The following is a 46,332-nucleotide window of genomic DNA, read 5'->3' on the forward strand; positions in this document are numbered from 1 at the left end:
GGACGGGTTGCGTCCGTTGTTCCTGGCCCTGGCGCGCAAGGTGAACTTCACGACTTCGTTGCGGAAGTCCTTGGGATTGGCGATGCCGGCCGGCTTCTCGATCTGCGACAATTCGTTGTCGAGAACCTGCCGGTTGAGGATCTGGCCGGTATCGGGATCCTTGTAGTCCTGGTCCTCGACCCAGGCGTCGGCATAGGCGATGTAGCGGTCGAACAGGTTCTGGCCGTATTCGCCGTAGGATTCGAGATAGGCCTTCTGGATCTCGTGCCCGATGAACTCGGCATAGCGCGTCGCCAGCTCCGACTTGATGAAGTCGAGATAGGCCGCTTCCGTCTCCTTCGGGAACTGCTCGCGCTTGATCGCCCCCTCGAGGATGTACATGAGATGCACCGGGTCGGCGGCGAGTTCCTCAGTGTCGTAGTTGAAGGTCTGCGACAGGATCTTGAAGGCGAAGCGCGTGCTGACGCCGGTCATGCCCTCGTCGACCCCGGCGGCGTCGCGATACTCCTGGATCGCCTTGGCCTTGGGCTCGACCTCCTTCAGGTTCTCGCCGTCATAGACGCGCATCTTGGTGTAGAGCGGCGAATTCTCGAACTCGCTGAGCCGGGTCGAGACCGAGAAGCGGCTGAGCAGGTCGAGCACCTCCGGCGCGCAGGGGCTGCCGGCGAGCTCGCTCTCGCGCAGCAGCTTCTCGTAGATCTGCCGCTCCTCGGTGACGCGCAGGCAATAGGGCACCTTGACCACCAGGATGCGGTCGAGAAAGGCCTCGTTGTTCTTGTTGTTCTTGAATTGAAGCCATTCCGACTCATTGGAATGGGCCAGCACGATGCCCTGATAGGGGAAGGCGCCGAAATTCTCGGTGCCGTTGTAGCTGCCCTCCTGCGTCGCGGTCAGCAGCGGGTGCAGCACCTTGATCGGCGCCTTGAACATCTCGACGAATTCGAGCAGGCCCTGCGTCGTCCGGTTCAGCCCGCCGCTATAGGAATAGGCGTCCGGGTCCGACTGGCTGAAGTTCTCGAGCTGGCGGATGTCGACCTTGCCGACGAGGGTCGAGACGTCCTGGTTGTTCTCGTCGCCCGGCTCGGTCTTGGCGATGCCGATCTGGCGCAGGCGCGAGGGCGTCAGCTTGACGACGCGGAACTTGGCGATGTCGCCCGAGATCTCGTCGAGCCGCTTCGATGCCCAGGGTGAGATCAGGCCGGTCAGGCGCCGCCGGGCGATGCCGTATTTGTCTTCGAAGAGATCGCCCATGCGATCGGGCCGGAACAGGCCCAATGGCGATTCGAACACCGGGCTGATCTGGTCGCCGATCTTGAGCGTGTAGAAGGGACGCTCCTCCATCAGCTTTTTCAGCCGCTCGGCGAGCGAGGATTTGCCGCCCCCGACGGGGCCTAGCAGATAGAGGATCTGCTTGCGCTCCTCCAGGCCCTGCGAGGCGTAGCGGAAATAGCCGGCGATCCGCTCGATCGTATCCTCCATGCCGAAAAAATCGGCGAAGGAGGGGTAAATCTTGATCGTCCGGTTGGAGAAGATCCGACCCAGGCGCTCGTCCTGGCTGGTGTCGAACAGCTTCGGCTTGCCGATCGCTTCGAGCATGCGCTCGGCGGCGGAGGCGTACATCGATTTGTCTTCGCGACAAGCGAGCAGATATTCCTGCAGGCTCATCTCTTCCTGAGAATAGCTGCGATAATCCTCGGAAAATAAGCGGAAGACCTCGCCGTCTCGTTCCATCGTGGTAGCCCTCCAGCGCAAGCCGGCTTTGCCGACAATGCCCCTGAACAATCAACCGCAGATAGACTTGCAAGTTCCTGGCCGATAAGGGGCGCCTTGACGGCCGCCGGGCATCTGGGCCCTGCCCCTAACGCTGACGCGACCCATCCTCAACTCACCTCTTCGCGTCCACGCCAGAGATGGGCGCCAGCTTGCGCGCCTATGATGTCATGTGGGGTGGCTGAGCGGGATCGCCAAGAGGGATCGCGCAGATGGGAAGTCGGAGTATCCCTGCGGCATGAACGCAGCTTCCGATCGACCATGCGTGGCGCTAGATTGCGGCGATGAGCGCAGCGCCGCAGACCGATACTCAGGACGCCGCTCCGGGCCACCGCCCGGGCCTCTGGCTGCTCGCCGGCGGCTTCGGGCTCCTGTTGGCGGCCGGCCTGCTGCTCTGGTGGCGTGAAGGCGATCGGCTGTTCACCGACGGGCTGATCGCCGCGCTCCTTGCCTGCTTCTGAGCGGCGTTCCACTCGCCTTCGAGGGTCTTCCCGTGAACCGCCGCCTGCTCCTGCCCCTGCTGGTCTTCCTGCTTGGCGCCGCCGCGCTCGCCGCTGCCGCCTTCGTCACCTTCGCTCCGGCCTCGCGCCAGAGCGGGCAGAGCCTGGCGTCCAGCGTCGGCGGGCCGTTCACCCTCACCACCGCCGAAGGCAAGACCCTGACCGACAAGGACCTGCGCGGCGCGCCCTTCCTGGTCTTCTTCGGCTTCACCCATTGCCCCGATATCTGCCCGACCAAGCTGTTCGAGATCTCGGAGGTTCTGCGCGCGGCTGGGACCAAGGGCGAGAAGCTCAAGGCGCTCTTCGTCACCGTCGATCCCGAGCGCGACACCGCCGAGACGATGAAGAGCTATCTCGGCTCATTCGACCCGCGCATCATCGGGCTGACCGGCGAGCGCGCCGCGATCGACGCCGCGGTCAAGGCCTATCGCGCCTATGCCCGCAAGGTGCCGCTCAAGGACGGCGACTACACCATGGACCACACCGCTCTGGTCTATCTGATGGATAAGGACGGCGGCTTCGTCGGCGCCTTCAATATCGAGCGCCCGCCGGCAGAGGCGGCGCAGGAGTGGCTGCGGCATCTGTGAGTTCGCCAGGCCTGGCTGCTCGGCCGCTCGACGTGGGGCCACGATAGCGGGACGAGCGCGCCAGCCCATGCGCCGTCTTGTGCCAGCCGAAGCGGTCGTCGACATAGTCGTAGAGCGCCAGCCAGCCGGCGAGCGAGGTGACGAGATAGTAGAACGGGAGAAGCCAGAGGCGGCGCCATAGATCGGGAGCGCCGCGCCGCTTGGCGCCGAGTGCTGGGACCAGGAACATCGTCAGGAGGCCGCAGCCGGCAAGGCCGAGCGATAGCGCCGAAAAGCACATTTCCAAAGGCGTGCTCGGCGACAGCAGCGAACCGCGCAGTATTGCGGCCCCTGTCATCACGACGAGGAACGGCAGGAGCAGCGTTCCCAGCAGGGTACCCAGCGTCAGCACCAGGAACGTCAGGGTCGCGCCGACCCCGGCTTCGCGAACCAACCGGTCCGGCCGCTGCATATGGCTGATCAGCGTCTGCAGATAGCCCTTCAGCCAGCGCCGGCGCTGTTTCAGCCAGGCCCGGAGATCGCGCGGCGCCTCTTCCAGCGTATGGCTGGGCAGGTCGGCCATGTAGCCGCCCGAGCGCACGAGCCGGAAGCCGATATCCGCGTCTTCCGTCACATTCCAGGGGTCCCAGCCTCCGACGCGCCGCAGTGCCTGCGTGCGGAAATGGTTCGATGTGCCGCCGAGCATGATCGGCAGTCCGGCGGCGAGCAGGCCGGGATTCAGCACGTCGAAGAGCCCGGCATATTCCAGGGCGAAGCAGCCGCTGAGCCAACTGTCTTCGGGATTGTCGATAACCAGATGGGCCTGCAGGCAGACGAGGTCGTCATCGGAGCGCAGGAAGCGCGCGGCGGCCAGGCGCAGCTGCCGCGGGTCGGGAATGTCCTCGGCGTCGAAGATGGCGAACAACTCGCCGCGCGCTTCGGCCAGGGCGATGTTGAGGGCGCGCGGCTTGGTCTGCGGCAGGCCGCGCGGCACGATTGTGACCTGCATGAAAGGCGGCAGCGTGCGGGTTGCGAGTGCGCGCCGCAGGTTCCAGTCGATCTCCTCGACCAGGATGTGAATGTCCAGCTTGGCGGCGGGGTAGTCGAGCGCCGCGAGCGCCTGGATGAGCTGGTCGAGAACCGCCTCCTCGCCGAAGATGGGCACGGCGACGGTATAGACCGGCAGGCGGCTGTCATCGATCTGCCAGCGATGGTCGCGCCACAGATCGGCCGCCGGCTTCTCGGCCAGGGCCGCGAAGCGCAGGATCACGGCGCCGAAGAACAAGGGGCCGAGCATGAGGCCGAGGCCGGTCAAGGTCGCGAGAGGCGCCAGCGTGCCGAACCAGGACAGAAGCCCGACCATCAGGCAAGCAAGGCCTTTCTGCAGCCAGCTGCTTCCGGTGCGCGCGCTGAACCGTCTTAGCCCGGCCTCGTCCAGCCAGGCCGCCGCGCGCGTGATGGGTCCGGCGTTCGTCCGCCGCAGCTCGGCTGCCAGCGCCGCGGGGGGCAGCACGACGATATCCTCGCGAGCCCGGGCCCCGGCCGACAAGAAGCGTCGCAAGGCCGGGCCCGGCGGGGGCGCGGCCGCGAAGCGCAGGGGGCTTTCCGGGCGGACACGCGTGGCGGCCAGGCCCTCGCGTAGGATAGCCGCGACGTCGCCGCCCCGCTGCAAGGGCGGCGCGTGCGGCTGGAAGCGCAGGTCGAGCTCGGCAGCCAGTGCCCGGTAGAACTCCTCTTCCTCGACAAGGCCGGAGGCGATGACCTGACGGCTCGGTGACACGCCGATCCGCTCCGCGAGCCGGGCGGCCTCCCGCAATTCTGCGGGCGGCACGCCATGATCGGCGAGGAAGGCGATCTCGGCAGGCAGGCCGAGCATACGCACCGCGCTGGCGTCGGCGCGCGGCCAAGCGAAGGCTTCCATCCCCATCCCCCGGGGTCGCAGTTGAGCGCTCCCGCAGCCGGCAGCAACTTATGGTTGCTTAACAATACGTCGGAGTCGAGTCGGGCGGGAAAGACCGGCGTATTGTCCGCTTCGACAAGGCGGCGCCGTCAGCGCAGGGGCGGGACGAAATAGCCACCTCAGATCATTTGCATACAAATGAGGCGAGCCTGCCGTTTCCCGCAGCAGTGATCGAACTGCCGCCGATCCGCGAGTCTGGAGCGGCCTGGCCTGTGCGCGATGCCAAACCGCGATAGAACCCGTGGTCTATCCAACTCTTTCATTTCTCGGCGAATCTGCGCGGCGCGGCAGCGCTCGAGTGCCATTTCACTTCGCGGTTGCGAACGAGATCGGGCGCGATAGTCTCGCTCCCGGCTGCCGTCGGCAGTTTGCAAATGGTCGATCTCAAATCGCTTGACAAGCTTGAAATCCGTTGAGATCGTTGTTTGCATACAAATGAAATTTGGATGTGAATGTCCGGCTGCTGCAACGATAACGATCGGCGGCCAGCCACAATGGGAGAGTGACATGACCGCTTGGCTTGGCCTGACTCCGTTCAATCGTCTCGCGGCCATCGCCGCTGCGGCCGTGTTCTCCCTGCAGGCGCCGGCACGCGCCGAGGAGATCTCGGTCACCCAATGGGGTGCGAGCCTCTACGGCGCGCCTTATGCGGTGGCGATGGAGAAGGGCCTGTTCAAGCAGGCCGGCATCGACATCACCGGCATCATCGGATCCGGTGGCGGCGGCACCACGGTGCGCAACATCCTCGCAAGCACGACTCCCTATGGCGAGGTCGCCGTCTCCGCCGCGCTCGCCGCCAAGGCGCAGGGGCTCGACCTGATCATCGTCAACACCGGCACGCGCAGCGTTGCCGAGGCCTCGATGGTCGTGATGCCGAACTCCGAGCTCAAGGGCGTCGAGGACCTCGCGGGCAAGAAGGTCGCGATCACCTCGCCCAAATCCGTCTCCGAGATGCTGCTGCTGATGGTGCTGCGCGAGAAGGGCGTCGACCAGAGCAAGGTCCAGCGCGTCGCCGCCGGCGGCTATGTCCCGGCGCTGACCATGCTCGAGCAGAACGCCGTCGTCGGCTCGGTGCTGATCGAGCCGCTCTCGATCATCCGCAAGGACAAGTACCGCACGCTCTACAAGGCCGGCGACGTCCTGAAGCCGATGACCACCTCGGTCGGCATCACCACGCGCAAGTATGCGCAGGAGAATCCCGAGAAGCTCAAGGCGATCATCGCCGGCCGCCGTGCCGGCGTGCAGGCGATCTACAAGGACCCGGCCGAAACCGCCAAGATCATCGAGAAGCTCTACAAGCTCGACGCGCCGATCGCCAAGGAAGCCGTCGACAACATGATCCCGCCGAAGATGTGGAGCGAGGGCGAGTTCAACGTCGAGGAGCTCAACCGCATGGTCGAGGGCCTGAAGCTGATCGGCGAGGTCAAGAGCGACGTCGATTGGGCAACCGTGCTCGACAAGTCCTATCTGCCCGCCGACCTCCAGGCGAAGCAATGAGCGCGGCATCGGGGGCCAAGGTCGTGCCGCTCGCGCCCCATGCCGCCGCCGCCCCGGCCCATGCCAGGCTGCGCGGCGTCACCCGGGTCTTCGATCTCCCGAAATCGACCCTGCATGCGCTCGGCCCGGTCGATCTCGATCTGGCCAAGGGCGAGTTCTTCTCGGTGGTCGGCCCGTCCGGCTGCGGCAAGTCGACCCTGCTCGACATCCTCGCCGGCCTCAGCGCCCCGCAAGCCGGCACGGCCGAGTTCGAGGGCAAGCCGATCCAGGGCGTGCCTGATGGCGTCGGCGTCGTCTTCCAGGAGGACGCCTCCTTTCCCTGGCTCAATGTCCGCGACAATGTCGCCTTCGGCCTGCGCCGGGCCGGAGTCGATCCGGCCGAGATCAACCGCCGCGTCGACTACGCCGTCGGCTTCATGGGGCTGAAGGACTTTGCCGCCTCCTATCCGGCGCAGCTCTCCGGAGGCATGCGCCAGCGTGTCTGCATCGCCCGTACCTTGGTGCTGCAACCGCGGCTGATCCTGCTCGACGAGCCCTTCGGCGCGCTCGATCAGCAGACCCGCCTGCTGATGGGCGACGAATTGCTGCGGCTCTGGCGCGAGACCTCCGCCACCGTGCTGCTCATCACCCACGCGCTTGACGAGGCCGCGATGCTCTCCGACCGCGTCGGGGTGATGTCGACCAGGCCCGGCACCTTCATCGATTTCGTCGAGACCGGCTGGGAGCGGGACCGCGACAGCCGCGTCGTCTCGACCCCGCATTTCGGCGACATCACCGCCCGCCTCTGGGAAAAGCTCCGGATCGAGGCCTTGAAGATCATGTCGGCCGGAAAGGCCTGAGCCATGTCCGAGAAATGGCTGCGCGTTGCGGTCGTCACCGCGATGATCCTGCTGGTCGAGGCGCTCTGCCGGGTCGGCATCATCCCGCGCATGGTGATGATCGCCCCATCCGACATGGTGGTCGAGCTCGGCAGGATCCTCGCCTCCGGGCAGTTCTCGGCCGATATCCGCATCACCTTCACCAATATCGCGATCTCGACCGTGCTCTCGGTTCTGCTCGGCTTCGCCGCCGGCGTGGTGATCTATTCGCTGCCGGGCCTGCGCAATGCGATCGAGCCGCTGCTGGCGAGCTATTACGCCGTCCCGACCTTCGTCTTCTATCCGATCTTCATCACCCTGTTCGGCGTCGGCTCCGCCTCGATCATCGCGATCGCGGTGCTGCTCGCGGTCGTCTCGATGGTCACGGCGACGCTGAACGGGCTCGACCGCATCCCGCGCGTGCTGCGCAAGACCGGCCAGATCTACCGGATGTCGCGGGTCAAGACCGCTCTCCTGATCGAATTGCCGGCTGCGACGCCCTATCTCTTCACCGGGGTGAAGCTCTCGGTCGCCTATTCCTTCATCGGCGTGATCGCCTCGGAGTTCATCCTGTCGGGCGCCGGTGTGGGCTATGCCATCGCCTATGCCTACAACCTGTTCGAGAACGGGCACATGTACGCGCTGATGCTGCTCGTCCTCATCGTCGTCACCGTGGTCAACACCTTCCTCAATGTGATCGACCGGCGCCTCCAGGCGCGCAGGCAGAGGTGATGCCGATGCCAAGCCTTGCGACTGCTCCCATGCCACGCTCCGCCGGGACGCTCCTCGTCCTCCTCGCTCTTCTCGTCCTCTGGCAGGGCCTGCATCTCCTGGTCGGCGCCTCCTCGCTGGCCTCCCCGGCGGCGACGGTCGCGAAGCTCGCGTCCTTGCTCGTCACCGGCGAGTTCTGGCTCAACATCTCCGAGACCATGCGGGCCTTCGTCGCCGCCTTCGCGATCTCGCTCTTCGGCGGCATCGCGCTCGGCATCGTGCTCGGGGTGCGCAAGCTTGCCGGCAATGTCGCCGAGCCGATCCTGACGACGCTCTACTCGATCCCCAAGGTCGTGCTCTACCCGCTGGTGCTGCTCTGCTTCGGCCTCGGCATCTCCGCCAAGATCGCCTTCGGCGTGATGCATGGGCTGATTCCGATCACGCTCTTCTCGATGAATGCGATCCGCCAGATGAAGCCGGTCTATCGCCGGACCTCGCAGGTGATGCGGCTTTCGCCCGTGCAGAACGCCTTCACCGTGATCATGCCGGCGATCCTGCCCGAGATCATCTCTGGCGTTCGGCTCGGCTTCTCGCTGACGCTGCTCGGCGTGCTGATCGGCGAGATGTTCGCCTCGCAGCGCGGCCTCGGCTTCCTGCTGACCAGCGCGATCAATCTCGGCCAGATCGACACGATCATGGCGATCGCTCTGCTGCTGACCGTCTTCGCGGTGACCTGCAATGCGCTGATGATGCGCTTCGACCGGCGGCTGACGCACCGCTAGGGCCCGTTTGGGCGCTTGCGTGGACTGCGTGGGTCATGCAGGTTGCGCCGGACTGACTCGGCTGCGGTCGCCCGCGCCTCCCGCATTGGAAAAACCATGAACCGCTATCATTTGGGCGCGGCTGCCGTCCTCGTCACCTTGCTCGGCGGCTGCGTCTCGCGCGAGGAGCCGATCTCCGTCTCCGAGCCTGCTCCGGTGATGCGCACGCGGGTGGTGCGGACCGCGCCGCCGCCGGATAGCGGCGATCTCCAGCTTGGCCTGCCGCCGGCGCGCGAAGGCGGCCCTGCCTATGTCCGCTCCGGCCTCGGCAGCGGGGCCGGGCAGGGCGAGCTTTATGGTCGCGGTACGCTTCCGCAAGGCTTCTGAAGCCTCGCGTCGCCAGGTTTCGCGGGCGGTAACGGCACTCTTCCCATCATGGTCGGGCCTGTCCCGGCCATCCCACGCCTTCCCCTCACTGATCGCGTGGGGCGCTGAAGACGCAGGTGCTCGCCACAGGGGCGAGCATGACGAAATGGGCCGATGCGTTCTACCCGGTGCCGCTCAGGTATCGACCGTCGCGTTCAGCGCATTGGTCTGGATGAATTCGCGGCGCGGTTCGACCACGTCGCCCATCAGCTTGACGAAGAGGTCGTCGGCCTCGTCGTTCTGGTCGTTCTTGACGCGCAGCAGCGAACGCACGTCGCGGTCGAGCGTCGTCTCCCAGAGCTGGTCGGGGTTCATCTCGCCGAGGCCCTTGTAGCGCTGCAGCGAAACGCCCTTCTTGCCGATGGCGTTGATCGCGTCGAACAGGTCGCTCGGGCCGTTGACGACATGGTCGTCGCCTTTGCGGCTGAGCACGCCCGGCTTGGCGTAGGCCTCCTGCAAGGAGACGGCAGCGGCGTCGAGCTTGCGCGCTTCGGCGCTGGCGAGAAGTCCGGCATCGAGCGAGACGACCTGCTTCACGCCGCGCACCAGCCGCGAGAAGGTGAAGCCGCCATCGGCGGCCCTGCCCTCCCAGCCGCGCTCGATCTCGTCCGAGATCGCATCGAGCCGGCGCGCGACATAGGCCGCCGCCTCGGCGAGCTCGGCCTCGCTGCGCTCGCCCTGCGGGCGCAGAGCGCCAGCGATCGCGGTCTGCTCGACGACGCGCCGGTCATAGCGTGAATGCAGCTGAGACAGCGTGTGGCGGACGTTGCGCGCTTCCTCGATCAGGGCGCGCAGGTCGGTGCCGCCGCGCTCAGCTCCGTCGCCGGTGCGGAAGACGGCGCCGTCGAGCGCGGAATCGACCAGGTAGTCCTCCAGCGCGCGCTCGTCCTTGAGATAGGTCTGCGACTTGCCCCGCGCCGCCTTGTAGAGCGGCGGCTGGGCGATGAAAAGGTGGCCGCGGTCGATCAGTTCCGGCATCTGCCGATAGAAGAAGGTCAGCAGCAGGGTACGGATATGGGCGCCGTCGACATCGGCGTCGGTCATGATGATGATCTTGTGGTAGCGCAGCTTCTCGATGTTGAAGGCGCTCGAGTCCTTCTCGTCGCGCCCGATACCGGTGCCGAGCGCCGTGATCAGCGTGCCGACTTGGTCGGAGGACAGCATCTTGTCGAAGCGCGCGCGCTCGACGTTCAAGATCTTGCCGCGGAGCGGCAGGACGGCCTGGTACTCGCGGGCCCGGCCCTGCTTGGCCGACCCACCGGCCGAATCACCCTCGACGATGAAGATCTCGGACTTCGCCGGATCCCTCTCCTGGCAATCAGCCAGCTTGCCTGGAAGCGAGGCGATGTCGAGCGCGCCCTTGCGGCGGGTGAGGTCGCGCGCCTTGCGGGCGGCCTCACGGGCGGCGGCGGCCTCGGCCACCTTGCCGACGATGGTCTTGGCCTCGTTCGGATGCTCTTCGAGCCAGGTCGAGAGCGCCTGGTTGACGACGTTCTCGACGACCGGGCGGACCTCCGAGGAAACCAGCTTGTCCTTGGTCTGCGAGGAGAACTTTGGATCCGGCACCTTGACCGAGACGATCGCGGTCAGGCCCTCGCGGCAATCGTCGCCGGTCAGCGAGACCTTTTCCTTCTTCGAAATGCCGGACGTCTCGGCATAGCCGGTGACCTGCCGCGTCAGCGCGGCGCGGAAGCCGGCAAGATGGGTGCCGCCATCGCGCTGCGGGATGTTGTTGGTGAAGCAGAGCACGTTCTCGTGGTAGCTGTCGTTCCACCACAGCGCGACGTCGACGGTGATGCCGTCCTTCTCGTTCGAGAGCATCACCGGCTTGGAGATGATCGGCGTCTTGGCGCGATCGAGATAGCGCACGAAGGCTTCGACGCCGCCTTCGTACATCAATTCCTCGCGCACGACCTCGGCATGGCGGGCATCGGTCAGGACGATACGCACGCCCGAGTTCAGGAATGCGAGCTCACGCAGCCGGTGCTCGAGCGTCTTGTAGTCGAACTCGATCATCGTGAAGGTTTCTTGGGAGGGCGTGAACGTCACCTCCGTGCCGCGCTTGTCCCCGGCCGGGCCGACGACGGCGAGCGGGGCAACCGCATCGCCATGGCGGAACTCCATGAAATGCTCGTTGCCGCCGCGCCAGATCCGGAGCTTCAGCGAGATCGAGAGCGCGTTGACGACCGAGACGCCGACGCCGTGCAGACCGCCCGAGACCTTGTAGGAGTTCTGGTCAAACTTACCGCCGGCATGGAGCTGGGTCATGATGACCTCTGCCGCCGAGATGCCTTCCTCGCTGTGGATATCGGTCGGGATGCCGCGGCCATTGTCGGTGACGGTGACCGAGCCGTCGGCGTTCAGCGTCACCGTGACGAGGTCGGCATGGCCGGCGAGTGCCTCGTCGATGGCGTTGTCGACGACTTCGTAGACCATATGGTGCAGGCCCGAGCCGTCATCGGTGTCGCCGATATACATGCCGGGGCGTTTGCGCACCGCATCCAGGCCCTTGAGAACCTTGATGGAATCGGCGCCATAGGCGGCATCCTCGAGGTCGCGGGCAGAATCGCTCATGATGGGGTCCTTCGGCGGGGGAGCAGTCGCCCGCGATGATCTTGATTCGTCAGGAGAATATAGTGCTTCAGGATGGCTTTTTCACGTGCGTGCGCGTACGTACGCGAGAGTCGCTGATTTAGCCAGTGAAGGTCGCGATCGCATCCAGGAAAACCTCGCCGTATTGGGTGAGCTTGCGTTCGCCGACCCCTTCGATCGCGCGCATCTGGTCGAGGCCGAGCGGACGCTCCCGCGCCATGGCGATCAGCGTCCGGTCGGTGAAGATGATGTAGGCGGCGACACCTTCCTCGCGCGCGATGCTCAGCCTGAGCTGGCGCAGATGCTCGAACAGGGCGGCGGTGTCGCCATCGAGCCCGTCGGCGCGCGCTGCCTCGCGCTGGCCGCGGCGCGAGCGCCGTTCCGCGAGCGGGTCGACACGCAGCGCGATCGGCTCGCGCCCGAACAGGATATCCTCGCCCTTCCCGGTCAGGCAGAAGCCGCCATGCTCGGTGCTGGCCTCGGCGAGCGCGCCGGCGGCGAAGAGCTTGCGGGCCATCGCCATCCAGGCCCCCTTGGGCTTGTCGTTGCCGACGCCGAAGGTCTTAAGGCCGTCATGGTTCTGGCGCCGGATCGCCTCCGTCTGGGTCCCGGTCAGGATGTCGGCGAGATGGCCGGCGCCGTAGCGCTGGCCGGAGCGGATCACCGCCGAGAGCAGTTTTCGCGCATCGAGCGTCGCGTCGGTGAGCTCGGGCGCGGTCGGCCCGCACAGATCGCAGCGGAACTGCGCCTCACCGTGCCGGCAGGGAGCGACCTCCTCGCCGAAATAGGACAGGAGCGCCGAGCGCCGGCACAGCGCCGATTCGCACAAGTCGATCATCGCGTTGAGGCGCTTGTGCTCGATACGGCGGCGCTCCTCGTCGATCTGCTTCTCGTCGATCTGGCGGCGACGCAGCGCCATGTCGTCGACGCCGTAGAGGGTCAGCGTATCAGCCGGCAGCCCGTCGCGGCCGGCGCGGCCGATCTCCTGGTAATAGCTCTCGATCGAGCCCGGCATGTCGGCATGGACGACGAAGCGCACATCGGGCTTGTTGATGCCCATGCCGAAGGCGATGGTGGCGCAGACGACGACGCCGTCCTCCTGCAGGAAGATATCCTGGTTGCGGTTGCGCTCCGCCTGCTCCAGCCCGGCATGGTAGGGATAGGCCTTCCAGCCTTTTTCGCTGAGACCCTGCGCCAGCCGCTCGGTACGGCCGCGCGAGGAGCAGTAGACGATGCCAGAGCCGCCGCGATGGACCTTCAGGAAGTCGTCGATCTGCCGGCGCGGCTGATCCTTCGGCGCGAAGGCGAGCTTCAGGTTCGGCCGGTCGAAGGAATGGACGACGAGGTGCGGCGGCGCCGGGAAGAGCTGCTGGGCGATGTCATCGCGCGTCTGGCGGTCGGCGGTCGCTGTGAGCGCCGTCACCGGAACGTCGCCGAGCGCCTCGCGCACCTTCGAGAGCAGACGATATTCCGGCCGGAAGTCGTGGCCCCATTGCGAGACGCAATGCGCCTCGTCGATGGCCAGCCGTGTCACGCCGAGGCGGCGCAGGCGGGCGACGAGGCCCTCGCCGGCCAGACGCTCGGGCGAGACGAAGAGGAGCCGCAGCTCGCCGGAATTGAGCTTGTCCCAGGCCTGGGCCGCCTCGGCCTCGCTGTTCATCGAGTTGAGCGAGGCGGCGGCGACGCCTGCCCGCACCAATTGGCCGACCTGGTCGCGCATCAGCGCGATAAGCGGCGAAACCACCAGCGTCAAACCGCCTGTGACCAGCGCCGGCAGCTGGTAGCACATCGACTTGCCCGAGCCGGTCGGCATCACCGCGAAGACGTCGCGGCCGGCGAGCGCGGCCTCGATCACCTCCCATTGCCCGGGGCGGAAATCGTCATAGCCGAAGGCCGACTTCAGGATCGCGCGGGCTTCTGATTCGCGGGGCGATGACATGTGGAGGATGTGCCGGATTCGGAGCACAATGGCCAGCCATTGCGCGATTCCATCCCCGGTTCGCACAAGCCGGGCGGATCGGCCGCGGCCCGTGCCTCACGCTGCGGCAATCCGGCAAGGAGAGCCATGATGCGCTTGCCCCTGATTGTCGCCATTTGCTGCCTTGCCGCCTTTGCGCAAGCCCGGCCGCTGGAGCGCGAGCTGCCGCCGGCGAAGGCCGCCTGCTGGGAGCGGACCTATGATGCGGCCCATCTCGCCAGCCACCCGCAGCAGAAGGTCACGCGGATCCGCCTCGTCCATCTGCCGCAGAACTGGGCCGAAGCCGGCCAGGGCGGCTTCTACGTCGCGCTCTATCTCAACCTGCGCCAGCGCGTGAAGGCCGATCAGCGCTTCGACTACCAGCTCGGCGGCATCTGCAAGCCGGCCGGGCAGGCGCTGCGCTGCGTGCCGGAATGGGAGGCCGGCAACTGGCGGATCGAGCGCGGCCCGAACGGCACGCTCGACATCCGCAATGCCGGCATCATCGCCAATCCCAACCCCTACGATGCCGAGGAGATCGCCGACGGAGCCGCCCGGATTCCCGCCAGGCCCGATGACGGGCTCTGGCGCCTGTCGCCGGCGAGCGGGCCGTGCGGGATGGAGTAACCGCGCCCTAAGGATGCAGCGCCGCAACCTTGACCAGCCGGGCCACCATCTTGTCGCGCATGCCCTTCAGGCGCTTGTCGGTGAAGTCGCCATCCTCGCCATAGGCCTTGTCGGCTCCGTTGACCGCGAGCATGTCCGGCACGAGCAGCGCGCCGAAGCCGAGCTCGAGGACGGTGCGCAGCTGGGTCAGGCAGCGATAGGTGCCGAGATTGCCGGCAGAGGCGCCACCGATCGCGACGGTCTTTCCGCGCAGGCCGGGCCCGCCAGAACGGACAATGCTGATCCAGTCGAGCGCGTTCTTCAGTGCCGGCGGATAGCCGGAATTGTATTCGGGGCTGGCTATGAAGAGCCCGTCATGGCCATCGACCAGCGCCGCCAGCGCCTTCGCCTCGGCAGGCGGATCGTTGTCATAGGCACGGGCGTCGATGAGCGGCAGCGGGTAGTCGCCGAGCGAGATCTGCGTCACCTCGGCTCCGGCATCCTGCAGATTCCTCGCGATCAGGGTTGCGAGCCGGGTATTCATCGAACCCGGGCGCCAGGAGCCGGCGAAGACGAGGATTTTTGGCATGGTCACTCCGACTTGATAACCGGACTGCTGGGTCCGGCGTTCTCAGTTCGTGATGTCGGAGTGAGGCAGGGCCGACGTCAAGCCCACGCCGTCACGGCTTGGCGCGGCGATAGACCCAGACGCGCGCCGGCGGGATATTGCGCAGCACCCAGTCGGAGACCTGGGCCTTGAGGCCGGAGCCCTTGCGCGGCACCGGCGAGATCACCGCATAGGTGAACTGGATGAAGGGTGCGCCGGGGTTGAGCACATTGGCAAAGGCGTCCTGCACCAGTTCGGTCCGCTCGGCCGGCGGCTTGTTGAACAGCGGCAGCGAGGACACCACCGCGCTCGCCCTGTCGGTCAGATGCCCGGCGAGCGTGGTCGAGAGCGCATAGGCATCGCCCTCGATGACGGTTGCCCGCGGGAAGCGACGACGCAGCAAGTCGCAGAATTCCGGGCTGTACTCGACCAGGATCAGCCTGGCTTCATCGATGCCGCGTTCGATCAGCGCTTCGGTGACCGGGCCGGTGCCGGGGCCGATCTCGACCACCGGCCCTTGCGCCTGCGGATCGACATAGGAAGCCATGCGCCGGGCCAAGAAAGGGCTCGACGGCGCGACCGCGCCGGTCCTTCCAGGCGAATCGATCCAGGACTTGAGAAAGCGGGCATCGTCGCTGAACCGGGCCTTGGCCTCGTCGGCCGCCTTGCGCACCTGCGATTTCAGCTTGCCGGCGGTATTGCGGACTTCGTCCTCGACCTTGTAGCGCGCCGCGGCGACCCGAAGCCTGGCCTCTGCGACGCTGTCGGCGAAATCGGCCGCCGTCAGCCGCACCTCATGCTCCAGCCGCGCGGCCACGGACGAGCGCCCGAGGCGAGTGGCGCGCAGGCGCTGACCGGAAGCGGAATGGGCCATCCAGAACCTCGATGCGGCCAGGCAAAAAGCCCGCGCCGGAGCGACATGACAATGCCGTGACGTTACGCCGCTGTCATATGGGGTCAAGAGCGGGGCGAATCCAGCGATTTCTTGGCCGCCCGCACGGCCCTCAGCGATCAAATCAGCGGACGCGGGTGAAGCTCGCTCTCGAACAGCAGCGCCATGCGCTCGGTCAGGCGCGGATTGTGGATGGTGAGGCGGCCGCGCTCGAGCGAGAACATCCCGGCCTTGCGCAGGCGGGCCCAAGTCTTGCTGGTATGGACCAGCGAAAGGCCGAGTGCATCGGCGAGCTGCTGCTGCGTCAGCGGGAAGACGAAGCTCCTCTCGGCAACCAGGCCGAGCGCGTCGGCCCTGCGGTAGAGCGAGATCACCAGCGCCGCGATCCGCTCCTGCGCATTGCGCTGGCCGACCGAGGTCAGGTTCTCGTCGATCAGGCTCTCCTCGCGCGAGCCGAGCCAGGCCAGCTCATAGGCGAGTGCCGGCATCCGCCCGAACATTTCATAGGTGCGCCGGCGCGGGAAGACGCAGAGCTCGACCTCGGTCAGCGCCTCGATGCCGTGCTGGGCGGCGCTGAGCAGCGAGGCCTGCAGGCCGACGATATCGCCGGGCAAAAGAAAATTGAGGATCTGCCGGCGTCCGTCCGGCAGCGATTTATAGCGGAAGGCCCAGCCGGAAAAGAGCGTGTAGAGCTCGGCATCCTCCTGGCCGGGATGGATGATGTCGGCGCCGGCCGGCAATTGCCGGTGATCAAGCTTCATCTCCTGGATGAAGCGGATCTCCTCGTCGGATTTGTCCTTGAAGGCAGGTTTCAGCCGCAACGGACAGGCCAGGCAGGACGGGCTGCGGTGATTGCGATGATTGCTCGATGCGACGATCACGCCCGGCTCCTTCATCCGCCGGAACCCGCGGCGAATGCTTTGCGTTTGTGTGTGGCGCGAAAGCGTTGGCTTAGCAATCGCGCTTCGTCTCGGCATTAGCAGATCGGCTGGGGAGGCCGCCGCATGAAATCACGTGCCTCCGGGCTGCGGCGCTCTCGCCTGCGCCAGTTCTTTCGTGTCGCCCTGGGTTTCTGGCGTGGCAAGACCAGATTGCGCGCCTGGGCGCTCACCCTTGCGGTGCTGCTCTTCGTCGCCGCCCAGCTCGGTGCCGCAGTCGGCATCAACAGCTGGAACCGGCTTTTCTTCGATGCGCTGGAAAAGCGCGATTTCGACAAGATCTGGACGGCTGTCGGCTGGCTGCCGCTGATCGTCGCGGCGTCGGCTGCATCGTTGTCCTGCCTGGTGATCAGTCGGATGCTGCTGCAGATGCGCTGGCGTGAATGGCTGACGCAGCGCCTCGCGGGCTGGTGGATCGCCGACCAGCGCTACTACCGGATGCAGTTCGTCGCGCGCGAACAGAGCGCCCCCGAGTACCGCATCGCCGAGGATGTCCGCCTGTCCATCGAGCCCCTGGTCGAGTTCGCCATCGGCCTGCTCAGCGCCTTCGTGACCGCGGTGACCTTCGCCGCGATCCTGTGGCAAGTCGCAGGCTCGGCGCATTTCACGCTCGCCGGGGCCGAGATCGTCATACCCAGCTACATGGCGATCGCCGCGATCGTCTACGCGGTCATCGCCTCGATCGCGGCCTATTTTGCCGGGCGCCCCCTGGTGCCCCGCATCGCCGCCAAGAACGAGGCCGAGGCGCAGTTTCGCGCCGAGATGACGCGGTTGCGCGAGAACGCCGAGAGCATCGCCCTGATCAAGGGCGACGCCGACGAGCGCGATTCGGTCGGAGAGAACTATGGTCGCGTCGTCGCTGCCTGGCTGAAGGTGATTCGGCAGCAGGGCGTCATCGCCATCGTGCTGAACACCAATGGCGCGCTGTTCCCGATCGTGCCGCTGCTGCTGATCGCGCCCAAATACCTCTCGGGCGAGATCACCCTGGGCGCCGTCATGCAGGTCGTCGCCGCCTTCAGCGCGGTGCAGGCCGCCCTGATCTGGTTCGTCGACAATTTCGTCCGGCTGGCGGAGTGGTTCGCCTCGGTGAGACGCGTCGACGAGCTGGCCGAAGCGCTGGAGGCGCTCGACGTCGGCACGATCATGGAAGGCGAGACCCAGATCGAACTGGGCGAGAGCGAGGACGACGACATCCATATCGCGGATCTGTCGATCGCCCATCTCAACGGGCGGATCGTCATCGCCGATGCGTCGATCGTGATCGCGGCCGGCGAGAAGGTCCTGGTCGCCGGCGAGAGCGGCACGGGCAAGAGTACCTTGATCCGTGCGATCGCGGGCCTCTGGCCGTGGGGCGCGGGCTCGATCAAGCTGCCCCCGGGCAAGCGTATCGCCTTCGTGCCGCAGAAGCCCTACCTGCCGATCGGCACGCTGCGCGACGTGCTGCTCTATCCGGAAGCGGAGAGCCGCGTCGACGACGAGGCGGTCAGGGACGCGCTGAAGCGCTGCGGGCTCGCCTCGCTCGGGCGACGGCTCGACGAGGAGGAGCGTTGGGACCAGACCCTGTCCGGCGGCGAGCGTCAGCGCATCGCTTTCGCCCGGCTGCTGATCCAGAGGCCCGACATCATCATCATGGACGAGGCGACCTCGGCGCTCGACGAGGCCAGCCAGGATTCTCTGCTCGGGCTGATCGACAGCGAGCTCTCCTATGCGACGATCATCAGCGTGGGGCATCGGCCGGGCCTCGAGGATTTCCACGAGCGCAAGATCACCTTCGAGAAGCGCGAGGCCGGCGCGCATCTGACCTCGAAGCGCCTGACCCGGTCGCTCTGGCGGCTCTTCCGCCGGCGCGAAGCCGCCAATGATCGCTCGGTCGCCTGAAGAACGAATCGCGCCCGAAGAAAGAATCGGGATCGCTGCGATTTTCGCCCAAACCGGAACAATTCCCTGCCAGACGGGTTGAAAAGCCGTTCCGCCTTTCAAGAACGACCACACGAACCGGGAGAGCGAAGATGCCGACTGCCAGCCTTGCCCCCTTCAAGCGCGCTGCTACCTTCTTCGGCGGCATGGCGCTGGTCGTGACCGCCTTGACCATGGGCGCCTCGTACCAGAATGGTTTCGGCGAGAGCTCGGAAGCGGTCGCCCAGACCAAGCTCCAGCGTGGCGCCCCGGCCGACGTCCAGTTCGCGGCGGTCAATCCGGCCGAGATGCGCCGTGACTTCGCTCATCGCGTCGTCCCGACCTCGCAGCGCGAGGCCAGCCTCAAGGGCAACACCGTTCTGCGGTAAAACTCCGGAACCGATCCGGCGCTCGCGCGTAGTTGACCTGCCTGACCAGCAAAGCCGCCGCGAGGCGGCTTTTCGCATGATGGCGAGGTAAGATGGATCGGCTGGAGATCAAATGTATCTGCGCATTCGCCACGCGACGACCTATCGCTACGCCGAGCCGGTCGTCTTCGGCCCGCACCGGCTGATGCTGCGCCCGCGCGATTCGTTCGATCTGCGCGTCATCGACACCGCGATCGCCATCTCGCCGCCGGCCGCGCTGCGCTGGATGCACGATGCCTATGGCAACCCCGTCGCCATGGCGAGCTTCGCTGGCCCGTCGGACACGCTCGATGTCGTCAGCGAGCTCGTCGTCCAGCGCTTCGGCTCGGCGCTGCCGCGCGCCCGGCTCGAGCCCGACATTGATAGCTCCGATATCAACTACACCCCGGCCGAGCGGGCCGTCCTCCAGCCCTATCTCGATCTCGCCGCCGCCGATCCCGATGGCGCGCTCGACGCCTGGCTGCAGGCGTTCCGGACCCGGCTCAACGGCGGCCACCTGCTGCGTGCCCTGGCGCATGAGATCAACGCCAGCCTGAGCTATGCCGTGCGCTTCGACGAGGGGACGCAGCATCCGCTCGATACCCTGCAAGCGGGGGCGGGTTCATGCCGCGACTACGCCTGGCTGTTCATCGAGCTGGCGCGCCGGCTCGGCTTCGCCGCGCGCTTCGTCACCGGCTATATCCATGACCGCTCGCCGCAGGGCGGGGCGATGACCTCCGTGGCCGGGCTGACCCATGCCTGGGCCGACGTCTTCATTCCCAATGACGGCTGGGTCGAATTCGATCCGACCAACGACCTCGTCGCCGACCGGCAATTGCTGCGGGTCGCGGTGGCGCGTGTACCGGAGGATGCTTCGCCGGTGTCGGGAAGCTATGTCGGGCCGACCGGCGCCTTCCTCGGACTCAGCGTCGGCGTCGAGATCACGCCGGTCGACAAGCTCGGCTGAGCCTCGTCGCGCTGAGCGCCGTGACTCAAGCGCCAGACGCCGAGGCTACGCCCCTGCGGCGGGCTGATCTCCACGGCTTCGATCTGCATCAGAAGTCCGGCGAACAGGCGCGGCGGCGCGATCTGCGTGGTGTCGCGGTCGGAGCTGATGGCGATATCGAGGATGCCGTCGCCGGCTGCGGTCACGGCGAGTTCGAGGCCGATGCCCGGAGCTGTGCGCAGCACCCGGCTGACCACGTCGACGATCAGGAAGCCGAGCGGGATGATCCGGTCGATCGGCAGGACAGCTTGCGTCTCGATGCGGCTTTCGAGCCGCTGGCCGCGGGCGAGGATTAGGCTGGAGACCATCGCCACGACGTCGTCGAGGAACAGGTCGATCCGCACCGGCTGCATCTCGCCGTCGGCGAGCGTGAAGCGATAGGCGGCCGACAGCACATGGACGCGGCATTCCGCATCCGACAGCGCCATCCGCGCCTCGCCCCGATGGTCGCGCTTGGTCAGGCCGATATAGCTCTGAACCACCTGGAGGCTGTTCTTGACCCGATGGTGCAATTCGCGGACCAGGAAACGGTTGTCGTCGAGCGCGAGCCTGAGCTTGCTCTGGCGCACCTCCTGCTCGTCGACCATGGCATTGAAGGCCTCGGCGACGCTGCGGATGTCGCGCGGCATCTCGTCGGAGAGCGGGACGTGGGCACTGGCCGAGCTCGACCTCGCCCGGGCCGTGGTCTCGATACCGCGCAGCCAGCGCACGCAGTGCTGGTCGATCGCCTTCATATACACCAGGCCGAGGAGAGTCAGCGTCAGCAGGGGTGCGAGCAGCAGAATGTAGAACTGCGTCCGCGCAGCTTGCTCCGCCGTGCCGTCGAAACTCGCCACGACATAGAGATCCGGCTCGGCCACCATGCGGGCTGCGTAGGTCCGGCTTGGTCCGGCCCGGCTCCGCGCAACCCAATGCGCGGTCGGTTCGGGTACGATCTCGGCGTTCGGAAGCCAGGATGCATCGGCTTGCGCGCCGCCGCGCGCGACCACGACGTCGCCGCCGCGCCGGAGCAGCGCGGCCATCATGCCCTTGTCGCTGCTGCCGAGGTCGAAGGTATCGTCGAGCGGGTCCGGCTTGGTGAGCAGGAGCGCATCGCCTCCATCGAACTCGCTATAGATGGCGAGATAGGAGCGGCCGGCGATCGTCACCTGATCGTAGCGGGCCTTGGTAAACTCGGTGCCGCCCCAGAGCTTGATGGGAGGCCGCGTGGCGAGCTGGTTCGCCACGGCCGTGAGCTCACCGCGCGGGACACTGCCTCCGAGCCCACCGACACAGTCCGGCTGGCCGGAGACCCGCAGCAACAGTGACTCGTAGCCGTAGACCGCGGCAATGGCCTTCTCGGCGATGCGCCCACAGCTGTCCGCCGCCGGCGCTGCCGCCCGGATCGCTGTGGAGCTGGCGACGAGCGAGCGCAGCGCGCCGCGATACCAGACGCGGGCGCGCACCGCGAAATCATCCGCTGCACGCGCCTGGGATGTCTGGATTGCCTCGAACACCGTCCGATAGGTCGCGACCGCCGCCGCCGCCGTCAGGCAGGCGATAGGCAGGACGATCGCGACCATCAGTGCCAGGAGGCGGCCGCGGACCGTCCTGAACAGCGAAAGGGCCATCAGATCACGATGATTCTGGATCGAACCGATCCAGAATCAGAAAATGTGATCCATTCCAGGAGTTCAGAGCAGGATCCCTGCGAAAAACCGGTCGCACCTTTTCGCATCCTGCTCTAGCTGCCGACGGGTTCAGGTCCGGCGCGCTGCACGGCTGCGGTGATCCGGCGATCGGGGCCGAGATCGTCGACGCCGCCGATGGACAGGAGCTCCGCCAGCTTGGCGCGTGCCCGGTTGACGCGGCTCTTGATCGTGCCGATCGCGACGCCGCAGATCTCGGCGGTCTCCTCATAGGACAGCCCGGTGGCGCCGACCATGATCAGCACCTCGCGCTGCTCCTCGGGGAGTTTGGCCAGTGCCTTGCGGAAATCGGCGAGATCGAGATGGCTCTCCTGGTTGCCGTGGGTCGCGAGCCTGTCGGCATAAGTGCCTTCGCTGTCCTGCACCTCGCGCCCGCGCTTGCGGTAGAGCGAGTAATAGGTGTTGCGCAGGATGGTGAAGAGCCAGGCCCGCAGGCTGGTGCCGGGCTGGAACTTCTCGGCATTGCCCCAGGCCTTGAGCAGCGTGTCCTGGACCAGATCGTCGGCGAGCTGCATCGAGCCCGAAAGCGACGCCGCGAAAGCGCGCAGATTCGGAATCTCAGCGATCAGCCCGTCCTTGAAGTCAGCTGCGCTCATCGGAGCCGCCTTCGGCTTTGAGGCGCCGTTCGGTATCCTCGAGCTGGGCGAGCAACACCAGAAACCGGTCGGGCACCGGCGCACTGATCAGGTCGTCGTAATGCGCCTTGAGGGATCGGCCGATTGATTCCTGCACACGCGGGTCGAGCACCCTCTCGTCGTCCGGTTCGGCCCTTGCCGCTTCGGGCGGATCGGCATTCATCAAATTCATCACCCTAGCTCCATTGGCATGCCGACATGTTCGCCGATCACACCCAACCACGCCACGCACGCTCATCGGCACGCCGGCGCGCAACCACCCGGAAACGTACCTTCATTCGGCCCAATAACGAGGCCGAAAGCAAAAGGTTCCATTCCGGACGAAAAATAATTTTCTTGTCATAACAGTAACTTGAGTGCTTCTCTCCTGCAACTTTGATGGAGGTGGGATTTTGTCTGGTCGGATGTCCGATCGGTGGTTCCGCCTCTGAATTCTGGATCGTGACCGACCCGATCAGCTGCCATCGAAAGCAGATCGGGCCGGACTTCGTGGGGGATAGCAGGATGTCGATCGCCACTGAAATCGCGCCGCATTTGCCGTATCTGCGTCGCTTCGCCAGGGCGCTGAGCGGAACGCAGGCCAGCGGCGATGCCTATGTCGTTGCGACGCTGGAAGCGCTGATCGCCGACCCCGGCACCTTTCCGCGCGATCTCGGCGCGAGGGTCGGCCTCTACCGGCTGTTCCTGCAGATGTGGTCGTCCGTAGGACTCAACACCCAGGCATCGGCGCCGGAGACGGAGCGTTCCGCCGCCGAGCGAAATCTCGACGCGCTGACGCCGCGCTCGCGCCAGGCCTTCCTGCTGCGGACGGTCGAAGGGTTCTCCATCGAGGAGGTCGCGCAGGTCATGAACATCGCCCCGAGCAACGCCGCAGCCCTCGTTCAGACCGCCGGTCAGGAGATCGCCGAGCAGGTCGCCACCGACGTGCTGATCATCGAGGACGAGCCGATCATCGCCCTCGACATCGAGACCATGGTCGAGGAGCTCGGCCACAACGTCACCGGCGTCGCCCGGACACATCGCGAGGCCATCGCGCTCGTCGCCAAGAAGCGGCCGGGCCTGGTGCTGGCCGACATCCAGCTGGCCGACGGCAGCTCCGGCCTCGAGGCGGTCAACGAAATCCTCGCCGCGATCGAGGTGCCGGTGATCTTCATCACCGCCTATCCGGAGCGTCTGCTCACCGGCGACCGCCCGGAGCCGGCCTTCCTGATCACCAAGCCGTTCCAGCCGGAAGCGGTGAAGGCCGCGATCAGCCAGGCGCTTTTCTTCGATCGCCGCGCCGGCCGCAAGGCGGCCTGACCCACCGATCGAGGTGACCGGGAACAAATCGGCCATCCCTCGCGTTGCCCCGGCCCGGGGGATGCGAGGGAGATCGGTCATGTCCATGGCTCTGCTGGCGGCGCTGATTGTCGCGGCTTCGATCACGGTCCTGTTCACGACCGTCGGCTGAACGCATGTATCGGCGCAGGCCCATCTGGTGGGGTTGCTTGGCAGCCATCGTCGCCTCCGCCGGATTGGTCGAGGCCGATCGGGCCTCGAGCCAGGACGCGAAGCCGACAAACGCGCCACGGCCCCCGCCGCGGCCCGCCTCCCTGCAGAAGCCCGCCTCGGCTCCGGCGATCATTCCGCCGGAGGACAAGCCGGTCTCCGCGACAGAAGGCAGTGGCTGCGTGCGGATGCTGGCAGGCATCCCCGGGAACAGGGTTCGTCCGATCGCGCCGGCCCCGAAGCCGGAGGCGGAAGGCTGCCGCGTGGTCGATCCGGTCGTGGTCGATGCGCTTGCAGTCCGTACCGCCGCCGGGCCGGGGCAGGTCAGACTGGTGCCGCCACCGACGCTGAGCTGTGAGCTGGCGCGGGCCGTTTCGCTGTGGCTCGACAGCGGCCTTCAGCCTCTGGCGCGCGGGGCGTTCGGTCGCGAGCTGACGGCGTTGCGCGTCGGCGGCGGGCACGAATGCCGCCGGCGCAATCGTCAGGCGTCAGGTGCGCTGAGCGAGCACGCCACCGGGCAGGCGCTCGACATCTTCGCCTTCGAGCTGGGCGAGGAAAAACAGGGCGGAGCGGTCGTGGTGGTCGAGCGGCCGAAGGGCCTGGAGCAGTCGCGCTTCCTGGACGGTGTGCGCCAATCAGCCTGCGGCGCCTTCATGACGGTCCTTGGTCCGGGCGCGGACGCCGCCCACGCCAACCATCTCCATGTCGATATCCAGCAGCGCCGGGCGGCCTCAAGCCGCTTCTGTCAATGACCGTGGTCGGCCATCGCGATACCTCGCGAGGTTGCGGTGGCCAGGCGGGAGAGGCTAAAGCGTAGCGCTTACGACAGGGATGGTCGCACGGTGACATCGCAAGAGGCGCAGATGCCAGGCGTGCGCGCTTGTGCGGGAGTGGTGCTGTACCGGCCGGACCGCGCCTTGTTGACGCGCCAAGCGGAAGGCTTGCGTGGGCGTCGCCTGTTCGCTTTCACCAATGGGCCGATCGCGCCCGAGGTCGAGGCGGCCTTTGCTCCGACGCAGCTGCGGCTGATCTCCAATGCGGAGAACCTGGGTCTAGGGCGGGGCCTCAACGGCGTGATGGAGGCTGCCGGCCGCGAAGGCTTCAGCCACGTGATGCTGCTTGACCAGGACAGTGAGCCGCCGGCCGATCTGCTCGACGCACTGACCGCGCGCGCGGTCGCGCTGGAGGGGCAAGGTGAGAAAGTTGCGGTACTCTGCCCGCGCCTGACGCCGCCGCCGGAGGGATTCTACAAGCCGATACGCTATGAGTGGCGGGGGCAGGCGCGTGCCGATGGGCTGTCCCCGCTCGATTTCGCGCCGACCTCGGGCTCACTGGTCAGTGTCGCTTCTTATGCCGCGATCGGCCCCTTCCGGGAAGATTTCTTCATCGCCGGGCTCGATGTCGAATGGGGCTTCCGGGCCTGGAATCGTGGCTTTGGCTCTTATCTGGCGAACGATCTTGCCATGCCGCACCGCTGGGGCGAGGCGGTGAGCGAGGAGGAACTAGGCAAGCCCCAGATCCTGCGCCATGCGCCGGTGCGCAACTACTATTATGCGCGCAACGTGATCGCGACCGCTCGGTTGGCTCATGTGCCCATGCGCTGGCGGCTCAGATCATGCCTGGCGCTCGCCGCTCAGGTCGGGCTTCTGGGGCTGAAGGGGCCGCCAGGCTCCCTCGGGCCCGTTCGCGCGGGGCTCGCGGATGGCTTGAGGGGCCAGCTCGGGCCGGCTCCGGCGAGCATAGCTTGATCGGAAATGGCACCGCATGGCCGGTCGCTCGAAGCTCTTTCGGCCATGGCGACGCCTTCGCATCATCGCGTCACCTATCCAGAGATCGTAGAGCGCCGTCGCTCTGGCGATCGAACCCCGCGGCAACGCGCTCGACAGTTGCCCCTGCTTGACAGAACACGGGCGGGCTGTTTCTTCCTTGCCGCCTCCTAACGGCTCTCTTCAACAGTCGACTCTCCGGAGCGAAGCGGCGTGTCATTGAAATTCCTCGTCACCGGCGGCGCCGGATTCATCGGTTCCGCGGTCGTTCGTAAGTTGATCGCCGGGACTGATCACAGCGTCTGCGTCGTCGACAAGCTGACCTATGCCGGCAATCTTGCCTCGCTCGCTCCCGTCTCAGGCAGCAACCGCTACCGCTTCGAGCAGGCCGATATCGGCAACGGCGAGCGCATGCGTGCGATCTTTGCTGAATTCGATCCCGATATCGTCATGCATCTGGCGGCCGAGAGCCATGTCGATCGCTCGATCGATGGGCCCGGAGACTTCATTCAGACAAATATCGTCGGCACATTCGCCCTGCTGCAGGAAGCCCTGCGTCATTGGCGCGGGCTGGACGACGCCCGCAAGGCGGCCTTCCGCTTCCATCACATCTCGACGGACGAGGTCTTCGGCTCGCTGGGCGACGAGGGCTTCTTCCGCGAGGATACGGCCTATCAGCCGAACTCGCCCTATTCGGCCTCGAAGGCCGCCTCCGACCATCTCGTCCGCGCCTGGCACCACACCTACGGCCTGCCAACACTGATGACCAACTGCTCGAACAATTACGGGCCCTATCATTTCCCCGAGAAGCTGATCCCGCTTATGATCATCAACGCGCTCGAGGGCAAGCCGCTGCCAGTCTACGGCAACGGCCTTAATGTGCGCGATTGGCTCTATGTCGACGACCACGCCGACGCGCTGCTGGCCGTGGCGCAAAACGGCAGCGTCGGCGAGACCTATAACATCGGCGGTCACAACGAGAAGGCCAATATCGAGGTGGTGAAGGGCATCTGCGCCATCCTCGACGAATTGCGCCCCGATCCGGCCGGCCCACATGAGCGGCTGATTTCCTATGTTACCGACCGCCCCGGCCATGATGCGCGCTACGCCATTGACGCCGGCAAGATCGGCCGGGAGCTCGGCTGGACACCGAAGGAGACCTTCGAGACGGGCCTGCGCCGCACGGTTGAATGGTATCTCGCAAATGCCGGCTGGTGGGGCGACATCCGCTCGGGCGTCTATCGCGGCGAGCGGCTCGGCGCCGCCTGAACTGAACCGGATGAGAATCATGCTCAGCGTCGAACCGACCGCCATTCCGGCCGTCAAGATTATCACGCCGAAGAAGTTCGGCGATCATCGCGGCTTCTTCTCGGAAACCTGGAATCGGGCAGCCTTCGCCGAGGCCGGGCTCGATCTTGACTTCGTCCAGGACAACCAGTCGCTGTCGGCTGCCGTCGGCACGCTGCGCGGCCTGCATTTCCAATCGGCGCCCTTCGCGCAGGATAAGCTGGTGCGGGTCACAAAGGGGCGGATTCTCGACGTCGCCGTCGATCTGCGCGCTTCGTCCCCGACCTTTGGACAGCATGTGGCGATCGAGCTGTCGGCGGAGAACTGGCGCCAGCTCCTGGTTCCGATCGGCTTTGCCCACGGTTTCGTCACGCTCGAGCCCGACACCGAGGTCCTCTACAAGGTGACGGCGCCTTACGGCCCCAAGAACGATCATGGCGTGGCCTTCGATGATCCGGCGCTCGGCATCGACTGGCGCCTGCCACATGGTGAGCTCGTGCTCTCGGACAAGGACCGCAAGCACCCGCGCCTCGCCGACCTGCCGCGGTATTTCGCATGAGGATCGTCGTCACCGGCTGGACCGGTCAGGTCGTCCAGGCCATGCTGGAGCGCGTGCCGGCAGGTTTCGAGGTGGTCGCATTGCGTCGCCCCGAGCTCGATCTCGCCGCCCTGAAGACTGTCGCGCCGGCATTGCGCTCGGCAAAGCCTGACGTCATCGTCAATGCGGCCGCCTACACTGCGGTCGATCAGGCCGAGAGCGAGCCTGAGCTTGCCCTGCGCGTGAATGGCGAGGCGGCCGGCGAAGCTGCGCGCGTGGCTGCCGCGCTCGGCGTCCCCATGATCCAGATCTCCACCGACTACGTTTTCGACGGCGGCCTCGGGCGGCCTTATCGCGAGGACGATCCGGTCGGCCCCATCTCCGCCTATGGCGCAAGCAAGCTCGCAGGAGAGCATGCGGTCGCGACCGCAACGGAGAATCATGCCATTCTGCGCACGGCTTGGGTCTATAGCCCCTTCGGCAAGAACTTCGTTAGGACCATGCTGCGGCTGGCCGAAACCCGCGACGAGCTCGGCGTCGTCGCCGACCAACATGGTTGCCCCACAAGCGCACTCGACATCGCCGATGCGATCTTCGCCGTCGCGCGCAATCTGACCGACCGACCGAATGAAGCGGCCCTGCGCGGCATCTTCCACATGGTCGCCCAGGGCGAGGCCGTCTGGGCCGATGTCGCCGAGGCGATCTTCGCCGAGCGCGAGGCTCTTGGCGGTGCCCCGGTGCGGGTCAAGCGCATCGCAACCGCCGATTATCCGACGCCGGCCCGGCGGCCGGCGAACTCGCGCCTGGATTCGACTAGGCTCGCCGAGATCCACCAAGTCAGGCTGCCGCAATGGCAGGACGCGCTGTCGATTTGCGTGCGCCGTCTCCTGACCAGCCAACAGACGGGGTAGCCTTGCGATGAAGGGCATCATATTGGCCGGCGGTTCCGGCACGCGGTTGCACCCGATGACATTGGCCATGTCGAAGCAGCTGCTGCCTGTCTACGACAAGCCCATGATATATTATCCGCTCTCGACGCTGATGCTGGCCGGCATTCGCGAGGTGCTGGTCATCTCGACGCCGCACGACCTGCCGCATTTCAAGCGCCTACTCGGGGACGGCTCGGACTGGGGGATGACTCTCTCCTATGCCGAGCAGCCGCATCCCGGCGGCCTGGCACAGGCCTATCTCATCGGCGCCGATTTCGTCACTGGCGGACCGTCCGTGCTGATTTTGGGCGACAATCTCTATTACGGCCACACCTTACCGGAGATGATGGCGTCGGCTGCCGCGCGCCAACGCGGCGCGAGCGTCTTTGCCTATCATGTGCACGACCCCGAGCGTTATGGCGTGGTCGCGTTCGACGCTGCGGGCAAGGCGGTCTCAATCGAGGAGAAGCCCACGGCGCCGAAATCGCACTGGGCAGTGACGGGCCTTTATTTCTACGATGCGCAGGTCGTGGACATCGCCGCCAACCTCAAGCCCTCCCCCCGCGGCGAGCTTGAGATCACCGATGTCAACCGGGTCTATCTCGAGCGCGGTGAGCTTTCGGTCGAATGCATGGGCCGTGGCTTCGCCTGGCTCGACACCGGCACGCCCGATAGCCTGCTCGAGGCCGGCGAGTTCGTCCGGACGCTGGAAAGCCGCCAGGGCCTGCGCATCGCTTGCCCGGAAGAGATCGCTTGCCAGCAAGGCTGGATCAGCACCCAGCAGCTGCACGAGCTAGGCGAGAAGCTCGCGAAAGGAAGCTATGGGCAGTACCTGCTGCGGCGCGCCCAAGAAATCGGAGCCTGAAGCGCCCTCCACTGCAGTGGGTGACGTACTAACCGAGCACGCGGCCATGGAGGTCGCGCACATTGTAGCCGCGCGCCCAGGCCGCTATCGTGAAGCAGCGCTCGATGGCATGGTGCAATGTGCCGTCCAACTGCAGTGCTTCGGCTTCGAAATCCTCCGGCCTGAGCTTCAGCTCGGTCAGTGCCGCAAGGGCGGCCGGCCGAAACCAGAACATCGAGCCCTCGAAAAAGCCGAGGCGAGCGTCTCCGCGAACTTCCATGCGGCCCGCAATTTCGCGCACGCGCGCCTCGTTCAACATCCAGTAGAACGGCCGCGTCCGGAAGCAACCGCGCCACCCCACCATGCCGGTGCGCCTGTCCTCGAATGCGGTCAGGGCCAATAGCGTGGCGTTGCGCTCGCCGCAAAGCATGTCGAAGAGGAGTTTGCGCCGGATCTCTCCGTCACGCAGATGCGGACTGCGCTTGGTATGCAGCTTGAGCACCGCGTCGTAGCCGTCGAGCCCTCCCGATCCGAGAACCGCCAGGAACGGTGCGATATCGCGCCCGCGATTCTCGCAAGGGTGCAGGACGACGGCCGGAAGCCCTTCGGTCCGCCGCCGCACGAGGTCGAATCGCGCGATCGGAACTGTCAGATGCAGGGGTACGAGCTCCGGCAGCACATCCCGGCAGGCGAGGATCTCGTCGAGGAGTTCGACATGGTAGGCATGGGCCAGTATGGCCGTGCGCACCTTCGGCATCTGCCGCTGCCGCCCGATTGCGGCGAGCGCGCGGCGTGCCCGTCGTCCGAGTTCGGAAACGACGAGAGCGCCGAAGGTGATGGTCGCGATCTTTTCGAGAGCGTGGCGCGCATAGGCGTAGGAGAGCTTTCTCTCGATCATCTGGACCACACGCTCATCGGCCGAGCAACAGAACGACCATATCCGGCTCGCTTGGGAGAGAGATAGGCAGCACCATCAAGTGGCTGCGCGGCCTCGCATCAATCGTTGACGAAGCTCCTGGATCCTGGTCTCGCAGAGCTGATATTCGGGGTCGTCCAGCAACGCCTGCCGCGCGGCATCGTCCGAGAAAGCCAGCGTGTGCGCCCGGTCGACGCTATGGATATACTCGCCGATGTAGAAATTCTCACTCAGGCTGTCCCAGTCGCAATTGTCTTTGGTGAAAAGCTGCAAGGTCAGAAGATAATCTTCCATGTAGCGCTGGTCGTCATGATAGACGATTTTTGCCAGATCGATCCTGCTCATGTCCATCAGGAAGCTGTGGAGCGGCGCGTGGTTGTGCCCGACGAATTCTTCATATGAATAGCCGTATTCGAACATGCGCGAACGCTGTAGGCGCAATCCGGTGGAATTAGAGAATGTGGTAGCGAAGACACGCCCAAAGGTCACAGCCTTGCCAGTCATGCGCAGCCGGCTGATCAGCCACTCATAGGCATGGGGCATCAGCAGATCGTCATAGTCCAAGAAACCCGCATAGCGGGTCTCGACCTTGCGGAGCGACTCGTTGAGCATTCTGGAGCGCAGATCACCCCGGCCGTCTGCCGAACGGTAATGCTCCACCTTCGGCGAGTGGCCCGGATACCAGGGGAGATCGTCCAGTAGCGCGGTCAGCGCCTGCGATTGCTCGGGCGACAGGTCCTGCGCCGCGATCAACGGCGAACAGATGCAGTTCCGCATGGCGACGAGACAACACAGTGCATTGCGCAGCAGTTCGAAATCCGCCGATTTGTGTATGCGCATGATGGTCGTGACAGCGGGTAGATTGTCCGTCGCTTCGGTATTGGGTTCGGCGACAAAGCATTGCGCGTCCGTGCGCATGCGGAAGTTTTTGAAATGACTCCCGGAGACGCCCGCGGGAGAGAGCAGCAGTGGAGCGGAGCGAGCATCGACGGTTCGGATCGACCCGTTCGCGGTGACCTGGACCAGCGTCCCTTCGCCCTGATGGGCGTTGGGAACGATGACCGCTTCGGGGTAGGACAGGGCGGTCTGGACCATCGTCTCGATGAGGCGAGGTCCAAAGAAGGCGAGCTTTCGGAATTCGAGGGCAAATTCGGCTGCGTCCGACTCGCCCGTCACAGCAGGCAGTGGCAACCAGCCGTCGAGTTCAGCGTCGATCGTCACGATGCATCGCTCAAAGATCGAGGAGCGCGCCAGCATGTGGAAGAAGCGCTGTGCCATCACCGTGTCGGCGGCTAGCCATTCGCGGATGACAGGCGCAAACGCCAGATGGATGCGGGTCCCGTCGACTTGGATGTCGTTGGGATTGAGCTGGGCCGCGTAGGGTACTCCTGATAATGCGCGGCCAACGGCGTTGAGATAGGCGTAGCCGAACCGCGTATCGGGCTCGAGATGCGCGCCTTCTGCCCACTCGTTCCACGCATTGACAAGAACGAGCCGGCGGTCCGCGGGCAGATTCTCTTCGCTGTAGCGGATTGCGTTCTCGAGCCATGCCTGGAAGCGCGCGGGCGTGCTGCCATGCAGGACACTGGCCTTGTCGGCATAGCGCGCCGTATTGTCCCACATGGGAACGAGCGACCGGAAATAGGTGAAGTCCTTCGCGTCGGTCTGCGCTTCATAGAAGCCCGCGACATCGTCATAGGAGAGCACGCTGCCATCGATGCGTGCGTAGGACTTCAGCCTCGCTTTGATCTCGGGCGCGCCGCCGCGAGTCCAGTCGTGCAGCACGCGCTCGACGCCGGCATCCATGCCGAATTCGCCGGGATGCGTGGCACCGCGCGTCAGGACCGCCGTCAGATAAGGGGCTTCTAGGCCAGCGCTCCGGCACTCCTCGGACCAGATATCGACGTAGCTGCCGATATCGGGGATCGAGGAGGGGCGGTAGATGAACAGGACCGGGCGCCCCTCGATCCGCAGGTGGCGGGGGTCCTCAAAGAAGGGGATCAGATAGCGAATGAAGGCCCGCGCATCCTCTCGCGAGTAATTCTGCGCGAGCAGAATTTCGCTCTCATTACCGTCCCAGCGCCTGGTCCAGTTTTCGTTGGCCCAACAGAAACAATACGGCATCGGAATATCCGGCGTGTCGCGCAGCATGCGCGCCGGATATTCGAGGATCATCCTGCCGCCGAACCAATAATGGTAGAAGACCATGCCATGCACACCGGCAGTGCGCATGAGCTGCGCCTGCATACGCAGAGGCTCGGGGCTGTCGAGCAAGTAGTAGCCGATATCCGGGTGCGGGATATGCTGCTGATGATGGCCCTCGAACAGGGGGTTCGCAGCACGCACCTTGGTCCATTCCGTGAAACCCTTGCCGTGCCACTCGTCGTTCTCGGGAGTCGGATGGAATTGCGGGAGATAGTAGGCCAGCACCTTGACGTCGTGATGGACAATCGAGGCGCTGAAATCCCGACGCTCTTCATAGGCGCGGTAGTCCGGGATCGAATCGCCACGATGCAGGCGCAGGAACCGTCCATCCTGGTCACGGGCGAAGACCAAGATGAGTCGCTCAAGCGCATCCGCAAGCGTTCCACTCGGCGCGTGCGGCTCTTCGAGGAAGTCGTCGAAGGAAAGCGGCAATTCCAGGAAGCTGCGCAGGCTCGCGCCGCGCGCCCAGAACATGGCGCCTTCGGGAAATTCGACGCTCGGGAAGTCGTCGATCGAAAGGCTGGTGCAGCGCTGCAGAAGCTCACGCGCGATCGCATAATTGCCGGCCCAGCCGGTTTCGTCCTTGAGGAATTCGCTGCGGCCCTCGGGATAGATCAGCTTAGCGCTGGACTGCAGCAGAGTGAAGAAATGCGCTATACGGCCGCCGGTTGACCGCGCCGGGCCAAGTAGATGTTCGAGCCGTCCATTGTCACCGCCCAGCTCGCTATCATGCGGCGCCGTTGACGCGGAGAAGTGGCCTATGATCGCATACTGCGACAGCCGCGTACCGAAACGGGCGATCAGCGGCGCCAGACCGCGTCCGCGATTCGGCGTCTGCTCGACGACAAATCGGCCGAGCCGCGGCAGGCGCTCAGGCAATCTTTCGATTGTATTCTCCTCGCTGCCACCCTCCGGGATCGAGACGTAGAGGTCGAAGGCGCAGGGGATATTGCCGAGCCTGCCGGCGATCTCCTCTAGTTTCTCAACGTTCGGGAGATGCAGATGCACCGCCACGGAAAGTCCGTTCGGGCAATCCGGCGGCAGGACGTCGAGCCGCGGATCGACGTAATGGCGGATGATGCGCCAGTCACCGGTGTCCTCGTCATCCACCATTGGGCCGGCGCCGCTCCCCGAGCGGCGCATAGTCTCGAGGAAACGCAGGCGCCCGCGCAGGCCGGCCAGCCCCTCACTGCGCAGGATATGGATCGCCTTGCGTGCGGTCGCGCCGAGGCCGCCGGTGTGCGACATTGCATCAGGCAAGAGCTTGAAAGCCCGCTGCGCCCGTCCGATCTGCCGGCCAAGCAAGCGGGCGAGCATCCGGGTCGGGTAAGGGAAGAACCGACTCATTGCGCCTTGGCCCCGATTTCGCTGCATAGCCTGCAGCAGATAGTGTCATTCATGGCTATCGCCGCCGGCAGGGGGCCCCATCGGAGCACATTTTCCTTGTCAAAACGCCGCCGGGCTGCCGGCCGCGGCCATCGTCCGCCGTGCTCGCATTTGCTGCGTTCATCTATCCAGCTGCGGTTGAACTGGCAATCCCGGTTTGGCCGGCCGCAGGAAGGCCAGATATTGTGGCCTTCAAGCCATCGCGGTCTGATCCGGGACCAAGCTCCTGGCCTGCCCGTCGACCCGTTCGCGCCCTGGCACGATGTCCCCGGCCCTGTTCGATACTGGCGCTTGCTTGAAAACCGCGATAACGAGGGCGCCGATCCTGGCAGCGTACCGAGGCTTTAGGCGAGGACGAGAGACTGCAGGCGCTTCACCAATTGGATTTCGCGATTCTGATGAACAATCTCCGTTGGCGAGGCTGGGCCTTCGCTTCGATCGAGCCGATCGCGAGCGTCTGGCGCAACCAGCAGCTTATCCTCAAGCTCATCATACGGGAGGTCGCAGCCCGTTATCGCGGCTCGCTCGGCGGCGTCGCCTGGTCGCTGATGCAGCCCCTGGCGATGCTTGGCATCTACACCTTTCTCTTCTCCGTGATCTTCCAAAGCCGCTGGGCGGGTGCGGAGAACACTGGCGGGGTCAGCTTCGCGGTGATCCTGTTCGCCGGGCTCCTGGTCCATGGTCTGTTCGCCGAGGGCATCGGCCGCGCCCCCGGGCTGATCATCGCGCATACGAATTTCGTGAAGAAGGTCGTCTTCCCCCTCGAAATCCTGCCCGTGGTCGCGATGGGATCGGCCTTGTTTGCGACCGCGATCAATCTTGCGGTGCTCATCGCCGCGATGCTGGCCGCAGGCAGTCCGCTTCATTGGACAATGGTGCTGATTCCGCTCGTCCTGGCGCCGCTGCTCCTGCTGTCGCTCGGCCTGTGCTGGTTTCTGTCCGCGCTCGGCGTATTCCTGCGCGACATTGGCCAGCTGATCGGGCTCGTCGTGACCGCGATGTTCTTCCTAGCTCCGATTCTCTACCCTGTCAGCGCGGTCCCTGCGGCGGTACGGCAGCTTTTGTTCCTCAATCCGCTAACCTTTCCCGTCGAGCAGGCGCGGAACGTTCTGATCTGGGGCAGGCTGCCGGACTGGAGCGGTCTTTGCATCTACTTTCTCGTGAGCTGGCTCGTCGCGGTACTGGGCCTGGCGTTCTTCCAGCGTATCCGCAAGGGGTTCGCCGATGTACTCTGATATTGCCGTCAGCGTAACGGGCGTCGGCAAGTGCTACCTCGTTTACGATCGTCCGCAGGACAGGCTGAAGCAGGCGCTGTTCGGGACTCTGGCGCGGCTGCTGGGTCGGCCCGTGCCTCGGTATTTCCGCGAGTTCTGGGCGCTGCGCGATGTCGGTTTCTCGATTCGCCGTGGCGAGACGGTCGGCATCATCGGGCGCAACGGCGCGGGCAAGTCGACCTTGCTGGAGATCATCTGCGGCACGCTGGCTCCGACGACGGGCGTCGTCGAAACGCACGGCCGGGTCGCCGCATTGCTTGAGCTCGGTTCCGGCTTCAATCCGGAGTTTACCGGTCGCGAGAACATCAGGCTCAACGCCTCGATCCTGGGTCTTTCGGACGGCGAGATCGAGGAGAGGCTGCCCGCGATCATGGAGTTCGCCGGGCTGGGCGATTTCATCGACCAGCCGGTCAAGACCTATTCCAGCGGCATGGCGGTACGGCTGGCCTTCGCGGTGATGGCCCATATCGATGCGGACATCCTGATTATCGACGAGGCGCTGGCCGTCGGCGACGCGTTCTTCGTGCAAAAATGCATGCGCTTCCTGCACGAGTTTACTGAGCGCGGCACCTTGCTCTTCATCAGCCACGACACTTCGGCGGTGGTCGCGCTGTGCGACCGCGCCATTTGGCTCGAGAAGGGCGAGGTCATCCATGACGGCGAGCCGAAGGAGGTTTCGGACGCCTATCTCGCGAAGATCTACGAGTCCATTGGATCAGGTTCCGGGAGTGCCGCGGCGCAGCCGCCGACGGATGCTGAAGAAGCAGACGGCGCTTCAGTCGCGGCTCATGCTGAGACCGAGGCCACGATCCCGGCTAGCGCAACATCGTTCGGCGCAGGCGGAGCTTCCGTCAGAAGCGTCAGGCTTCTCGACCAGAATGGGATCGCGCTACTTGCGATCGAAGGGGGGGAGCGCGTGACGCTGGCGATAACCGCTGCATTGGACCTCGCTCTGCAGAACCCGATTATCGGCTTCGTCATCAGAGATCGGATGGGACAGAAGCTGTTCAGCGACAACACGTTTCTGAGCTTCGGGAATGGTATGATACCTGCCGGACCTGGCACGCTGCTCCAAGCGAATTTCGAGTTCGACATGCCTTACTTGCTGGCAGGTGACTACTCAGTCAGCGCTACCGTGGCAGACGGAACGCAACAGAGCCATGTCATGCACCACTGGGTCAACGATGCGCTCGTCTTCAAGTCGCTTCAGCCTCACGGCCATCGTGGCATGGTGGGTTTGACGAGCATGGTGATGACGATCGAGAGGCTATAGACGAAGGGCCCGGCGACCGCCTAAGGGGCAGCATCGTTTGCTGGGTGCGTCGATGAAGCCAAGGCGGTTGTGGCCGAGTCCGAGGCTGCTGGTAAGGCATTCGCATTGGGTTGCGCTAAGCGCATTCTCCATGTGATAAGGGCGCACTCTTGAGGCTCGCCGCGGTATTCGATGGACCATCAGCAAACTGCAAATCACTGGGACAGGCACCATTTCGATCCCGGCTTCATTCGCGCAGAATGGTCTTTTCACCCCTACGCCAAAGAGCGATTGCACCGCATCCTGGGAGGCGTCGCGTCCCGTGAGGAGTGGTTTTCCAGGACTTACCTGCAAGGCCGGTCCGGACTTCGCGGCCTTGGAATCGGGGTGGGCCTCGCCAAGACGGAGCTCTCGCTGCTCGCCACGGGCGCATTTGAGCAATATGATCTCTACGATGTCAGCCCGGTTGCGCTCGCTGGCGGCAAGGCCGACGCAGAACGGGACGGGATCGCGCATCTGGCGAACTTCGTCTGCGCTGACGTGCATCAGGTTGATCTGGCGCCGAACAGTTATGATGTCATCACGTTCATCGCGTCCCTTCACCACATTGCGGATCTGGAACCTATCCTAAGGAAGTGCGAGGCAGCGCTTGCCCCAGGAGGAATCATCTGGGCGGCGGAGTATATCGGCCCTGATTACTTTCAATTTCCTGACCGTGATGCGGAGTTGGCAAAGAAATTCTACCGGATAATCGATCCGGAGCTGAAGAAATCATCAATGGCCGAACTCGCCTGGTGCACGAAGGAAGAGCTGATCGCCGTCGATCCAACTGAGTCTGTTAATTCTTCAAAGATTCCGGACGTATTCAATCGTATTTTTCCGGAAACGACCACGATAAATACGTACGGATCTTTTGCTTTCATCCTATCTTGGTGTTTGAATCACGACGCATTGTACGATACGGAAAAGGGGCGGGATTTCTTTCGCACATTGATGGATCTCGATACACTCGTTATCGATTCCGGAGAACTGCCGCATTACTTTGCCTATTTGATCGGTAGGAAGAGTTCTTCGAGGACCGTGGTGAAAAAACTGGCCGAGCGACTGCTGCCGAGCCGCGGCCGTCAGCGCCTTTCGGTGGGAAAAAAAACGAGCTCTCCATGACTTCCTCTTCGACGGGGCGCGCTGACTCCAAGAACGAGGCTTTGGAAGGCCTCCGGGGCATCGCTTCTCTCGGCGTTTTCTGCGCGCATTTTCTGTTTGCGTTTCTTCCTCATCTGGCCACCTATGCGCGGCCGAACCTAGTCATTCCCTCTCGCTACGGCTGGGAATCGATCGTGGTGCAGCCGATCTTCAGCGTTTTCTACAATGGCAGTTTTGCCGTCTCGATCTTCTTCGTGCTGAGCGGGTATGTGCTGACGCGTCGCTTTATGACGAGGGACGATGTCGATTCGTTGCGGACCGGGGCAGCGAAGCGGTATTTGCGCCTCACCATCCCCGTGCTGGCATCGACCCTTTTCGCTTGGGCGCTCTTCGCGGCCGGGCTGATGAAGAACGGTCTGATCGCTGAGTTGGGCAGCGCCGGCTGGCCTTTAATCTATTATCCGCAAACTCTAAATTTTCAGGCCGCGTTGGCGGAAGCATTGTTCGGCACGCAATTCCTGCACTTAGCCCAGTTCAACGGGCCGCTTTGGACGATCAAAATCGAATTGATGGGTTCGTTCGTTTTATTTGCAACGTATCTCTTCTTTGGGAAAAAGTATTTTGCACTGAATATAGCTATCTATATCGCCATCGTGACTTGCATTGCTCCACAATCCGAGTATCTCTTCCACTACCTTGCGATCTTCCTCGGTAGCGCCATCCACTATGTCGAGCGCGGCCTCAAGCGCTCGGAATTGATGAGCGTCACGCTTGTGTTGGCGGGACTGTTTCTCGGCAGTTTCGATTTTTCGCCGTTCTTCTCCCCGCTCGCCAATGTGACCTTGCCAACGCCTCCAGCGCCTTTGCCGAGTTTCGAGGTGAGCAAACGTGTTTTCTACCATACATTCGGCGCTGTTTTCATCGTTATGGGAGTCATCGGCTCTGCGAGCGTTGCCCGCCTGTTGGCGTCCAGGATTCCCGTTTATCTCGGCAGGCTCTCGTTCGCCATGTATCTGCTGCACTGGCCGATCATCTTTTCGCTCAGCTACGGCATGATGGGCCTCCTTGTTCTGCGGTGGCGATGGGATTACGGGTCGGCGCTGTCAGTCACCGCCCTGTTCACCGCTGTTGTAGTGCTGGCTTTCTCACATTTGTTCGAAAGACTGGTCGATCGTCCGGCTGTGGTGGTCTCGGGCTGGTTTGCCGAGCGTGTACTGCGCCTTGGCAAGACCGTCCCCTCGCCCCCGGTGCAACCGGCGGCAAAACCATAGGAGCTTGATCGTGAGCGCGATGACGGACAGCGATCGGCAGAAAACTGCCGATCATTGGGCGACGGCCTATGAGAACGAGCGTTTTTCCAGGAGGGAGTGGATCGGGCATCCAGCCGCGCAAGAGCGGATGAAACGCATCATGGGCGGCCACGCTACCCATGCGCAGTGGTTTATCAAAACCCAGCTCATGAACAAGCCGGTTCGCCGCGGCTTGGGGATTGGTGTTGGTGTGGCGTTTCATGAAAATCAGATCGTCGCGAGCGGCGCGGTCGAAAGATACGATTATTTTGACCTGAGCCAGGCCGGCCTCGACCTGGCAAAGGCAGGAGCGGCCGATCTCGGTGTTGCCGACCGGATCACGTTCCACTGCGCGGACGTTAACGAAATTCCTCTCGAGGAAGGTGCCTATGATGTCATCACTTTCATGGCGTCCCTGCACCATATCCACGAGCTGGAGCGGACGCTCCTTAATTGTCAGCGGGCGCTTGCGCCCGGCGGCGTACTCTGGGCTTTCGAATATGTCGGCCCGGATCGTTTCGACTATCCCGACGAGCATACGGACATTGCCCGTCGCATCTATCGCATGCTGGCCCCCGAGCTGCATCTTCCGGGAGAACCGGAGCTGAAATTCCCGACGCCCGAAGCTGTGATCGAAGTCGATCCGACCGAAGCTGTGCATTCCTCCGAGATACTGCCAACGATGAGGCGGATTTGGCCGGACATGGAAGTTCACGGTCAGTACGGCTCGCTGAGTTTCATGATTATGTGGTGCTTGAACTACGATTATATCTACGACGATCCTCGTGGTGTGGAAGCCTACCGCACGCTGATCGACATCGAGACCGCATTGGTCGACAGCGGCCAACTGCCTCACTATTTCGTCAACGCCATTGCAAGAAAGGCCCCGCCATTGACGGCGAAACAGCGGTTGGTCCGCAGGTTGGGGATAGATCCGCATGGCGGATTCTATGCGGCTCTTGGCAGGGCGAAGCAGCGGCTCGCGAAGTAGGTCGCTTGTTCCTTCATAATCCCCTGAACGCTTCGCCGCATTTTCGCAGGTGCTCGGTGTGGTAACGGCTGCATGGAGCGCCGGCATCATGTCCGACATGGGCGCGTGGCCATCCGAGAATCGGCAATCCATTGCAATTGGCGCCAGATTAATCTAGCAAGCCGCAGCTTAGGTGGCGGCAGCGATCTGACCGACAAGCGGTTCGAAAATTGCGCTTGTGCTGAGGCCAGATTGGGGAAGGTGAGATGAGTTCAAGCCAGCGTTTGCGGAGTGAGCCCAACTCACCGATGTCGGTGAGGATCCAGTCTGTGTTGTACAGATTGCCGCGAGAAAGTGTAGAGCGAGCTCTTGAATATTTAGCTTCTGCTACAAAGCTGGCTAAGATAAATGGATATTTGAACCGAGTCGTTGTTGCGTATGGCGATTGCTCGCCCGAGACTGTACTCGATAACGATTATTTAGTAGAAATTCGGGAGCGCTTTGCAGAAAACCTGGAGATCGAGTACACTTTCTTCGGCGGTAATCTGGGGTCGGCCGAAGGTCACAATCGCCTTTTGGCGCATACCGCGAGCGATCTTGTCGTCATCTTCAATCCGGATGTTCTGGCTTCGCCTCGGCTCTTCATTGAGCTGATCGACGGGCTGGCAACTCCGGATGCCGGCTTTGTCGAGGCGCGGCAATTGCCGGTTGAGCACCAGAAGGACTACGACAGGGATACAGGCGAGACGAGCTGGGGCTCGACAGCATGCCTGATCGGCGCAGCCGCCCTCTTCAAGGAGCTCGACGGCTTCGATTCGAAGTCATTTTTTCTGTACGGGGACGATGTCGATCTCTCCTGGCGGGCGCGCCTGAGAGGCAAGAAGGTCATCCATAGGGACAGCGCGGTCGTCTATCATGACAAGAGGCTCGACAATCGCGGCTGTTGGATGACGTCTGCTGCCGAGAGATATTATTCCGCCGAGGCGGCGTTGATGCTCACGCACAAGTTTTCAAGGCCGGATCTGACCGAGACCTATCTGCAGTATTTTCTGTCATCGGAAAATCCGGATATGGAAAAGGCGGCGAAGGCTTTCGAAACCAGGCGATCCGAGGGACAGCTTCCTGCGCCGGTCGACGAGGACCACAAGGTTGGCCAGTTTATTGCCGGTGCCTATGCGCATCACCGCTTCAACGCGAGGTAGATGCCATGGCCGTCGTATACAAGCACAGCTATGAGGACGTGTCGGTTTACGGCAACGTCGTGGCGCTGCTGCAGAGTGCCGATCTCGGCCAGGGCGTCCATGTCGACATCGGCTGTGGCTACGGCGCAATTGCCGAGCCGATCGCCGAGCGCCTGAAGCTTGATTATGTCGGCTTCGACATGGCCGACGACGGCTTGGCGAATCTGCGCGCCCGCGGGTTCGCGACGGAGCAGATAGACCTGCTCCGGGTGGATGAGGTTGAGCAGACCATCCGCAGGGTGGTCGGCGATCGGCCGATCGTGTCGATGACGATCATCGATACCCTCGAACATCTCATAAACGGGCAAGACGTCCTGGCGATGCTGCGCCGGATCGCGGGCGATCACGGGTCGCTGCTCGTCATCAGCGTCCCCAATGTGAATCACAAGGATATTGCGCTCAAGAGCCTGGCTGGGCGCTGGGACATTACGGAATCCGGGTTACTCGATCATACCCATGTCGATTTCTACAACAGCGAGCGGCTGGCTCTCCGGACCACCGCGAGCGGTTGGGAGCAGGTGGGCGAGCAGGACTGGCTGCTGGAGATCAGCGATCAGCACTTTCCGCCGGACTTGCCGTTGCTGGATGTCGGCTCGCCCATGGGCGGGCTTCTCCGGGATCTGGTCGCGCAAGCCAATCCCGACCTTCTTGTCAATCAATTCGTCCGTGCGTTCCGCCCTGCGAAGCCGAAGGCGTCGCCACTGATCGTCGAGGCCCTCCCTTCGCTGGAGACCGGCCTTTCGGTTGTCGTGGTTGTTCCTGGCGACGAAGGAGCCCTTGATGACGCGTTGCCAACGCTGGTTTCCCTGGCGCGCCAGTCGAATACCGCTTTCCAGGCCGTTGTCGTTGTCGGTTCGCATGTTGGGCAGGCGGAGGCGCGTATCCGCGGCGTTCTGAGCGGAATCGCTCAGGTCGACATCGTCGTGCGCCCGACGGAAGTCGATACTGCACCCTTGCCAGCGGGCGTCACGCAGGCTTCGCGCAGCCATGTCGCGTTTGTTCCGCATGGCACGGTCCTGCCGGAGAGCTGGGCGGCTGGCCTGCTCTCCGTGATCGTCGCAAATCCGCTTCGCGTCGGTTGGCTCCATCACGGTGAGGTCCGCGTCGGCCGGCTCTCGCCGTTTCTCCGGGCCGATCAGCCGGTGGCTGAATTTGCGGTGCCGCGTCGGGCGTTGAGCGATCTTGGGCTGATGACAGGAGCGGCCGCGGCAGGAGCAGAACTTCAGGTCGCCATCTCCCGGGCCATCCTGATTTGCGGGTTGGAGCAGGCTGGGGCGGGAGGGAGTGTTTTGCTCGCTGCGCCGCAAAGCCTTTCTGTCGACCCCGTTCCCGACACGGTGCTGTCTTACCTCAACAGCCGGCCGCTGGTCGTGCCTCCAGGCACCGCCGCTGCGATCGAGCGATCGCTGCAGGAACTCGCCGCTGTTGAAGAAGCGCTGCGCCAAACGCGGCCATATGAGCGCCTCTTCGCTCTCGCTCCGCAATTGCGGGAATTGGCCGGCCCCTATCTGGAGGCGCTGAAGGACAGGCCGGTGCTGGCCGACGATGAAACAGGGCGCCCCTTCCTGTCGATCGTGACGCGGACTCAAGGCACACGCCTTGGCACGCTCAGCGAGATGCTGCTCTCGCTGGCGGGGCAGAGCTGCACCGATTTCGAGTCGGTCATCGTCGTGCATAGCTCCGATGCAGCGGTGTTCGCTCAGGTCGCTGAGCTCGTGAACGAGTTTCCGCACAGTCTTGCGAGCAGGGTCCGGCTTCATCAATGCACGCGGCCCGGGCGCGCGGCGCCGCTGAACGATGGCGTGGCTCTGGCACGTGGTCACTATGTCACAGTGCTGGACGACGACGATTTTGTCTTCGGCCACTATGTTGAGACCTTCCGGGAATTGGGCAATGCGGGCGCCGGCAAGCTGCTGCGTGCCGCGTGCGCGCGCCAGCAGTTCGAGCATGTCGGCGCCGCAGATGCATCAAGATCGCGCGCGGGGAGCTGGTTCGAGCTGGAGTGGCCTGCGACCTATGACGCGGTCGCTCATCTCGGCGGCAACTACACGCCGTTCATGAGCATTGCATTCCCCCGCGCGGTCTTCGACCAACTTGGCCTGCGTTTCGATGAAACCCTTTCCACGGTCGAGGACTGGGAACTGACCTCGCGGGCGGCTGCTCTTTGCGGTGTGGAAGCGAGCGCGGAGGTCACGAGCGTCTACCGGTGGTGGACCAATGCGAAGTCGTCGCTGTTCGAGCATGCCGCCTCCGAGTGGAGTGCCAATCGTCAGCGTGTCATCGATGAGGGCTCGAGACGGCCTGTCCTGCTTCCGAGCGGTGCGCGAGGGGCAATCGTCGCGATGACCGAGCGTCGAGATGCGCTCGAGCGAGAGGTGCTCGGTTTTTACGAGCATGACCGCGAGATTCGCAGCAGATTGCAGGGATATCTGCAGAGCACGTCATGGCGCGTGACCCGGCCGCTCCGGCGGTCCATCGCCGCTCTCAGAGGGCGCAGGGAGATCGATCCCGCCGAGGTTACCCCGACTTCGATGGGGGAGGCGCTGCATTGGATCCAGCAAATTCAGAACTCGACCTCATGGGAGATCACTGCGCCGATTCGCCTGGTCGGCCGGCTGGTGCGCGTCGCGCCGAGTCCCCTGGACAACGTGGTTGCTCTGGAGGGCGCCGCCGCAATCACCGCGGCGAGACTGCATGTTGACAGCACGTCCTGGCGTCTCACCCGGCCTTTCCGGGTCGTGACCGCCGCGTTGCGTGGGCAGCGGGACACGGGCCCTACGATCGAGGATCTCCCGACCGATCCGGAGGCCGCTCGACGGATGGTGCAGGACATTCGAAAGTCGGTGTCCTGGAAGATTGCCGCCCCGCTTCGGCTGGCCGGCAGGCTGGCTGGACGCTATGGTCGCGAGCGCAACCAGTGATCAGATGTCGACATCCGCAGTTCGACATATAGAACTGCGGAGCAAATGTCTGTTCCGGGAAGCTGCTGGCAACTCGTTGATGTTCTGGTAGAATTTGCAAATGTGAGATTTGCGGTCAGCTTTGGGTCCGGTTGGAGGCGAGCGTCCAATTCGTTCCGCCAGGCAGGTTGATTGCATTTGGAAGGAACTTGTGGGCTCCGTCATGTCGAATTGTCTTGTTACCGGTGGCGCCGGTTTCATCGGCTGCGCCTTGTCCACGGGACTCGCGGAGCGTTTTGACCGCGTCGTTGCCGTCGATAAATTGCTCCCGCAGGTCCATGCGCGACAGGAACGCCCTGCGGCGCTTGATCTACGCGTCGAGTTTCAGCAGAAGGATGTCACCTCTCCCGGCTCGTGGGACGAAATCCTGCCCGGCTTCAAGCCCGACGTCGTGATCCATCTTGCCGCCGAAACCGGGACTGGGCAGTCATTGCGGGAGGCGACCCGCCACGCGAGTGAGAATGTCGTCGGTACCACCGCGATGCTAGACGCTTTCTGCCGGCATGAGATTCTTCCCCGCCAGTTCATCCTGTCGTCGAGCCGGGCCGTCTACGGCGAAGGTGCCTGGGTTGCCCCGGATGGTCGTTTGGTCTATCCGGGCGGCCGCGACAGCGAGCAGTTGAAGCGACGCGAGTGGGACTTCCCCGGCCTCGCGCACCAGCCATTCGCGGCTGCCGTGACGGAGCCGCGGCCATCCAACGTATATGCTGCGACGAAGCTCGCGCAGGAGCACATCCTCGACGCCTGGGGCAAGGCCTTCGGAATCGGCGTGACGATTCTTCGCCTTCAGAACGTCTACGGACCCGGCCAATCTCTGACCAACTCCTATACCGGGATCGTCAGCTTGTTCGCGCGGCTGGCACGCGAGGGGCGCAGCGTGCCGCTTTATGAAGACGGGGCGATGTTGCGCGATTTCGTCTTCGTCGACGATGTCGCCGGAGCGTTTCACGCTGCTATCGCGGCGAACTTGCCTGGCACCACGCGCTTCGATGTCGGTTCCGGTCAGGCGAGCCCACTCAGCACCGCCGCGTGGATGCTGGCGAAGCACTACGATGCACCTGAACCACATGTCAGTGCGCAATACCGTCTGGGCGATGTGCGGCACGCATCCTGCGACCTGGCGCCGACGCTCGAGCACCTGCCCTGGCGGCCGTCCTGGCCGCTCGAGCGCGGGCTGCCGGCACTGTGCGAATGGATCGAGACGCAGTTGCCTTGAGCGTGGGAAGAGACGGATCTCACAGCGAGATTGCGCTTGCGCCTCAAGGCGGGCCGATAATGACAGTTGAGCTAAGGGACAGCCAGATGAGCGCGCCTACAGACGCACCGATGACGAACGACAGGCAGTTCGTCGAACTGACATTCGAGGCCGTGCTTGGCCGCAAGCCGGATCCGGCAGCGTTGGAGTACGGTCTTGCTATCGTAAGCACATCGGGCGGGGCGCGTCGCTACGTGTCCGAGCTCCTGACGGCCGAAGAGACGGTCACCCGGCGAACCCAGGCCAAGACCTCGCCGCAATTCGTCCATCCCGGTCACTATTATTCGCCGGTCTGCGATGTTGCGGAGTTGCAGAGGTCGCGCTTCCTTGAAGCCGTTCCGAACAGGAAGATCGACGGGATCGATCTCCGGACCGAGCAGCAGGAAGAGTTGTTCCTCAAGTTCGCGGCGCATTTTCCGGCGATCTGCTTTCCCGAGAATGCGACCAGCGGACATCGGTACTTCACAAACAACGACTTCTACAATGTCGGCGACGCTACGATCCTGGCATCGTTCATCCGCGAATTCCGGCCGCGACGCATCGTCGAAGTCGGCTCCGGCTTCTCCAGCGCGGTCATTCTCGACACGCTCGATGAGATTAGCGCCGACACCGGGAGCCAGACGCAGTGCACTTTCGTGGAGCCTTATCCCGATCGGCTTCGCGGCCTGCTCAAGACCGGTGATACCGGACGCGTCACTATTCACGAAGCGGGCGTCCAAAACGTCGACAAGACGCTGTTCACCTCGCTACAATCGAACGATATCCTGTTCCTCGATACCACCCATATTTCAAAAACCGGTAGCGACGTCAACTACGAGGTCTTCGAGATATTGCCTCACCTCGCGCCGGGCGTGATCGTGCATTTCCACGATTTTTTCCACAATTTCGAGTACCCGAAAGTGTGGGTTATCGACGACAACCGCTCTTGGAACGAAATCTATCTGCTGCGAGCGTTCCTGATGTTTAACGACGCCTACGAGATCATGTTCTTCAATCATCACTTTGCCATCGAGCGTCCGACACTCGCCAATGAGCGTCACTCTGGCTATGCCGGCCACCCGGGCGGCGGCCTCTGGCTGCGTCGCCGCTGACGAAAGATTGTAAGGCAAGTGGTTTCGGCGCGTTCGAAGGATGTACTGTGCTCACTTGATACTGGCTGAGGATGGTAAGGATCGTTCATCTTGACCAATGCCGTCTAGGCATCGATTTTGCGATGAATTTTGACCTGAGACCCTGATCTTCCTCCGTTCTGAGGGAGAGTCCTGAGTTTCGTTTCTGGCCTCAGGCGGCCTGTTTTTCCAGCGAGGATTTGAGGAC

The 46,332-nt window shown here is 64.2% G+C and carries 40 protein-coding genes (1 of these 40 running past the window's edge); 27 read left to right on the top strand and 13 right to left on the bottom strand.

Features of this window, described 5'->3' with window-relative positions:
- Positions 1 to 1,731: the 5' portion of a PrkA family serine protein kinase gene (locus tag V7S63_RS24125; protein WP_100959804.1), read on the bottom strand. Its footprint begins 216 nt before the window's first position; 1,731 of the gene's 1,947 nt are visible here — the first part of the coding sequence; its start codon is at positions 1,729 to 1,731; its stop codon lies off the left edge, out of view.
- Positions 1,732 to 2,054: 323 nt separating this feature from the next.
- Here V7S63_RS24125 and V7S63_RS24130 point away from each other — a divergent pair, with 323 nt between their 5' ends.
- Both V7S63_RS24130 and V7S63_RS24135 read left to right on the top strand, forming a co-directional pair.
- Entirely contained in the window at positions 2,055 to 2,231 is a 177-nt protein-coding gene (locus V7S63_RS24130) for a hypothetical protein (RefSeq protein WP_158673287.1), read from the top strand.
- Positions 2,232 to 2,263: 32 nt separating this feature from the next.
- Entirely contained in the window at positions 2,264 to 2,857 is a 594-nt protein-coding gene (locus V7S63_RS24135) for an SCO family protein (RefSeq protein ID WP_336532084.1), read from the top strand.
- Here V7S63_RS24135 and V7S63_RS24140 read toward each other — a convergent pair.
- The gene (locus tag V7S63_RS24140) at positions 2,802 to 4,757 is read right to left on the bottom strand and encodes a glycosyltransferase (RefSeq protein WP_336532085.1); all 1,956 of its coding nucleotides are present in this window, start codon (positions 4,755 to 4,757) and stop codon (positions 2,802 to 2,804) included. The two genes, V7S63_RS24135 and V7S63_RS24140, sit on opposite strands and share 56 nt — an antisense overlap.
- Positions 4,758 to 5,303: 546 nt before the next feature.
- On the opposite strand from V7S63_RS24140, the gene V7S63_RS24145 reads away from it, so the two are divergent.
- From V7S63_RS24145 to V7S63_RS24165, 5 genes are all read left to right on the top strand, one after another.
- Complete coding sequence (locus tag V7S63_RS24145; protein WP_336532086.1) at positions 5,304 to 6,293, top strand: ABC transporter substrate-binding protein; 990 nt, start codon at positions 5,304 to 5,306, stop codon at positions 6,291 to 6,293.
- A complete protein-coding gene (locus V7S63_RS24150) occupies positions 6,290 to 7,132 on the top strand; it encodes an ABC transporter ATP-binding protein (RefSeq protein ID WP_091835387.1) in 843 nt (280 codons plus the stop codon). The genes V7S63_RS24145 and V7S63_RS24150 overlap by 4 nt, the downstream gene beginning before the upstream one ends.
- 3 nt (positions 7,133 to 7,135) lie before the next feature.
- On the top strand, positions 7,136 to 7,882 hold the full coding sequence (locus tag V7S63_RS24155) for an ABC transporter permease (protein WP_100959812.1): 747 nt from the start codon (positions 7,136 to 7,138) through the stop codon (positions 7,880 to 7,882).
- 29 nt (positions 7,883 to 7,911) lie between these two features.
- On the top strand, positions 7,912 to 8,643 hold the full coding sequence (locus V7S63_RS24160; RefSeq protein ID WP_100960776.1) for an ABC transporter permease: 732 nt from the start codon (positions 7,912 to 7,914) through the stop codon (positions 8,641 to 8,643).
- 96 nt (positions 8,644 to 8,739) lie between these two features.
- Positions 8,740 to 9,009: a hypothetical protein gene (locus V7S63_RS24165; RefSeq protein ID WP_336532087.1), complete on the top strand. Its 270-nt coding sequence runs from the start codon at positions 8,740 to 8,742 to the stop codon at positions 9,007 to 9,009.
- Between the two features lie 174 nt (positions 9,010 to 9,183).
- On the opposite strand, the gene gyrB is transcribed toward V7S63_RS24165, so the two are convergent.
- Positions 9,184 to 11,622, bottom strand: coding sequence for a DNA topoisomerase (ATP-hydrolyzing) subunit B (gene gyrB, locus V7S63_RS24170; protein WP_100959962.1), 2,439 nt, complete (start codon positions 11,620 to 11,622; stop codon positions 9,184 to 9,186).
- 118 nt (positions 11,623 to 11,740) lie between these two features.
- Positions 11,741 to 13,579, bottom strand: a complete 1,839-nt coding sequence (gene recQ, locus V7S63_RS24175; protein ID WP_336532088.1) for a DNA helicase RecQ — start codon at positions 13,577 to 13,579, stop codon at positions 11,741 to 11,743.
- A 129-nt stretch (positions 13,580 to 13,708) separates the two neighbouring features.
- On the opposite strand from recQ, the gene V7S63_RS24180 reads away from it, so the two are divergent.
- Positions 13,709 to 14,224 (top strand): hypothetical protein, encoded by a 516-nt coding sequence (locus V7S63_RS24180; protein ID WP_336532089.1) that lies wholly within the window; start codon positions 13,709 to 13,711, stop codon positions 14,222 to 14,224.
- Between the two features lie 7 nt (positions 14,225 to 14,231).
- Here the strand turns inward: V7S63_RS24180 and V7S63_RS24185 are convergent, their stop codons facing one another.
- From V7S63_RS24185 to V7S63_RS24195, 3 genes are all read right to left on the bottom strand, one after another.
- A complete protein-coding gene (locus V7S63_RS24185; protein WP_091835096.1) occupies positions 14,232 to 14,792 on the bottom strand; it encodes an NADPH-dependent FMN reductase in 561 nt (186 codons plus the stop codon).
- Between the two features lie 91 nt (positions 14,793 to 14,883).
- Positions 14,884 to 15,684 carry a class I SAM-dependent methyltransferase gene (locus V7S63_RS24190; protein WP_100959958.1) on the bottom strand — a complete coding sequence of 267 codons (801 nt, stop codon included), beginning with the start codon at positions 15,682 to 15,684 and terminating at the stop codon, positions 14,884 to 14,886.
- A 137-nt stretch (positions 15,685 to 15,821) separates the two neighbouring features.
- Entirely contained in the window at positions 15,822 to 16,583 is a 762-nt protein-coding gene (locus V7S63_RS24195) for a Crp/Fnr family transcriptional regulator (RefSeq protein WP_244543840.1), read from the bottom strand.
- Between the two features lie 123 nt (positions 16,584 to 16,706).
- Between V7S63_RS24195 and V7S63_RS24200 the strand changes: the two genes are divergently transcribed.
- The 3 genes from V7S63_RS24200 to V7S63_RS24210 all read left to right on the top strand — a co-directional run bounded on the left by V7S63_RS24200 (position 16,707) and on the right by V7S63_RS24210 (position 19,910).
- Positions 16,707 to 18,518: an ABC transporter ATP-binding protein/permease gene (locus tag V7S63_RS24200; RefSeq protein WP_336532090.1), complete on the top strand. Its 1,812-nt coding sequence runs from the start codon at positions 16,707 to 16,709 to the stop codon at positions 18,516 to 18,518.
- Between the two features lie 131 nt (positions 18,519 to 18,649).
- Complete coding sequence (locus V7S63_RS24205) at positions 18,650 to 18,925, top strand: hypothetical protein (protein ID WP_091835108.1); 276 nt, start codon at positions 18,650 to 18,652, stop codon at positions 18,923 to 18,925.
- A gap of 112 nt (positions 18,926 to 19,037) precedes the next feature.
- Complete coding sequence (locus V7S63_RS24210) at positions 19,038 to 19,910, top strand: transglutaminase family protein (RefSeq protein ID WP_336532091.1); 873 nt, start codon at positions 19,038 to 19,040, stop codon at positions 19,908 to 19,910.
- Here the strand turns inward: V7S63_RS24210 and V7S63_RS24215 are convergent.
- The 4 genes from V7S63_RS24215 to V7S63_RS24230 form a co-directional block, all read right to left on the bottom strand.
- On the bottom strand, positions 19,835 to 21,559 hold the full coding sequence (locus tag V7S63_RS24215) for a sensor histidine kinase (protein ID WP_336532092.1): 1,725 nt from the start codon (positions 21,557 to 21,559) through the stop codon (positions 19,835 to 19,837). The genes V7S63_RS24210 and V7S63_RS24215 overlap by 76 nt on opposite strands.
- A gap of 113 nt (positions 21,560 to 21,672) precedes the next feature.
- Positions 21,673 to 22,233: a sigma-70 family RNA polymerase sigma factor gene (locus V7S63_RS24220; protein WP_091835116.1), complete on the bottom strand. Its 561-nt coding sequence runs from the start codon at positions 22,231 to 22,233 to the stop codon at positions 21,673 to 21,675.
- Positions 22,220 to 22,435 (bottom strand): NepR family anti-sigma factor, encoded by a 216-nt coding sequence (locus V7S63_RS24225; RefSeq protein ID WP_143079709.1) that lies wholly within the window; start codon positions 22,433 to 22,435, stop codon positions 22,220 to 22,222. Before V7S63_RS24225 ends, V7S63_RS24220 begins: the two co-directional genes overlap by 14 nt.
- A gap of 46 nt (positions 22,436 to 22,481) precedes the next feature.
- On the bottom strand, positions 22,482 to 22,790 hold the full coding sequence (locus V7S63_RS24230) for a hypothetical protein (protein ID WP_336532093.1): 309 nt from the start codon (positions 22,788 to 22,790) through the stop codon (positions 22,482 to 22,484).
- On the opposite strand from V7S63_RS24230, the gene V7S63_RS24235 reads away from it, so the two are divergent.
- The 7 genes from V7S63_RS24235 to rfbA all read left to right on the top strand — a co-directional run bounded on the left by V7S63_RS24235 (position 22,777) and on the right by rfbA (position 29,145).
- Positions 22,777 to 23,571, top strand: a complete 795-nt coding sequence (locus V7S63_RS24235) for a response regulator (RefSeq protein ID WP_091835122.1) — start codon at positions 22,777 to 22,779, stop codon at positions 23,569 to 23,571. The two genes, V7S63_RS24230 and V7S63_RS24235, sit on opposite strands and share 14 nt — an antisense overlap.
- A gap of 188 nt (positions 23,572 to 23,759) precedes the next feature.
- Complete coding sequence (locus V7S63_RS24240; protein WP_336532094.1) at positions 23,760 to 24,512, top strand: extensin-like domain-containing protein; 753 nt, start codon at positions 23,760 to 23,762, stop codon at positions 24,510 to 24,512.
- 111 nt (positions 24,513 to 24,623) lie between these two features.
- The gene (locus V7S63_RS24245; protein WP_336532095.1) at positions 24,624 to 25,508 is read left to right on the top strand and encodes a glycosyltransferase family protein; all 885 of its coding nucleotides are present in this window, start codon (positions 24,624 to 24,626) and stop codon (positions 25,506 to 25,508) included.
- 231 nt (positions 25,509 to 25,739) lie between these two features.
- Positions 25,740 to 26,795 carry a dTDP-glucose 4,6-dehydratase gene (rfbB, locus tag V7S63_RS24250; protein WP_336532096.1) on the top strand — a complete coding sequence of 352 codons (1,056 nt, stop codon included), beginning with the start codon at positions 25,740 to 25,742 and terminating at the stop codon, positions 26,793 to 26,795.
- Positions 26,796 to 26,814: 19 nt separating this feature from the next.
- A complete protein-coding gene (gene rfbC / locus V7S63_RS24255) occupies positions 26,815 to 27,372 on the top strand; it encodes a dTDP-4-dehydrorhamnose 3,5-epimerase (RefSeq protein ID WP_336532097.1) in 558 nt (185 codons plus the stop codon).
- Positions 27,369 to 28,262, top strand: a complete 894-nt coding sequence (rfbD, locus tag V7S63_RS24260) for a dTDP-4-dehydrorhamnose reductase (protein ID WP_336532098.1) — start codon at positions 27,369 to 27,371, stop codon at positions 28,260 to 28,262. The genes rfbC and rfbD overlap by 4 nt, the downstream gene beginning before the upstream one ends.
- A 7-nt stretch (positions 28,263 to 28,269) precedes the next feature.
- The gene (gene rfbA, locus V7S63_RS24265; RefSeq protein WP_336532099.1) at positions 28,270 to 29,145 is read left to right on the top strand and encodes a glucose-1-phosphate thymidylyltransferase RfbA; all 876 of its coding nucleotides are present in this window, start codon (positions 28,270 to 28,272) and stop codon (positions 29,143 to 29,145) included.
- Positions 29,146 to 29,173: 28 nt separating this feature from the next.
- Here rfbA and V7S63_RS24270 read toward each other — a convergent pair whose 3' ends face one another.
- Together V7S63_RS24270 and V7S63_RS24275 are read right to left on the bottom strand one after the other, a co-directional pair.
- Entirely contained in the window at positions 29,174 to 30,022 is an 849-nt protein-coding gene (locus V7S63_RS24270) for a rhamnan synthesis F family protein (protein ID WP_336532100.1), read from the bottom strand.
- Between the two features lie 75 nt (positions 30,023 to 30,097).
- Positions 30,098 to 33,592, bottom strand: a complete 3,495-nt coding sequence (locus V7S63_RS24275; protein ID WP_336532101.1) for a glycoside hydrolase family 99-like domain-containing protein — start codon at positions 33,590 to 33,592, stop codon at positions 30,098 to 30,100.
- Between the two features lie 437 nt (positions 33,593 to 34,029).
- Between V7S63_RS24275 and V7S63_RS24280 the strand changes: the two genes are divergently transcribed.
- From V7S63_RS24280 to V7S63_RS24320, 9 genes are all read left to right on the top strand, one after another.
- Positions 34,030 to 34,866 carry an ABC transporter permease gene (locus V7S63_RS24280; protein ID WP_336532102.1) on the top strand — a complete coding sequence of 279 codons (837 nt, stop codon included), beginning with the start codon at positions 34,030 to 34,032 and terminating at the stop codon, positions 34,864 to 34,866.
- The gene (locus V7S63_RS24285) at positions 34,856 to 36,178 is read left to right on the top strand and encodes an ABC transporter ATP-binding protein (RefSeq protein ID WP_336532103.1); all 1,323 of its coding nucleotides are present in this window, start codon (positions 34,856 to 34,858) and stop codon (positions 36,176 to 36,178) included. The genes V7S63_RS24280 and V7S63_RS24285 overlap by 11 nt, the downstream gene beginning before the upstream one ends.
- A 171-nt stretch (positions 36,179 to 36,349) precedes the next feature.
- Positions 36,350 to 37,321 (top strand): class I SAM-dependent methyltransferase, encoded by a 972-nt coding sequence (locus V7S63_RS24290; protein WP_336532104.1) that lies wholly within the window; start codon positions 36,350 to 36,352, stop codon positions 37,319 to 37,321.
- Entirely contained in the window at positions 37,318 to 38,571 is a 1,254-nt protein-coding gene (locus V7S63_RS24295; RefSeq protein WP_336532105.1) for an acyltransferase family protein, read from the top strand. The genes V7S63_RS24290 and V7S63_RS24295 overlap by 4 nt, the downstream gene beginning before the upstream one ends.
- Positions 38,572 to 38,590: 19 nt before the next feature.
- On the top strand, positions 38,591 to 39,580 hold the full coding sequence (locus V7S63_RS24300) for a class I SAM-dependent methyltransferase (protein WP_336532118.1): 990 nt from the start codon (positions 38,591 to 38,593) through the stop codon (positions 39,578 to 39,580).
- Between the two features lie 395 nt (positions 39,581 to 39,975).
- Entirely contained in the window at positions 39,976 to 40,761 is a 786-nt protein-coding gene (locus tag V7S63_RS24305; RefSeq protein ID WP_336532106.1) for a glycosyltransferase family protein, read from the top strand.
- 5 nt (positions 40,762 to 40,766) lie between these two features.
- A complete protein-coding gene (locus tag V7S63_RS24310; protein ID WP_336532107.1) occupies positions 40,767 to 43,721 on the top strand; it encodes a methyltransferase domain-containing protein in 2,955 nt (984 codons plus the stop codon).
- A 202-nt stretch (positions 43,722 to 43,923) separates the two neighbouring features.
- The gene (locus tag V7S63_RS24315) at positions 43,924 to 44,976 is read left to right on the top strand and encodes an NAD-dependent epimerase/dehydratase family protein (protein WP_336532108.1); all 1,053 of its coding nucleotides are present in this window, start codon (positions 43,924 to 43,926) and stop codon (positions 44,974 to 44,976) included.
- 86 nt (positions 44,977 to 45,062) lie between these two features.
- Positions 45,063 to 46,106, top strand: a complete 1,044-nt coding sequence (locus V7S63_RS24320; protein WP_336532109.1) for a class I SAM-dependent methyltransferase — start codon at positions 45,063 to 45,065, stop codon at positions 46,104 to 46,106.
- Positions 46,107 to 46,332: the final 226 nt, after the last annotated feature.

It is taken from the genome of Allobosea sp. CCNWLY174 (assembly GCF_037120455.1).
Lineage (GTDB): Bacteria > Pseudomonadota > Alphaproteobacteria > Rhizobiales > Beijerinckiaceae > Allobosea > Allobosea lupini.

Excerpts from the sequence above, each read along its gene's own strand:
- V7S63_RS24130 (WP_158673287.1), top strand. The coding sequence starts at position 2,055 with ATGAGCGCAGCGCCGCAGACCGATACTCAGGACGCCGCTCCGGGCCAC.
- V7S63_RS24140 (WP_336532085.1), bottom strand. The coding sequence starts at position 4,757 with ATGGAAGCCTTCGCTTGGCCGCGCGCCGACGCCAGCGCGGTGCGTATG.
- V7S63_RS24145 (WP_336532086.1), top strand. The coding sequence starts at position 5,304 with ATGACCGCTTGGCTTGGCCTGACTCCGTTCAATCGTCTCGCGGCCATC.
- V7S63_RS24150 (WP_091835387.1), top strand. The coding sequence starts at position 6,290 with ATGAGCGCGGCATCGGGGGCCAAGGTCGTGCCGCTCGCGCCCCATGCC.
- V7S63_RS24155 (WP_100959812.1), top strand. The coding sequence starts at position 7,136 with ATGTCCGAGAAATGGCTGCGCGTTGCGGTCGTCACCGCGATGATCCTG.
- V7S63_RS24160 (WP_100960776.1), top strand. The coding sequence starts at position 7,912 with ATGCCACGCTCCGCCGGGACGCTCCTCGTCCTCCTCGCTCTTCTCGTC.
- V7S63_RS24165 (WP_336532087.1), top strand. The coding sequence starts at position 8,740 with ATGAACCGCTATCATTTGGGCGCGGCTGCCGTCCTCGTCACCTTGCTC.
- gyrB (WP_100959962.1), bottom strand. The coding sequence starts at position 11,622 with ATGAGCGATTCTGCCCGCGACCTCGAGGATGCCGCCTATGGCGCCGAT.
- recQ (WP_336532088.1), bottom strand. The coding sequence starts at position 13,579 with ATGTCATCGCCCCGCGAATCAGAAGCCCGCGCGATCCTGAAGTCGGCC.
- V7S63_RS24180 (WP_336532089.1), top strand. The coding sequence starts at position 13,709 with ATGCGCTTGCCCCTGATTGTCGCCATTTGCTGCCTTGCCGCCTTTGCG.
- V7S63_RS24185 (WP_091835096.1), bottom strand. The coding sequence starts at position 14,792 with ATGCCAAAAATCCTCGTCTTCGCCGGCTCCTGGCGCCCGGGTTCGATG.
- V7S63_RS24190 (WP_100959958.1), bottom strand. The coding sequence starts at position 15,684 with ATGGCCCATTCCGCTTCCGGTCAGCGCCTGCGCGCCACTCGCCTCGGG.
- V7S63_RS24200 (WP_336532090.1), top strand. The coding sequence starts at position 16,707 with ATGAAATCACGTGCCTCCGGGCTGCGGCGCTCTCGCCTGCGCCAGTTC.
- V7S63_RS24205 (WP_091835108.1), top strand. The coding sequence starts at position 18,650 with ATGCCGACTGCCAGCCTTGCCCCCTTCAAGCGCGCTGCTACCTTCTTC.
- V7S63_RS24210 (WP_336532091.1), top strand. The coding sequence starts at position 19,038 with ATGTATCTGCGCATTCGCCACGCGACGACCTATCGCTACGCCGAGCCG.
- V7S63_RS24215 (WP_336532092.1), bottom strand. The coding sequence starts at position 21,559 with ATGGCCCTTTCGCTGTTCAGGACGGTCCGCGGCCGCCTCCTGGCACTG.
- V7S63_RS24220 (WP_091835116.1), bottom strand. The coding sequence starts at position 22,233 with ATGAGCGCAGCTGACTTCAAGGACGGGCTGATCGCTGAGATTCCGAAT.
- V7S63_RS24225 (WP_143079709.1), bottom strand. The coding sequence starts at position 22,435 with ATGAATGCCGATCCGCCCGAAGCGGCAAGGGCCGAACCGGACGACGAG.
- V7S63_RS24235 (WP_091835122.1), top strand. The coding sequence starts at position 22,777 with ATGTCGATCGCCACTGAAATCGCGCCGCATTTGCCGTATCTGCGTCGC.
- V7S63_RS24245 (WP_336532095.1), top strand. The coding sequence starts at position 24,624 with ATGCCAGGCGTGCGCGCTTGTGCGGGAGTGGTGCTGTACCGGCCGGAC.
- rfbC (WP_336532097.1), top strand. The coding sequence starts at position 26,815 with ATGCTCAGCGTCGAACCGACCGCCATTCCGGCCGTCAAGATTATCACG.
- rfbD (WP_336532098.1), top strand. The coding sequence starts at position 27,369 with ATGAGGATCGTCGTCACCGGCTGGACCGGTCAGGTCGTCCAGGCCATG.
- rfbA (WP_336532099.1), top strand. The coding sequence starts at position 28,270 with ATGAAGGGCATCATATTGGCCGGCGGTTCCGGCACGCGGTTGCACCCG.
- V7S63_RS24270 (WP_336532100.1), bottom strand. The coding sequence starts at position 30,022 with ATGATCGAGAGAAAGCTCTCCTACGCCTATGCGCGCCACGCTCTCGAA.
- V7S63_RS24275 (WP_336532101.1), bottom strand. The coding sequence starts at position 33,592 with ATGAGTCGGTTCTTCCCTTACCCGACCCGGATGCTCGCCCGCTTGCTT.
- V7S63_RS24280 (WP_336532102.1), top strand. The coding sequence starts at position 34,030 with ATGAACAATCTCCGTTGGCGAGGCTGGGCCTTCGCTTCGATCGAGCCG.
- V7S63_RS24285 (WP_336532103.1), top strand. The coding sequence starts at position 34,856 with ATGTACTCTGATATTGCCGTCAGCGTAACGGGCGTCGGCAAGTGCTAC.
- V7S63_RS24290 (WP_336532104.1), top strand. The coding sequence starts at position 36,350 with ATGGACCATCAGCAAACTGCAAATCACTGGGACAGGCACCATTTCGAT.
- V7S63_RS24295 (WP_336532105.1), top strand. The coding sequence starts at position 37,318 with ATGACTTCCTCTTCGACGGGGCGCGCTGACTCCAAGAACGAGGCTTTG.
- V7S63_RS24300 (WP_336532118.1), top strand. The coding sequence starts at position 38,591 with ATGACGGACAGCGATCGGCAGAAAACTGCCGATCATTGGGCGACGGCC.
- V7S63_RS24310 (WP_336532107.1), top strand. The coding sequence starts at position 40,767 with ATGGCCGTCGTATACAAGCACAGCTATGAGGACGTGTCGGTTTACGGC.
- V7S63_RS24315 (WP_336532108.1), top strand. The coding sequence starts at position 43,924 with ATGTCGAATTGTCTTGTTACCGGTGGCGCCGGTTTCATCGGCTGCGCC.
- V7S63_RS24320 (WP_336532109.1), top strand. The coding sequence starts at position 45,063 with ATGAGCGCGCCTACAGACGCACCGATGACGAACGACAGGCAGTTCGTC.